Annotated in this window: 40 protein-coding genes and 1 pseudogene (1 of these 41 cut by a window edge); 12 read left to right on the top strand and 29 right to left on the bottom strand. The window is 74.1% G+C overall.

The features are described 5' to 3' along the window. Together AB0910_RS22875 and AB0910_RS22870 are read right to left on the bottom strand one after the other, a co-directional pair. Positions 1-94, bottom strand: a pseudogene (locus AB0910_RS22875) (thiamine pyrophosphate-dependent enzyme); the annotation flags it as partial. Positions 95-149: 55 nt separating this feature from the next. Beyond that, positions 150-650 (bottom strand): metallophosphoesterase, encoded by a 501-nt coding sequence (locus tag AB0910_RS22870; protein ID WP_366746476.1) that lies wholly within the window; start codon positions 648-650, stop codon positions 150-152. A 180-nt stretch (positions 651-830) separates the two neighbouring features. Here AB0910_RS22870 and AB0910_RS22865 point away from each other — a divergent pair, with 180 nt between their 5' ends. Genes AB0910_RS22865 through AB0910_RS22855 form a run of 3 tightly spaced genes read left to right on the top strand, consistent with a single transcriptional unit; the run spans position 831 to position 4766 of the window. Further along, positions 831-1556 (top strand): beta-glucanase, encoded by a 726-nt coding sequence (locus AB0910_RS22865; RefSeq protein ID WP_366746475.1) that lies wholly within the window; start codon positions 831-833, stop codon positions 1554-1556. A gap of 55 nt (positions 1557-1611) precedes the next feature. Beyond that, positions 1612-3273 carry an FAD-dependent oxidoreductase gene (locus tag AB0910_RS22860; RefSeq protein ID WP_366746474.1) on the top strand — a complete coding sequence of 554 codons (1662 nt, stop codon included), beginning with the start codon at positions 1612-1614 and terminating at the stop codon, positions 3271-3273. Positions 3274-3287: 14 nt separating this feature from the next. Next, positions 3288-4766, top strand: coding sequence for an ATP-binding protein (locus AB0910_RS22855; RefSeq protein ID WP_366746480.1), 1479 nt, complete (start codon positions 3288-3290; stop codon positions 4764-4766). A 22-nt stretch (positions 4767-4788) separates the two neighbouring features. Here AB0910_RS22855 and AB0910_RS22850 read toward each other — a convergent pair whose 3' ends face one another. Next, positions 4789-6687: a Na+/H+ antiporter NhaA gene (locus AB0910_RS22850; protein ID WP_366746473.1), complete on the bottom strand. Its 1899-nt coding sequence runs from the start codon at positions 6685-6687 to the stop codon at positions 4789-4791. A gap of 243 nt (positions 6688-6930) precedes the next feature. Here AB0910_RS22850 and AB0910_RS22845 point away from each other — a divergent pair, with 243 nt between their 5' ends. Continuing rightward, complete coding sequence (locus AB0910_RS22845) at positions 6931-8067, top strand: peptidoglycan-binding domain-containing protein (protein ID WP_366746472.1); 1137 nt, start codon at positions 6931-6933, stop codon at positions 8065-8067. 62 nt (positions 8068-8129) lie between these two features. Here AB0910_RS22845 and AB0910_RS22840 read toward each other — a convergent pair whose 3' ends face one another. From AB0910_RS22840 to hemC, 10 genes are all read right to left on the bottom strand, one after another. Then, positions 8130-9677, bottom strand: a complete 1548-nt coding sequence (locus AB0910_RS22840) for an alkaline phosphatase D family protein (RefSeq protein WP_366746471.1) — start codon at positions 9675-9677, stop codon at positions 8130-8132. 667 nt (positions 9678-10344) lie between these two features. Further along, complete coding sequence (locus tag AB0910_RS22835) at positions 10345-11631, bottom strand: MFS transporter (RefSeq protein ID WP_366746470.1); 1287 nt, start codon at positions 11629-11631, stop codon at positions 10345-10347. Positions 11632-11746: 115 nt separating this feature from the next. Then, the gene (locus tag AB0910_RS22830; protein ID WP_366746469.1) at positions 11747-13132 is read right to left on the bottom strand and encodes an APC family permease; all 1386 of its coding nucleotides are present in this window, start codon (positions 13130-13132) and stop codon (positions 11747-11749) included. Then, positions 13132-14016, bottom strand: coding sequence for a carbon-nitrogen hydrolase family protein (locus AB0910_RS22825; protein WP_366746468.1), 885 nt, complete (start codon positions 14014-14016; stop codon positions 13132-13134). The genes AB0910_RS22830 and AB0910_RS22825 overlap by 1 nt, the downstream gene beginning before the upstream one ends. Positions 14017-14105: 89 nt before the next feature. Further along, positions 14106-14981 (bottom strand): helix-turn-helix transcriptional regulator, encoded by an 876-nt coding sequence (locus AB0910_RS22820; RefSeq protein ID WP_366746467.1) that lies wholly within the window; start codon positions 14979-14981, stop codon positions 14106-14108. Positions 14982-15066: 85 nt separating this feature from the next. After that, positions 15067-15723: a peptide deformylase gene (locus AB0910_RS22815; RefSeq protein ID WP_366746466.1), complete on the bottom strand. Its 657-nt coding sequence runs from the start codon at positions 15721-15723 to the stop codon at positions 15067-15069. A 56-nt stretch (positions 15724-15779) separates the two neighbouring features. Further along, on the bottom strand, positions 15780-16748 hold the full coding sequence (locus AB0910_RS22810) for an aldo/keto reductase (protein ID WP_366746465.1): 969 nt from the start codon (positions 16746-16748) through the stop codon (positions 15780-15782). Between the two features lie 96 nt (positions 16749-16844). Continuing rightward, positions 16845-18179: a glycosyltransferase 87 family protein gene (locus tag AB0910_RS22805; RefSeq protein WP_366746464.1), complete on the bottom strand. Its 1335-nt coding sequence runs from the start codon at positions 18177-18179 to the stop codon at positions 16845-16847. Further along, entirely contained in the window at positions 18176-19615 is a 1440-nt protein-coding gene (gene mptB, locus AB0910_RS22800; RefSeq protein ID WP_366746463.1) for a polyprenol phosphomannose-dependent alpha 1,6 mannosyltransferase MptB, read from the bottom strand. The genes AB0910_RS22805 and mptB overlap by 4 nt, the downstream gene beginning before the upstream one ends. A 124-nt stretch (positions 19616-19739) precedes the next feature. Continuing rightward, the gene (gene hemC / locus AB0910_RS22795) at positions 19740-20675 is read right to left on the bottom strand and encodes a hydroxymethylbilane synthase (protein ID WP_366746462.1); all 936 of its coding nucleotides are present in this window, start codon (positions 20673-20675) and stop codon (positions 19740-19742) included. 458 nt (positions 20676-21133) lie between these two features. Here hemC and AB0910_RS22790 point away from each other — a divergent pair, with 458 nt between their 5' ends. From AB0910_RS22790 to AB0910_RS22775, 4 genes are all read left to right on the top strand, one after another. After that, a complete protein-coding gene (locus AB0910_RS22790; protein ID WP_366746461.1) occupies positions 21134-21862 on the top strand; it encodes a class I SAM-dependent methyltransferase in 729 nt (242 codons plus the stop codon). A 386-nt stretch (positions 21863-22248) separates the two neighbouring features. Next, positions 22249-22863 (top strand): hypothetical protein, encoded by a 615-nt coding sequence (locus AB0910_RS22785; RefSeq protein WP_366746460.1) that lies wholly within the window; start codon positions 22249-22251, stop codon positions 22861-22863. Positions 22864-23227: 364 nt separating this feature from the next. Then, the gene (locus tag AB0910_RS22780; RefSeq protein ID WP_366746459.1) at positions 23228-24367 is read left to right on the top strand and encodes an inorganic phosphate transporter; all 1140 of its coding nucleotides are present in this window, start codon (positions 23228-23230) and stop codon (positions 24365-24367) included. Between the two features lie 22 nt (positions 24368-24389). Then, positions 24390-24677 (top strand): hypothetical protein, encoded by a 288-nt coding sequence (locus AB0910_RS22775; RefSeq protein ID WP_366746458.1) that lies wholly within the window; start codon positions 24390-24392, stop codon positions 24675-24677. A gap of 129 nt (positions 24678-24806) precedes the next feature. On the opposite strand, the gene AB0910_RS22770 is transcribed toward AB0910_RS22775, so the two are convergent. The 8 genes from AB0910_RS22770 to rpmG all read right to left on the bottom strand — a co-directional run bounded on the left by AB0910_RS22770 (position 24807) and on the right by rpmG (position 33662). Continuing rightward, positions 24807-26762 carry a S53 family peptidase gene (locus AB0910_RS22770; RefSeq protein WP_366746457.1) on the bottom strand — a complete coding sequence of 652 codons (1956 nt, stop codon included), beginning with the start codon at positions 26760-26762 and terminating at the stop codon, positions 24807-24809. Between the two features lie 323 nt (positions 26763-27085). After that, entirely contained in the window at positions 27086-28531 is a 1446-nt protein-coding gene (locus AB0910_RS22765; protein ID WP_366746456.1) for a GH1 family beta-glucosidase, read from the bottom strand. Positions 28532-28729: 198 nt separating this feature from the next. Then, on the bottom strand, positions 28730-29113 hold the full coding sequence (locus tag AB0910_RS22760) for a VOC family protein (RefSeq protein ID WP_366746455.1): 384 nt from the start codon (positions 29111-29113) through the stop codon (positions 28730-28732). 112 nt (positions 29114-29225) lie between these two features. Then, on the bottom strand, positions 29226-30185 hold the full coding sequence (locus AB0910_RS22755) for an SDR family NAD(P)-dependent oxidoreductase (protein WP_366746454.1): 960 nt from the start codon (positions 30183-30185) through the stop codon (positions 29226-29228). 85 nt (positions 30186-30270) lie between these two features. Continuing rightward, on the bottom strand, positions 30271-31290 hold the full coding sequence (locus tag AB0910_RS22750; RefSeq protein WP_366746453.1) for a DUF2510 domain-containing protein: 1020 nt from the start codon (positions 31288-31290) through the stop codon (positions 30271-30273). A 51-nt stretch (positions 31291-31341) separates the two neighbouring features. Beyond that, positions 31342-32790, bottom strand: a complete 1449-nt coding sequence (locus tag AB0910_RS22745) for an acyl-CoA synthetase (RefSeq protein ID WP_366746479.1) — start codon at positions 32788-32790, stop codon at positions 31342-31344. Between the two features lie 363 nt (positions 32791-33153). Then, on the bottom strand, positions 33154-33426 hold the full coding sequence (locus AB0910_RS22740) for a type B 50S ribosomal protein L31 (protein ID WP_366746452.1): 273 nt from the start codon (positions 33424-33426) through the stop codon (positions 33154-33156). Between the two features lie 71 nt (positions 33427-33497). Next, on the bottom strand, positions 33498-33662 hold the full coding sequence (rpmG, locus tag AB0910_RS22735) for a 50S ribosomal protein L33 (protein ID WP_366746451.1): 165 nt from the start codon (positions 33660-33662) through the stop codon (positions 33498-33500). Between the two features lie 303 nt (positions 33663-33965). Between rpmG and AB0910_RS22730 the strand changes: the two genes are divergently transcribed. Both AB0910_RS22730 and AB0910_RS22725 read left to right on the top strand, forming a co-directional pair. Next, a complete protein-coding gene (locus AB0910_RS22730; protein WP_366746450.1) occupies positions 33966-34610 on the top strand; it encodes a histidine phosphatase family protein in 645 nt (214 codons plus the stop codon). Positions 34611-34813: 203 nt separating this feature from the next. Next, positions 34814-36301, top strand: coding sequence for an MFS transporter (locus AB0910_RS22725; RefSeq protein WP_366746449.1), 1488 nt, complete (start codon positions 34814-34816; stop codon positions 36299-36301). A gap of 82 nt (positions 36302-36383) precedes the next feature. On the opposite strand, the gene AB0910_RS22720 is transcribed toward AB0910_RS22725, so the two are convergent. From AB0910_RS22720 to AB0910_RS22685, 8 genes are all read right to left on the bottom strand, one after another. Then, a complete protein-coding gene (locus tag AB0910_RS22720; protein WP_366746448.1) occupies positions 36384-37493 on the bottom strand; it encodes a hypothetical protein in 1110 nt (369 codons plus the stop codon). A 244-nt stretch (positions 37494-37737) separates the two neighbouring features. After that, the gene (locus AB0910_RS22715; protein ID WP_366746447.1) at positions 37738-37941 is read right to left on the bottom strand and encodes a cold-shock protein; all 204 of its coding nucleotides are present in this window, start codon (positions 37939-37941) and stop codon (positions 37738-37740) included. Between the two features lie 256 nt (positions 37942-38197). Further along, on the bottom strand, positions 38198-39190 hold the full coding sequence (locus AB0910_RS22710) for an aldo/keto reductase (RefSeq protein ID WP_366746446.1): 993 nt from the start codon (positions 39188-39190) through the stop codon (positions 38198-38200). A 65-nt stretch (positions 39191-39255) separates the two neighbouring features. Further along, positions 39256-40200 carry a methylenetetrahydrofolate reductase [NAD(P)H] gene (gene metF / locus AB0910_RS22705; RefSeq protein ID WP_366746445.1) on the bottom strand — a complete coding sequence of 315 codons (945 nt, stop codon included), beginning with the start codon at positions 40198-40200 and terminating at the stop codon, positions 39256-39258. Between the two features lie 143 nt (positions 40201-40343). Next, positions 40344-40901 carry a cupin domain-containing protein gene (locus AB0910_RS22700; RefSeq protein WP_366746444.1) on the bottom strand — a complete coding sequence of 186 codons (558 nt, stop codon included), beginning with the start codon at positions 40899-40901 and terminating at the stop codon, positions 40344-40346. Positions 40902-40938: 37 nt separating this feature from the next. Further along, entirely contained in the window at positions 40939-42171 is a 1233-nt protein-coding gene (locus AB0910_RS22695; RefSeq protein WP_366746443.1) for a cytochrome P450, read from the bottom strand. Between the two features lies 1 nt (position 42172). Further along, entirely contained in the window at positions 42173-43306 is a 1134-nt protein-coding gene (locus tag AB0910_RS22690) for a type III polyketide synthase (protein ID WP_366746442.1), read from the bottom strand. Positions 43307-43655: 349 nt separating this feature from the next. Further along, positions 43656-44528, bottom strand: coding sequence for an enolase C-terminal domain-like protein (locus tag AB0910_RS22685; RefSeq protein ID WP_366746441.1), 873 nt, complete (start codon positions 44526-44528; stop codon positions 43656-43658). A gap of 250 nt (positions 44529-44778) precedes the next feature. Here AB0910_RS22685 and AB0910_RS22680 point away from each other — a divergent pair, with 250 nt between their 5' ends. Beyond that, positions 44779-45216: a response regulator gene (locus AB0910_RS22680; RefSeq protein WP_366746440.1), complete on the top strand. Its 438-nt coding sequence runs from the start codon at positions 44779-44781 to the stop codon at positions 45214-45216. A 35-nt stretch (positions 45217-45251) separates the two neighbouring features. After that, a protein-coding gene (locus AB0910_RS22675) for a dioxygenase (RefSeq protein ID WP_366746439.1) crosses the window boundary here: on the top strand, positions 45252-45826 show its 5' portion. It continues 382 nt past the right edge of the window; only the first 575 of its 957 coding nucleotides appear in the window; it begins with the start codon at positions 45252-45254; the stop codon falls past the right edge of the window.

Raw genomic sequence — 45826 nt, 5'->3', positions numbered from 1 at the left:
CCACCACGCTCGCCTCCGGGTCGGCCGTCGCGACGCCGAGTGCCGCGGGGATCGTCCAGCCGAGCGGGCCCGCCTGGCCGCAGTTGATCCAGTGGGGCGGCGTCCCCGGCCCGCGCACACCGCCGCGCGGCGGTGCTCCATGAGGCGGCTCAGCGGCGCGGCAGCCGGTGCAGCCGGACGCCGGTGAGCCGGCCGTCCGCCACCTCGGCGGTCGCGTAGGTGCAGTGCGGCTCGCGCCTGCGGTCGGTGGGCGAGCCCGGGTTCAGCAGCCGGAGTCCCCCGGGCGCCGTGCTGTCCCAGGGGATGTGGCTGTGGCCGAAGACCAGCACGTCCGTGTCGGGGAAGCGCTCGGCGCAGCGGCGCTCCCTGCCCTGCGCGGGCCCCGTCTCGTGGACGACGGCGAACCGCAGGCCGCCCAGGTCCGCGCGGGCCGTCTCGGGCAGCCGGGTGCGCAGCCCCGGGCCGTCGTTGTTGCCGTACACGGCGACGAGGCGGCGGCTGCGCTCCTCGAAGAGGTCGAGCGTCGCCTCGTCCACCCAGTCCCCCGCGTGCAGCACCGCGTCGGCCTCGCCGAGCGCGTCGAGCAGTTCCCCCGGCAGGGCCCTGGCCCGCCGGGGCAGGTGGGTGTCGGACGTCAGCAGCAGGCGCATGGCCCCCAGGCTAGGTCCCCGTACGCGGCCGGGCAGGCGCGCGGTCGGCGTACGCGTGTGCGGGAGGCGTACGGGCCGGGTGCGGGCGGCGGCGCCGTGCCGGGTTCGTACGCGCGTGCGCGGGGTGTCCCGGCGGGCGTTTCCGGGCGGCGGGGCCTTCGGACTCCCTAAGGTGCCGGGATGTCCGTGAAGCAGTGGTTCGCGTCGTTCTTCCCTTCCCAGCGCCCCCGTCCCCGCGCGTCCGGTCCGCGCAGGCAGGCCCCGGTGTGCTTCGAGGCCGACTTCGGCTCGACGAGGCAGTGGGTGCAGGGCCGCTCCTGGGCCTATCCGAACGGGGGCCCCGTCAACCCGGGCGACAACAAGCTCGACCACCTGGCGGCCGACCCCGCCTACTGCCGCGACGGCGCCTTCCTCGCGCGGCGGCGGCCGGACGGGCTGTGGGACACGGGGCTGCTCACCACGGAGGGCAGCGAGGGCGCCTTCATGGTGCGCACCGGCGACGTGCTGGAGGTGCGGGCGCGGCTGCCCGAGGGGATCGGCGCCTGGCCGGCGGTGTGGACCTGGCGGGACGGCGGCAACGAGGTCGACGTCTTCGAGTACCACCCCGACAACCCGGACGTGCTGGAGCTGTCGAACCACGTCGGCGGCGCCTCGCACGACCACCGGGACCCGGCGCTGCGGCCGGGCGCGTGGGTGACGGTGCGCACCGAGTTCGGCGCCGGGTCGGTGGTGTGGTGGGTCGGCGGCCGCCGGGTCTTCGCGGACGGCCGGGGCGTGGGGCGCGGCTGGCAGGCGTATCTGATCGTGAACCTGTCGGTGTCCGCGGGCCGCTACCACCCCGCGCCCGACCGCTCGCAGAGCGCTCTCCGCTTCGACGTCGGGCGGCTTCGGGTGCACCGTCCCTAGACTGGGGTACGAAGCACCGTTCGAAGACCACGGGGGCAGCCCGGATGATGGTGCCATGACGAATCCGACGATCCTGACCGTCGACGACGACCCCACGGTGTCCCGCGCCGTCGCCCGGGACATCAGGCGCCGCTACGGCGAGCGGTACCGCGTGGTGCGCGCCGGCTCCGGTCCCGAGGCCCTGGACGCGCTCCGCGAGATCAAGCTGCGCGGGGAGCAGCTCGCCGTGATGCTCGCGGACTACCGGATGCCGCAGATGAACGGGATCGAGTTCCTCGAACAGGCGATGGACCTGTTCCCGCTGGCGCGGCGGGTGCTGCTGACGGCGTACGCGGACACGGACGCGGCGATCGACGCGATCAACGTCGTGGACCTCGACCACTACCTGCTCAAGCCCTGGAACCCGCCGGAGGAGCACCTCTACCCGGTGATCGACACGCTGCTCGAGACCTGGCTCGCGACGCCCGACCCGGCCGCGGAGATGACGCGGGTGGTGGGCCACCGCTGGTCGCGGCCCTCGTTCGCGGTGCGGGACTTCCTCGCCCGCAACCTCGTGCCGTACCAGTGGCTGCCGGTGGACGAGCCGGAGGGCGAGCGGCTGCTCGCCGCCGCGGGCGTGCCCGAGGGCACGCCGCTGCCGCTCGTGGTGCTCGCCGACGGCACCTCGCTGGTGGCGCCCGCGGAGAGCGAACTGGCCTCGCGGGTCGGGCTGTCCACGACGCCCGCGTCCGACTTCTACGACCTGGTCGTGATCGGCGGCGGGCCCGCGGGGCTCGGCGCCGCGGTCTACGGCGCGTCCGAGGGGCTGCGCACGGTCCTGGTCGAGCGGGAGGCGACGGGCGGGCAGGCGGGCCAGTCGAGCCGTATCGAGAACTATCTGGGGTTTCCTGACGGCGTCTCCGGCTCCCAGCTCACGGACCGGGCGCGGCGGCAGGCGCTGAAGTTCGGCGCGGAGATCCTCAGCGCGCGGGAGGTCGTGTCGCTGGAGGCGGCGGGCTCGGCCCGGGTGCTGCGGCTCGGCGGGGGCGAGTCGATCGGCGCGCACACGGTGGTGCTCGCCACGGGCGTCTCGTACCGGCGGCTGCCGGCGGCCGGCCTCGACGAGTTCACCGGCGCGGGGGTCTACTACGGCTCGGCCGTCACCGAGGCGCAGAACTGCTCGGGCGAGGACGTGTACGTGGTCGGCGGCGCCAACTCGGCGGGCCAGGCGGCCGTCTACTTCTCGCGGTACGCGCGCCGGGTGCACGTCCTGGTGCGCTCGGGCGACCTGACGCGCTCCATGTCGAGCTATCTGATCGACCAGATCGCCGCGATCGACGGCATCACCGTCCACCCGTACACGGAGGTGGCCGACGCGAAGGGCGACGACCACCTCCAGCAGCTCACGCTGCGGGACGTGCGCTCGGGCACGACGGAGACCGTCGACGCCTCGTGGCTGTTCGTCTTCATCGGGGCCGCGCCGCGCACCCAGTGGCTGGACGGCGTGGTCGCGAGGGACCCGCGCGGTTTCGTGGTGACGGGGCCCGACCTGGTCGCGGGCGGGCAGCGGGTGGCGGGCTGGCCGCTCCCCCGCGACCCCTACCACCTGGAGTCCAGCGTGCCCGGCGTGTTCGCGGCGGGCGACGTGCGGGCCGCTTCGGTCAAGCGGGTCGCCTCGGCGGTCGGCGAGGGCGCGATGGCGGTCTCGCTGGCCCATCGTTATCTGGAGGCACAGTGAGCACGGCGGATCGGATGGCGCCCGGGGAGCTGCGGGAGCTCTTCCTCTTCGAGAAGCTCGACGCCGAGCAGCTGCGCTGGCTGTCCGGGCGCGGGCGCAGGGAGCAGCGGGCGGGCGGCACCGCGGTGTACCGGGAGGGCGAGCCCGCCACCTGCTTCTACGTGCTGCTGAGCGGCGCGGTGGCGCTGAGCCGGGTGCTGCACGGCGACGACGTCGAGGTGTCGAGGACCGAGCAGCGGGGCGTGTACGCGGGGGCGACGCAGGCGTATCTCGGGGACCGGGTCGACCAGGTGTACAAGAACTCGCTGCGCGCGGTCAGCGACGCGGAGTTCTTCGTGCTGCCCGCCGACGAGTTCGCGACGGCGGTGCGTACGTGGTTCCCGATGGCGCTGCACCTTCTCGAAGGACTGTTCTTCGGTTCGAGGGCCGCCAACTCCCTGGTCAACGAGCGGGAGCGGCTGCTCGCGCTCGGCTCGCTCTCGGCGGGCCTGACGCACGAGCTCAACAACCCGGCTGCGGCGGCCGTGCGCGCCACGGAGGCGCTGCGCGACCGGGTGGCGGGCATGCGGCACAAGCTGGCGCTCATCGCCGACGGCCGCCTCGACGGCACCCGGCTGCACCAGCTGGTGGAGCTGCAGGACACGGCGGTCAAGCAGGCGGCGGCCGCGCCCGCGCTGTCCGCGATGCAGACCTCGGACGCCGAGGACGAGCTGTCGGACTGGCTGGAGGAGCGCGGCGTGGCGAAGCCGTGGGACATCGCGCCGACGCTGGTCGCGGGCGGCGTCGGGGTGCCGTGGCTCGCGACGGTGGCGGACACCGTGGGCGAGGCGTATCTGGACTCGGCGGTGCGCTGGCTGGCGTACGCCATCGACACCGAGCTGCTGATGGGCGAGATCGACGACGCGGTCACCCGGGTTTCCGACCTGGTGGGGGCGGCGAAGAAGTACTCGCAGCTGGACCGGGCGCCGCAGCAGACCGTCGACGTGCACGAGCTGCTCGACGCGACGCTGACGATGCTCCGCGCGAAGATCCCTGCGGGCATCGGGATCGTCAAGGAGTACGACAGGACGCTGCCGGAGATCCCCGCGTACGGCGCCGAGCTGAACCAGGTGTGGACCAACCTCATCGCCAACGCGGTCGACGCGATGGGCGCGTCGGGCACCCTGACGGTGCGCACCTGGGCGGAGGACGGGCGCAGGCTGCTGGTGGAGATCGGCGACACGGGCACGGGCATCGCCCCCGAGGTCAGGCCGCGGATCTTCGAGCCGTTCTTCACCACGAAGGGCGTGGGCGAGGGGACGGGCCTCGGCCTCGACATCTCGTACCGCATCGTCGTCAACAAGCACCACGGCGACATCCGGGTGGAGTCGCGGCCGGGCGACACCCGGTTCATCGTGTGCCTGCCGATGGTCCAGGAGCCGGACGGCGGCGCGACGGACGGCCGGCCCGGTGCGGCGCCGGGCGCGCCGGGGCCCTGGGCGGGCTCGGCGTAGGACCGCGCGCCGGTGCCTGCGGTCAGCCGCCGAGGCCGAGGAGCGCGCGCTGGCGCGCCGTGCGGACCGCCTTCGACAGGTGCCCGATGTCGTAGGCGCCGGTGTGGCGGCGCCCGTTGACGAAGAAGGTGGGGGTGCCGGAGACGCCGCTGAGGTCGGCGGACTCGACGTCCTCGGCGACGCGTGCGGCGCCCGCGTGGCGCCGCACGTGGCGGTCGAAGCGCTCCATGTCGAGGCCGAGCCGCTCGGCGTAGGCGCGCAGGTCGGCGAAGCGCAGCGCGCCCTGGTGGTCGAGGAGCAGGTCGTGCATGGCCCAGAACGCGCCCTGCTCGGCTGCCGCCTCTGCGGCCTCGGCGGCGATCTGGGCCCGCGGGTGGACGTCGGTGAGCGGCAGGTGTCGCCACACGTAGCGGACGTCGTCGCCGAAGTCGGCGAGCAGCGCGCGGATGGCGGACTCGGCGCGGCCGCAGTAGGGGCATTCGAAGTCGCCGTACTCGACGACGGTGACGGGCGCGTCGTGCGGCCCGCGCACCTTGTCGCGGCCTGGGTCGACGGGCACGGCGAGGTCGGTCAGGGGCTCCGCGCTGCCGAGCAGGGCCCGGCCGCGCAGCGGCTTGGGCAGACGGCCGAGTACGGCGGTCACGGCCCACGTCAGCAGGGAGGCGCCGAGCAGGGCGGTGAGGATGCCGATCTTCGCCTCCGCGAGGTGCCGGCCGTGGAAGGCGAGCGTGGCGATCAGCAGGGACACGGTGAATCCGACACCGGCGACGGTGCCGCCCGCGCCGACCGCGCCCCAGCCGACGGGCGGGCGGACCCGGCCCCGGGTCGCGGCGGACGCCGCGAGGGTGGAGCCGAGTACGGCGACGGGCTTGCCGAGGACGAGCCCGCAGGCGATGCCCCAGGTGACGGTCGAGGAGAAGGCGCGGGACAGCGCGCCCGCGTCGATCCCGATGCCCGCGTTGGCGAGGGCGAACAGCGGCACCACGGCGTAGCTGGTCCACGGGTGGAAGGCGCGCTGGAGCCGTTCGTTGGGCGAGATCGACGAGGCGAGGCCGCGCCGTGCGGTGCGTTCGAGCTCGGGGGTGGGCTGCTCTCGGAAGCGCCGGAACAGGCCGCTCGCGCGTTCGAGGTCGTCGCGGGCCGCGGGGTAGGCGTACGTCAGCAGCCCCATCACGAGGCCGGTGACCACGGGGTCGATGCCCGATTCGAGGAGGGCGACCCAGACAGCGAGCACGAGGACCGCGTACACGGCGCCCTGCCGCAGTCCGGCCGCGCGGACGGCCAGGACGAGGGCGAGGAGGCCGACGGCGGTCAGCAGCGCGGGCAGCGCGATGTGGCCGCTGTAGGCGAAGGCGATCACGGCGAGCGCGACGAAGTCGTCCACGACGGCGACCGAGAGGACGAAGGTGCGCAGCCCGGGCGGCAGTCTGCGGCGCCCCAGCAGGGCGAGGATGCCGAGCGCGAAGGCGGTGTCCGTGGACATGGCGGCGCCCCAGCCGTGCTCCGTGCCGTGTCCGGCGTTGAGTGCGAGGTAGACCAGCGCGGGCACGGCGAGGCCGCAGGCGCCGGCGACGAGCGGGAGCGCGACGCGGCGCCGGTCGCGCAGCTCGCCCATGTCGAACTCGCGGCGCGCTTCAAGGCCCACGACGAAGAAGAACAGCGCCATCAGACCGCTGTTGACCCAGCCGCGCAGGCCGAGCGAGACGCCGAGGGAGCCGATCCGCACGGAGAGCGCGGTGTCCCAGACCGTCCGGTACGTGCCGGGGCCGGTGTTCGCCCAGACCAGCGCGGCGACCACGGCGGCCAGCAGGACGGCGGCGCTGCCCGTCTCGGTGCGCAGGAAGTCGCGCCACGGGGAGCGGACCTGGTCCCCGCACTCGGTCGTACCCGTGTACGCGTTGCCTGCCGCGGATTCCGTCACGCGGCAATTCTGCCTCCTGCGTCCCTCCCGCACCGCCCGCGACCTGCGCGGCCCGGGGTGCCGCCGGTGCGGCGGGCGATCGGTCATGATCGGGACGGAAACGCAACCACCGTAATTTTTTTGCCCTTTCGGGCAGGTGATGCCCCCTTATGGCCGAAAAGCCGCGGCAGCGCACACGGCAGAATCGCATCGCGTGCCCATTCGGCTCCGTGCGCGCACACCGCATCCACGAAGGGAACGTCGGTGAAGCCAGAACCCTGTCCCCGTTGTTTCGCTCCCGCGGGCGAGGACGGCACCCCGGACTGCGCCTGCGCGGTCACGGTGGCCGCGCTGCGCGCGACGGCGGGCGGGAGCGCCGCCGGGGGCAGCGCCGACGCCGGGGGTGAGGCCCGCGCCGCGGCGTCCGGCCCGGAGGTACCGGACTCCCCCGGCCTCCCGCCCGGTCCTGGGGGCTCGGACTCCCCCGGCCTCCCCTCCGGCCCTGGCGGCTCCGACGTACCGGGCGACGCCTCAGGCCCCGAGGCGCCCGACGCCCCGGTCGCGGAGGGGAGCGGCGAGGGCTCGCCCGGCGCCGTGCCGGCCCCGGACTCCCCTGCGGGCGGCGGGGCACCGGGCGGCACCACCCCGCCGCCCCCGGGCGCCGCGGCCGCGTCGGCCAAGGGCGCCCCTGAGGGCGGTGCCCCGCTCGCGGGCTCCGTCATCGACGCGGGGGCGGCGGGAGGCCCGGGCGCCGCGCAGTCGGCTCCGCGCCGCAGGCGCAAGGGGGTGCTCATCGCGGCCGCAGCGGGCGCCGTCGTCGCGGCGGTCGCCGTCGCCGCGGGCACGGGGGTCTTCGGCGGGGACAGCGCCGACACGGCCAGGGGGGCCGCGGCCGGCACGTCGGGCGCGGCCCTGCCGGGCGGCCGGTCCGCGGCGCACCCCTCAGGGGCGACCACCGCCGCGACGGCCTCGGGCACGGCGGGCGCGCCCTCCCCCGGCCGTTCGGCGGGCGGCGGCCCGAAGGGCGGCCCGGCAGGTGCCGCGCGCCCGGCCGCGCCCTCGGGCAGCACGGCGGCGACGGAAGCCGCCTCCGGCACCTCCCCCACCACGTCGGGCGAGGGTTCCCCCGCCGTTTCGGACACGCCGAGCGGCCCGGCGAGCGTGCCGGCGGGGCCGCCCGTCCTCCAGGAGGGCGACAGCGGACCCGAGGTCGTGGAGCTCCAGAAGCGGCTCGGCCAGCTGCTCCTGGTCTACCTCGGCCCGGCGGACGGCGACTACGACGCGGATGTCAAGGACGCCGTCGCGCGCTACCAGCAGTCCCACGACATCACCGCCGACCCGTCCGGTGTGTACGGGCACGCCACCCGCAAGGACCTGGAGTCCCGCACGCACACGCCCTGAGGGCGGCCCGGCACGGGAGAGGCCCCCGCCGGGCGGCGGGGCCTCCTCCGGGCGGTGCGGGGTCAGACGGTGTGGACCCCGGGCCTGCCCTCGTCGACGCGGAGTCGGGTGATGGCGCTGCTGGTGGACGTGGGCTTGAGCACGGAGCCCACGACGCGCACCTGGGCGTCGATGCCGCGGCGGTCGATGTCGAAGAGGTGGTAGCCGCGGTGGCAGTCGATGAACTTCCAGTGCGGGTTGTCCTTGCGCAGCGGGTCCCACTGGGCGTTGAAGGCGTTGACGTCCTGGTCGCCGTTGGAGCTGATGGACGTGCCGACGAACTCGGCGCCCACGACGGCCGACCGGGGGTCGGAGAAGTCCTTCTTCAGGTCGCTGATCATCGTCAGGTGGCGGTCGCCGCTGAGGACGACGGGGTTGCGGATGTGCTGGAAGCGCGCCATCAGGTCGTTGCGCTCGACCTGGTAGCCGTCCCACGCGTCGTAGAACCAGTTCTTGCCGGGTCCCGCGACGTTGTCCGTCTCGGCCATCATGATCTGCGAGGCGACGACGTTCCAGCGGGCGTAGGAGCGTTCGAGGCCGTTCAGCAGCCAGGACTTCTGGGTGGCGCCCAGCATCGTCAGCTTGGGGTCCTCGGCGGCCGCGTCCGAGGTGACCTGGTTGCTGCGGAACTGGCGGGTGTCGAGGACGTTGAGCCGCATCAGGCTGCCGAAGTCGAAGCGCCGGTACATCTGGATGTGGGGGCCGTTCGGGACGGCGGTGGCGCGGACCGGCATGTGCTCGTAGTACGCCTGGTACGCGGCGGTCAGCCGCTTCACGAAGGCGTCGTGCGACTGCTTGTCGGGGTCCTGCGGGACCTCGCCCGCGAAGTCGTTGTCGACCTCGTGGTCGTCGAAGGTGACGATCCAGGGCGTGGTCTCGTGGATCGCGTTGAGGTCGGGGTCGGTGCGGTACTGCGCGTACCGGTTGCGGTACTGGTCGAGCGTGACGGGCTCGCCGCTGCCCTCGTGGACGCGGACGGACGACGCGGTCGGCGCGGACTCGTAGATGTAGTCGCCGACGAACAGCACGAAGTCGGGGTCCTGGTCGCGCATGTCGGCGTAGGCGTTGAAGTAGCCCTGCTGCCAGTTCTGGCAGGACGCGAGCGCGACGCGGAGCTTGGAGGGCGAGGTGTCCATGGTGCGGGTGCGTCCGACGGCGGACAGGTGGTCGCCCGAGCGGAAGCGGTACCAGTAGTCGCGCCCCGGGCGCAGGCCCCGCACGTCGACGTGGACGCTGTGGCCGAAGGCGGGTTCGGCCTGCGCGGTGCCCTGCCGGACGATCCTGCGGAACTTCTGGTCCTCGGCCACCTGCCAGCTGACCTCGACCGCGCTGTCCGGCATGCCTCCGCCGTGCAGCGGGTCGGTGGCGAGGCGGGTCCAGATGACGACGGCCGTGGTGAGGGGGTCGCCCGACGCGATGCCCAGGGTGAAGGGGTCGGCGGCGGCCGCGCGTCTGGAGGTGCCGCGCGGGGCGGCCGAGGCGGCGGGTGCGAGGGCGATCTGTCCTGCGGCGAGGGTTCCTGACGCGGCAGCGCCTGCGGCGATCAGCCGGCGGCGGGTGATTTCTGGCATGGCGTGGTCCCTTCTGGTGGCGGCAGGGCCGCAGGCAAGATGACAGGCGGACAGGGGTGGGAACCCGACATTCCATCGACAGGGCCATGACATCGACGTGTCGAGCGGTCCCGCTTCGGTCATATCCGGCGGGCGCGCCGGCCCCACGCTGCGCGGCGGGGGCCGCCGGGGCGCGGCCGGCCGGGTGACACGGCGTCAGAAGGCATGCCCTGTGCCTACCATGCCCCGGGCCGATGATCGGGGAACGCGGCGCGGGCGAGCACGAACATCCCCCCGGGGCGGACCCCGGCGCCCCCCCGCTCCGCTGCCGGGACCGCACGTCCCAGCCGCCCTGCCCCGCGGCCCTGAGCCAGGCGTCCCGCCGTCCCGCTCCGCGGGTCACGGTGCCTGTCCTACCGACCGGGACCGCCCATCCTTGCCATCCCGCTCCGCGGCCCGCAATCGCGCGTCCCACCGTCGCACTCCGCAGGCCGCGGCTCCGTGTCCGTCGGGGAGCGACGGGGGCGGTACGCCCGCCTGCCGGGGACGCAGGCGCCGCTCGGCTCACCCGCCGGGCGGACGGCTCGGGCGTCCGCACCTGGCGCCCCCGCGCGGCCGTGCGCGTCGGGGCTGCGCGTCGGCGAGGCGGGACGCCCGCGCGCCTCAAGGGCCGGGCGCCCCGGGGGGCTCAGGTCTCCTCGACGCGGTCCGCGGGGTCCGGGGCCTCCGGGTCCGGACGCGGGGCGGGCGGCTGCGGCAGGGAGACCGCGGCGACCGTGGAGCGGCCCCTGCGGGTGCCCGTGGTGGCGAACTCGGAATAGCGCGGCACCCACCGCATCAGCGCGCCGGCGGCGACGATGCCGACCGCGCCCATGGCGACGATGCCCGCGGCCAGGCTGCCGAGGGACGCGGCAGCGGAGACCACGAGGGGGCCGCCCGCGCTGCCCGAGTCCGCGCACAGCCGCCACACGCCGAGGAACTGGGTGCGGGTCTCGGGCGGCGCGACGTCCGCGCCGAGCGTCATCAGGATGCCGCTGCCGATGCCGTTGCCGAAGCCCATGAGCATCGCGACCACGGTCAGCGACACCAGGCCGTGGGTGAGCGGCAGGAACGCCTGGGTCAGGCCGAGGACCAGCATCGAGGGGATGGCGATCCACAGCCGCCCGAGGCGGTCCATGACCTGGCCGGAGGGGTAGAAGGTGAGCATGTCGATCAGGCCGGCGATGCCGAAGACGACACTGGTGGTCGAGGCGTTCTGGCCGAGGTGCTCCGCCCACAGCGGCAGCACCGTCTGGCGGGTCGCGCGCACCGAGCCGACGAGCAGCACGGCCATGCCGAGGGTGAGGAAGACGCGCCGGTGGTCGCGGACCACGGTCCGCACGGACACCGGGTTCCTCGCGCCCTTCGCGTGCGCGGACGACGGGTCGGCGACGTCCGGCACGAACAGCAGCACACCCGCGGTGACCGCGGTGAACGCGAGCGCGAGCCAGTAGATGTCGTGCACGGGCCGGTCCCGCAGCACGGCCGCGCCGATGAACGGGCCGACGAACGCGCCGACCCGCGACATCCCGCCGAGCGTCGAAAGCGCCCTCGCCCGCAGCCCGATCGGGATGACCTCGGTGAGGTACGACTGCCGGGCGAGGATGAACACCGCGTTCGTGGCGCCGGTGGCCGTGACGGCGAGCGCCAGCTCCCACACCGTACGGGCGAACGCGCAGCCGCACAGGGTGAGCGCCGCCACGCCCGCAGCCACCAGCATCGCCTTGCGGTCGCCGAGCCGCGCGGCGAGCGCGCCCGCGGGCACGTCCCCGAGGATCTGCCCGACGCCGAGCAGCGCGAGCACCAGTCCCGCCGCGCCCACGGAGGCGCCCAGCGCCCGGCCGCTGAGGGCGAGGACGGGTGCGAGCGCCCCCATGCCCGTCTCGAAGGTGAGCGCCGGGAGGAACACGGCGGGTACCAGGCTGAGCAGGGTCACGGGGCGGGAGGACACCGTACGCGGCCTCATTTCCGGGAGCGGGCAAGGATGAGTGGTCCTACCAGATAACCAGAAGCCCCCTGCCCTCCGGCACCGTGTCCCAGCGACTGGACGGTCACGCGTCGGCGGCGGCCCCCGGCTCGTCCCCCTCGCTGAAGTCGAGGGTCGGGGGCGGCCTGCGGAACAGCCGGGTCAGCCAGGCGAGGTACAGGATGCCGAGGACGAGCCAGGCCAGGCCGAGTTCGACGGCCCTGCTGTCCAGGTGGGCGAGCAGCCACACGTCGACACCCGCGCCGATCAGCGGTGCGACGACGTATCCGGCGACGCCGGGGGTGCGGCCCGCCCTGCGCTCCCTGACGAAGGTCGCGAGCACGGACAGGTTGACGAAGGTGAAGGCGGTGAAGGCGCCGAAGTTGATGAACGACGTGGAGGTCGCCACGTCGAGCGTCAGCGCGATCAGGCCCACGGCGCCGGTCAGCAGTACGTTGCACGCCGGGGTGCGGAAGCGGCGGTGGATGCGGCCGAAGACCCGGCTCGGCAGGGCGCCGTCGCGTCCCATCGCGTACAGCAGCCGGGAGGTGCTGGCCTGCGCGGCGATGCCGGAGGCCGACTGCGCGACGACGAGCCCGGCGAGGAAGACCGAGGAGAAGACGTCGCCGCCGATGGCCTTGGCGATCTCGAACGCCGCGGACCCGGTGTCGTCGAAGTGGCTGCCCGGGTGGGCGAGCTGGGTGACGTAGGCCACGAGGACGAAGATGCCGCCGCCGATCAGCGCGATCAGCAGGATCGCACGGGGCATGGTGCGCCGGGGTTCGAGCGTCTCCTCGGTGAGGGTGGTGACCGCGTCGAAGCCCAGGAAGGAGTACGCGGCGAGCGCGGCGCCCGCCGACACCGCGGAGACGGTGCTCGCGCTGTTCCAGAACGGGGTGGCGTCCGCGAGCCCGCCGCCGCCGTGCAGCTCCACCACGTGCCGCGCGGACAGAGCGACGAACGCCGCGATCACGAGGACCTGGAAGACCATCAGCAGGTCGTTGACGCGCTCCGCCGTCTTGATGCCGCGGACGTTGAGCGCGGTGGTGAGCACGATGAAGCCGAGGACCCACACCCACAGCGGTACGCCGGGCCACTCGGCCTTCAGGTAGGAGGCGCCGATCAGCCAGATGACCATCGGCAGGAAGAAGTAGTCGAGCAGGGTGGCCCAGCCGACGAGGAAGCCGACGCGGCCGTCGATCGCGCGGGTCACATAGGTGTAGGCGGAGCCTGCGACGGGGTGGGTCGCCGCCATCCGTCCGTAGCTGTGCGCGGTGAACAGCATGGCGACGAGCGCGAGCGCGTACGCCACGGGCACGGCGCCGTGGGTCGCGTCGGCGACCACGCCGAAGGTGCCGAGCACGATCAGCGGGGTCATGTAGGCGAGGCCGAACAGGACGACGGAGCGCAGCCCGAGCGTCCTGTCGAGTCCCGGCGCCGGTGTGCCGTCCCCGGTGGGTTCCGTGCTCATCACCGCGCCTCCCCCGCCTGGCCGGGATGCCAGCTGCGCGGGTCGATGCGCCCTGCGTACAGGGGGAGTCCGAGGGGCGCGTCGCCCTCCTGGAACACGTCCCACACGCGGGTCACCCCGGCCGTGCCATGGGTTCTCACGCGGGTGACGTCGTCCAGGTCGAGCACGTCGGTGAGCACGGTGGCCGCCTCGGACGGCGCCTCCGCCCGTACCCGCCCCTCGGGGTCGACGACGACGCTGCGCCCGGTGCCCGTGGGGCCCGCGGTGTTCACGCTGACCACATGGACCTGGTTGACGATGGCGTTGGCGCGGGCGAGGACGAGCTCCTGCGCCCGGTCGGCGGTCGTCGTCATCACCGGGTTGACGATCACCTCGGCTCCCATCCACGCCAGGTGGCGGGAGACCTCGGGGTACCAGGCGTCATAGCAGACGGCGAAGCCGATTTTGCCGGTGCCCGGCACGTCGAAGACGACGAAGCGGTCGCCTGGGTCGTACGGCTCGTAGGGCCGCCAGGGGAACACCTTGCGGTAGGAGGCGGCCAGCCTGCCCTCCGGGGAGAAGGCGAGCGCGGTGTTGAACAGTTCGCCGCCGGGGCCGCGTTCGCACACCGTGCCGGGCAGCAGCCACACCTTGAGGTCGCCTGCGAGCTCGGCGAGCGCCCTGGTGCGGGGGCCGTCGAGCGGCTCGGCGGCGTCGTGGAGCCGCTCGTCGGCATCGGGTGCGCCGGGTTCGACGCCGCACAGGTGGAGTTCGGGGTGGACCACCATGCGCGTGCCGGGCAGGCGGCGCAGGAGGCGCTCGGTGTCCGAGGCGAAGCCGGCGAGGGGGGCCTGCGCCGGGTGGGGGGCCGCCTGGACCAGTGCGAGGGGAAGGGGTCGGGACATGCGCTCGAAAATAGATCAGAACGATCATCGGGGCCAGGCGGCGCGGCTGCCCCTCCTGCGCGGGCGGGCCGGGTCCCGCGCGACGCGGGTCAGCCGAGTTCCGCGCGTATGCTCCGCAGTTCCCTGCGGGTCTCGCGGACGGACAGGGCGCGCGCCGAGAGGTTGTCGAGGACTTCGAGGTAGGCGGCGCTGTCGGGCCTGCGGTCGAGGTAGACGGCGCCGGTGAGGTTCTCCGTGTAGACGATGTCAGGGAGTTCGACGACGTCGAAGCGGAACAGGGTGAAAGGGCCGAACGCGCCGAGGTGCGGTCCGATGGCGAACGGCAGCAGCTGCAGCGTCACATTGGGCAGCGCCGTCGCCTCGATGAGGCGGTCGAGCTGCCCGCTCATCACGCCGGGACCGCCGACCGGGCGGCTCAGCACGGCCTGCTCCATCAGGATCCAGAGCATGGGCGCGTCGGCCTTGGCCAGCAGCTGCTGGCGCTTGACGCGCAGCGCGACCCGCCGGTCGAGCGCCTCCGGGTCCTTGGGCGCGCCCGCGCCGAGCACGCCCCTCGCGTACTCCTCCGTCTGCAACAGGCCGGGCACGTAGTGGGGTTCGTACGCCCTGATGAGGCTGGCCTCGTCCTCCAGGCTGACGTAGGCGCCGAACCAGTCGGGCACGGCGTCGCGGTAGCGGTGCCACCAGCCGGGCAGGTTGGCCGCCTTGACCAGTTCGACGAACTGGTCGGCCTCGGCCTTGTCGACACCGTACAGCTGGAGCAGCAGCCGCACGTACGGCAGTTTGAAGCTGACCTCGGAGTTCTCCATCCTGCGGATGGTCAGCGGGGTGACGTCGAGCAGCGCGGCCGCGCTCTCCCTGGTCACGCCGGCACGCTCGCGCAGCGCGAGGAGCCGCTTGCCGATCACCATGCGCAGGACCGTGGGCGCGCTGCCGCCTGAGCCTCCCGGACGGATCTCACTCATCGCGCGATCACCACCTGACACCCTTTCACCCCGTCGAGTCTGCCAGCCGCCCGGCCCGACAGCCAGGTTCCGGCCGTGATCGGGCTCATGCTTCCGCACCGGCGGCGCCGCCCGGCAGGTCGAACCCGAGGGCGCGCGCCGCCGCTTCGGGGGTGGGCTGGTTCCAGTGCCCGAGCACGGCGGCCGTGCTGGACAGCGAGCGGGTCTCGGCGATGTCGAGGTAGAGCCTGCCGTCGAGATGGTCCGTCTCGTGCTGGACGATCCGGGCCGGCCAGCCGGTGAACTCCTCGTCGGTCTCCCGCCCTTGCTCGTCCTGCGCGCGCAGCCGCACCGCGCGGTGGCGTACGGTCACGGCCTGCCAGCCCGGCACGCTCAGGCAGCCCTCGAAGAACGCGGCGCTGCCGGGGCCGAGCGCCTCGTAGCGGGGGTTGACGAGCACGCGGAAGGGCTGCGGCACCCGTCCCCTGGCCGCGGCGACCTCGGCGGGCACCTCGGCCGGGTCCTCGATGACGGCGAGCCGCAGCGGGATCCCGATCTGCGGGGCGGCGAGGCCGACGCCGGGGGCCGCGTGCAGGGTCTCCCGCATCGCCTCGACGAGCCGCGCGAGCCGGTCGGCGCCGAGCTCCCCCTCGTACGGCGGAAGGGGGTTGCGCAGGACCGGCTCGCCCGCGGCGACGACGGGCGCGGGGCGCTCGCCGTCGAGGAGGGCGTCGACGAGCGCGGCCAGGGAAGGAGTTCGCATGGATCAAGCCTGCCAGACGCCGCCCCTGGTCCGGAGCGGCGTCCCCTGCCTGCGGGTCAGAAGCCCGCCACGCCGTGCGGCTGGTAGGCCTCCTCCAGCAGTGCGGTCTCGTCCTCGCCCAGCTCCAGGTCGACGGCGGCGACCGCGTCGGCGAGCTGCTGGGGGCGAGTGACACCGACGATGGGCGAGGTCACCGCGGGCCGCTGCGCCACCCAGGCAAGGGCGATCTGCGCGGGCGGCACGCCGTGCTTGGCGGCGAGGTCGACGACCCGCTCGACGACCGTGCGGTCCTCGGGATGGTAGAGGGTCTTGCCGAACTCGTCGGTGTCCGAGCGCGCCGTCTGCGCGTCCCACGGGCGGGTGAGCCGGCCGCGGGCGAGCGGGCTCCACGGAATGACGCCCACGCCCTGGTCGGCGCAGAAGGGGAGCATCTCGCGCTCCTCCTCGCGGTAGATCAGGTTGTAGTGGTTCTGCATGGACACGAACCGGGTCCAGCCGTGCAGGTCCGCGGTGTAGAGCGCCTTGGCGAACTGCCAGGCGTGCATGGAGGAGGCGCCGATGTAGCGGGCCTTGCCCGCCTTGACGACGTCGTGGAGGGCTTCGAGGGTCTCCTCGACGGGCGTGGCGTCGTCCCAGCGGTGGATCTGGTACAGGTCCACGTAGTCGGTGCCGAGTCGCCGCAGGCTGTTGTCGATCTCGGAGAGGATCGCCTTGCGGGAGAGCCCGGCGCCGTTGGGGCCCGGGCGCATGCGGTTGTAGACCTTGGTGGCGATGACGACGTCGTCTCGGCGGGCGAAGTCCTTCAGCGCGCGGCCGGTGATCTCCTCGCTCGACCCGTCGGAGTAGACGTTGGCGGTGTCGAAGGCGGTGATGCCCGCTTCCAGGGCCTGCTTGATGAGATCCCTGCTCGCGTCCTCGCCGAGGCTCCAGGAGTGCGTGCCGCGCTCGGGGTCCCCGAAGCTCATGCAGCCCAGGGTGATGGCCGAGATCTCCAGACCGGTGTTGCCCAACCTCGTGTAGCGCACGACCACTTCTTTCGATGCGTTGCCAAGGGCCGCAGGAGCGGCCCCCTGTGCCGGTGGGCCGGGGCCCCACGGGGCGCCACCGGCCGACCCACGACCCTAACGAGGGGCGTCGCCCGCGGACAAGGGGGCCCCGGACAGACACCCGTCCGCGGCGCGTGCGCGGGTCCCCGCGGGCAGGCCGGCGAGCAGCCCGAGCGCCACCCACACGAAGGCGTTGGACCCCGCGAAGGCCACAGGGCCCCCGGCTCCGCCGCTCCACAGCCACACCAGGTCGCTGGAGAGCAGGACGTGCAGGACCGCGCAGAGCGCGAGGGACGCCCGGGAGCGCCGTCGCAGGGCGGTGTCGAGGAGGACCGCGAGCGCGGGCAGCGCCCACACGAGGTGGTGCACCCAGGTGACGGGCGACACCAGGCAGGCCGCGAGGCCGGTGAGGGCGAAGCCCGCGGTGTCGTCGCCCGCCGCGGCCGCGGCCCGTGCCCGCACCCACCAGAGCGCGAGGACGGCGGCGGCGCACAGCAGCCAGGCGGTGCGGGTGTCCGCGGTGGGCGCGAGGCGGGCGAGCGTGCCCTGCACCGACTGGTTGGACACGTAGGACAGGCGCCCGACGCGGCCGGTGTCGAAGAGGGCCCGGGTCCAGAACTCCCGGGAGGCGCCGGGGGCGGCGGCCGCCGCGAGCAGGGTCGCGGCGGCCGCGGTGGCCGAGGCGGTGGCGGCCTGGCGGCGGCGCCCGGTGACGAGCAGGTAGCCGATGAAGAGGGCGGGGGTGAGCTTCACGGCGGCGGCGAGGCCGGTGCCGACGCCCGCCCAGCGCCCCCGCCCCGTGGCGAGCAGCCGGTGGTCCGCGTAGACGAGCGCGACGAGCACCAGGTTGACCTGGCCGAAGCTGAAGGTGTCGTTGACGGGTTCGAGCAGCGCGAACAGGCAGCCGATGACGGTGTACGCGAACCAGGCGGGCCCCGCCTGGCGCCGTACGACACCGCCGAGCAGCCAGTGCACCAGCAGACAGGAGGCGGCGGCGGACAGCGCGGTGCCGATCGCGACGGCCGCGGGCCAGGGCACCAGGGCCATGGGCGCCATGGCGAGGGCGGCGAACGGCGGGTAGGTGAAGCCGTAGTGGGTGCCGGGCCTGGTGTAGTCGTAGATGTGGCCGCCGTGGTGGAGCCACGCGTCGACGGTGCCGTAGTAGACGCCGATGTCGAAGAAGTGCCGGAACAGCGGCACCCACACGAGGAAGGCGGCGGTGGCGGCGACCAGCGCCCCCGCGGTGGCGGCGCGGCGGGCGGGCGTGCCGGCGAGGGCGGCCCGCAGGGCAGCGGCGGACGGGGCGGGCCCCGCGGGTGTGCGGGCCCCGGCGCCCGGCCCGCCGGCGTGCGCACCGGTCGGGTGTGCCGGGCTGCCCGTGCGCGCGGGGCCGTGGTGCCCGGCGCTCACAGGGCGGTCCGCGCGCGGGACGCCGCCACCTGCGGCGCGGCGGGCGCGAGCAGGAACATCCACCACAGGGCCAGGACCGCGAGGGTCCCGCCGCACACGGCGAGGGCCAACTGGAGCCCGCCGGGCGGGAATCCGTCGGGCATCAGGGTGAAGGCGAGCGCGCAGGCGCAGGCCGCGGCACCGGTGCGCAGCCGGCCGGCGGGCGCCGCTGCCCCCAGCAGGACGAGGCCCCACAGCGCGTACCAGGGGCGCAGCGCGGGGCCGAGCAGGAAGACCGCGAGGAGGCTCAGCGCGAGGGCGTGCACGGCGCCGAGGCGGGCCCGGCGCAGCCAGGCGGCGAGCACGAGCGCCGCGGTGCCGAGGAGCCCGAGCCTGCGCCACAGCGGGACGGCGAGCCCGGCGAGCTGCTGGTCGCCCGGGAGTCCGCCGAGGGCGGTGGCGGTGACCCGGCCGAGGCCGCTGGTGAGCGACCAGTTGCCGGCCGATACGGGGGTGCCGAGGCTGCCGAGCCAGCCGTATCCGGTGCCCGCGAGCGCGGTGACGACCACCGTGGCCGCGAGGGCGAGCACCGCGGCCGCCGCGAGGGCCCTGAGGGTGCGCGCCCGGCCCTTGAGGGTGGCGGCCCACACCGCGGCGACGGCGGGCAGGCCGAGCGCGGCCGGGGCCTTGACGAGCGCGGCGAGGGTGACGAGCAGCACGCCGGCGACGGGCCGTCCGGCGAGCGCCGCCACCAGGCCCGCGCACAGCAGGCCGAGCATCAGGGCGTCGTTGTGGGCGCCGGAGACGAGGTGGAGCAGGACCAGCGGGTTGAGCGCGCCGAACCACAGCGCAGCCGCCGGGTCGGTGCCGCAGCGCCTCGCGAGGTGCGGCAGCAGCGCCGCGAGCAGGGCGAGGCCGAGCAGCGCCGCGGCCCGCATGCCGAGGACGCCCGCGGCCACGTCGGAGCCGGTGAGCCGCACCAGCCGGGCGGCGAGCGTGAGGAAGACCGGGCCGTACGGCGCCGGTGTGCGGCCCCACACGGGCGCCACCTCGGCGGCGAGCGGCCCGCCGAGGGCGTCGGGGCCGTGGTGGTAGACGTCGGTGCCCGCGTCGACCATCGCGCCCTGGGCGAGGTAGCTGTAGACGTCCCTGCTGAACAGGGGCGGCCCGCACACCAGGGGGGCTGCCCACACGCACAGGGTGAGCACCAGGTCGCGCGGGGCCGGCGGGCGGGGGCCGCGCAGCGCGGTGCCGAGCCACCACCACGCGGCGACGAGCAGCACGAGGCCGAAGTACACGCACAGGACGCCGAGGGCGGCACGGCCCGAGGAGTGCGGGAGGGTGTCGTGCGTCGGCAGGGCGCCCGCGGTGAGGCCGCCCACCGTCAGCGCGAGGGACCCGGCGAACCCGAGGATGCGGCACCGGCCCGGGTCGAGGTCCACGTTCAGGGCGAGCATCCGTGGACGATCTCAGCCGCGGGTGACCGCGGGGGAACGGCCGCGCCACGCCCGGGTGGCGCCGACCTGGCGGGCGCCGCCCGGGGGCCTGCGGGGCCCCCGGGGGTCAGTGGGGCCCCGGGGGTCAGTGGGCGATGCCGTCGATGAGTTCGCGCGCGCCCTGGCGCAGGAGGCTGACGGCGACGGAGGTGCCGAGCGTCGCGGGGTCGAGGGGGCCCGCCCACTCGTGGGCGTTGAGCACCGTCTTGCCGTCCGGGGTGAACACGCAGGCGCGCAGCGACAGGTCGCCGTTGCCGTGCGCCCTGGCGAAGCCCGCGACGGGCGAGTTGCAGTGCCCCTGGAGCACGTGCAGGAACATGCGCTCCGCCGTGGTCTCGCGGTGGGTGTCCGGGTCACCGAGGACGCTGATCGCGTCGATGAGGTCGGTGTCGTCCTCCCGGCACTGGAGGGCGAGCACGCCTGCGCCGATCGGCGGGCACATGGTGTCCGTGGAGAGCACCTCCGTGACGACGTCCTCGCGGCCGATCCTGGCGAGGCCCGCGGCGGCGAGCAGCAGCGCGTCGACCTCGCCCGCCGCGAGCTTGTCGAGGCGGCGGTTGGCGTTGCCGCGCAGCGGGACACACTCCAGGTGCGGGTGGGAGGCGGCGAGCTGGGCGACCCTGCGCACGGACGACGTGCCGATCCTGGTGCCGTCCGGCAGCTGGTCGAGTGTGCGGCCGCCGGGGTGGATCAGCGCGTCGCGCACGTCGTCGCGCTTGAGGAACGCGGCGAAGGTGGTGCCTGCGGGCAGCGGCCTGTCGGCGGGGATGTCCTTCACGCAGTGCACCGCGAGGTCGGCCTCGCCCGCGAGGAGCGCCGCGTCGACCTCCTTGGTGAACGCGCCCTTGCCCTCGACCTTGGCGAGGTCTCCGAGCCACTTGTCGCCGGTCGTCTTCACCGGGACGACCTCGGTGGCGACGCCGGGGTGGGCGGCGCTCAGCTCGGCGCGTACGCGCTCCACCTGGGCCAGGGCCATCGGCGAGTCGCGGGAGACGATGCGGACGATCTCAGGGGCGGACATGTCGACCAACGATAGCCGCTCCCCGCGCCCCACCGGCGCCGGGGCCGCCCGTACGGCCCACCGCGCCGCGGCGGCCGCGCCCAGGCGCACGGTCGGGCCTTCGCGTGCCCGTACGGACGGGGACGGGCCGGGGCACGGCCACGGCTCGGCGGACGCGCGGCGGGGCGCCTGGGGAGCGACACACGGCGTCCTGCGGGGCACCGAGACGCGGTCCGTCGGTGGTCGGGCTGTGGCCGGAGCGCGCCGGGCTCGTGGATACGGGCGGGCGGCTCCTGCCGTCCGCCCGTCCGCGCCCGGTCCGCCGTCCGCCTCAGGGGCGGGTCCGGCCTGGCGACCGGACGGTCCGGACCCACGCGGCGGGACACACAGCACGCGGTCCGGCGGGACGGGGCGTCCACACAGCGCGCGGCCTGGCCGGTCGGGACGGCGGCCGGGCGGCGGGGCCTAGGGTGGGGGCGATGTTCTCCGACCGCGGGCCCTCCCTCGCCGAGCTGGCTGTGCAGGCGCTGTCGTCCGTGGAACGCGGCTACGACCTGCTGGCGCCGAAGTTCGACGCGACGCCGTTCCGTACCCCCGACGCGTTCCTCGACGCCGTGGTGGCAGCGGTGGGTCCGCTCGGGCCGTTCCGCTCGGGCCTCGACCTGTGCTGCGGCACGGGCGCGGGGGTGGGTGCGCTGCGGCGCGTGTGCGGGGAGCGGGTGACCGGCGCGGACTTCAGCGCGGGCATGCTCGCGCTTGCCGCCTCCCGGTTCGCCGACGCGGCGGACCCGCCCGCGGTGGAGTGGGTCAGGGCGGACGCGCGCGCACTCCCCTTCGACGGTGCGTTCGACATCGTGACGAGTTTCGGTGCGTTCGGGCACTTCCTCCCGGCCGAGCGGCCCGCGGTGTTCGCCGGTGTGCGGGCCGCGTTGCGGCCCGGCGGGCTGTTCGCGTTCCCCCTGCCCGCGCCGCCGCGCGCCGCCGCGCCCGCGTACTGGGCGGCGGCCTGCTTCGACGCGGCGATGCGGGTGCGCAACGCGGTGTGGCGGCCGCGGTTCGTCATGTACTACCGGACGTTCCGGCTGGCCGACGTGCTGGCCGAGTTGGCCGGCTGCGGGTTCTCGGTGGAGCTGCGGGCCGCCGAGTCGTTCGGCAGACGGGCCGACGGCGCTCCCCGGTGCGTGACCGTGCTGGCCCGCGCGGCCTGAACCGTACACCGGCGCACCGCGCGGCGGGCGGGAAGCGGAAAACCGCCTGGGAGACGCGGGAAAGCGCGCGTCAACTGCCGTGTGCGATCTACGCTTTGCCCATACACACGGGTCCGGCCCCGGCCCGGTCGCCGGGCCGCACCCGGCAAAGGACCCGAAAAGCGTTCGGCGAAGGGCGCGTTCACGCACGTCAGAGAGGGTGTGTACGGTAGTGGCCGATGCGTTCACCGGGTGCCGGAACCGGTGTCGGGCCCGAGTCGTTGTGCATGCGTGTGCCGCCGAAAGATCACCTGCCGCCCACGTGGCGCCGTGGAGAGCCTAGGCTTTGTTGGCACAGGCCACCGACGGGAACAACAGCCGGTGGCTCCTGACGGAAAGGGATACCAATGACATCCGCACCCGCCTCTCCGAGCAGTGTCGAGGCGACAACCACGCTCCTCCAGGCGGAACTTCCGCGTCTCGAGGCACACCAGCAGTCCCTGGAGAAGGAACTCGCAGCGGTCACCGAGCGCCTGGAGTCGGTGCGTTCGGCGCTGACGGCGCTCACGGCCCTGTCCGGTGTGCCGCACGTGCTCGCGGAGTCCACAAAGGTCGAGGAGGCGGTTTCCGCCGCCGTCGAGGCCGTCGAGGAGCCGACGGCCGAGCCGGCCGCCTCGGTGCCCGCGCCGCGCCGCTCCGGCGCGAAGAAGCCCGCGCCCAAGAAGCGCGGTGCGGCGAAGAAGCCGGCGCGCGGCGCAAAGCCCGCCCCCGCGAAGAAGGCAGAACCCAAGGCGGAGGCCAAGGCCGACGCCAAGGAGCAGGCGAGCGGCCTGACCCGGCAGGTGCTCGACATCCTCGCGGACGCCAAGGGGGGCACGGTCAGGGCGCGTGACGTGGCGAAGGTCCTCGGCCGTGACGGCAGCCCCGGCGACATCAACGCGGTGCGCAGCACACTCGACCGCCTGGTGGCCACCTCCCGCGCCGACCGCGCCGGCCGCGGGCTCTACCGCGAGCGCGCCTGATCGGAGCGGTGCCCCCGCCGGGACCTCCGGTGTGCCGTCCTGCCACCGGACCGCTGACGGCGCGGTGGCGGGACGGTACTCCGGTGCGGTGCCCGGGGGCGGCCGGCCCGCTCGGGGCCGCTCCCCCGCCCTCCCGGCCCCTGTCCCCTTGCCCGGCACGGGGGTTGGCCCCGCCGGGGCCCGGCGGGCGTGACCGGCGGGCGGGTGCGCGTACGGCCCAGGTCCGCGGCCCAGGCCGCCGCGCCCGGGGCCCGGGTGGCCGCGGGCCGGCCGCCCCGTGCGTCGCCGTTCCGTGGAGGGACGCACCTGGTGTCTTCACGCCGACGTTGCCCCGAGTACTTCCCGGGCCGCTTTGATCGGTCGAATGGACCACATCACCTTCCTCGTGGCAGCGGTGATCGTCACGGCCCTGGCCTTCGACTTCACCAACGGCTTCCACGACACCGCCAACGCCATGGCGACATCGATCGCGACCGGGGCGCTGCGCCCCAAGGTCGCGGTCCTCGTCAGCGGAGTACTCAACCTCGTCGGCGCCTTCGTCTCCACGGAGGTCGCGCGCACGATCTCCGGTGGCATCGTGGACGACCGGCTGGTCACGCCCGGCATGATCTTCGCCGGACTGATCGGCGCCATCGTCTGGAATCTCGCGACCTGGCTGCTCGGCCTGCCGTCGAGCTCCTCGCACGCCCTGTTCGGCGGCCTGATCGGCGCGGTGTGGGTGGGCGCGGGCACCCACGGCGTCCACTTCGGCCAGGTCGTCCAGAAGATCATCATTCCCGCTGTCGCCTCCCCGGTCGTCGCCGGGCTGGCCGCGCTGCTCGCGACGTACCTGGCCTACCGGATCACCCGGCGGGGCCGGACGTCCTCGACGGACCGCGGGTTCAGGCTCGGGCAGATCGCCTCCGCCTCCCTCGTCTCCCTCGCCCACGGCACCAACGACGCGCAGAAGACCATGGGCGTGATCACGCTCACCCTGATCTCGGCGGGCGCCCTCGGCCGCGACGCGGGCCCGCCGGTGTGGGTCATCGCCTCAGCGGGGCTCGCCATCGGCCTCGGTACGTACATCGGCGGCTGGCGGATCATCAGGACCATGGGCAAGGGCCTCACCGAGATCAGGTCGCCGCAGGGGTTCGCCGCAGAGGCGGCGTCCACGACGGTGATCCTCACCTCGGCGCACCTCGGTTTCGCCCTGTCGACGACGCAGGTGTGCTCGGGCGGCATCCTCGGCGCGGGGCTCGGGCGCAGGCTGGCCGAGGTTCGCTGGAGCGTGGCCGGCCGGATGGCCGTGGCGTGGTGTGTCACGCTCCCGGCGGCCGCCGCGGTCGGCGCCGTGGCCGCGGGCGTCGTGGTGCACGGCGGGACGGCGGGCACGGTCGTGATCGCCCTTGCGGCCGCCGCGGCGTCCGCCTTCATCGTCTACATGTCCCGGCGCAACCCGGTGACGGCGGGCAATGTCAACGAGGACCACACCGTGCCCGTGCGGGCGCAGGCGGCCGGGGCCTGAACCGGCGGGAAGGGAGAAGCCAATGGACATCGACTGGAGTGCGCTCGGCGAGGTGGCGGGGGTCAGCATCGGCGCGACCGTGGCCGTCGTGGTCGTCTTCGCCCTGGGCGTGCGGGTGTTGTCGGGTCCCGGGCCCGACGGCGAGCCGTTCAGGGCCGGGGACGGCGCGGGGGACGAGGCGGCGGGGCCGCAGGGCGCCGGAGCGGTACGGGCTGCGCCGCTGCCGCTGTTCGTGGCGGGGCTCTGCTTCCTCGCCTGCCTCGCGGCCGTGGCCTACGGCCTGTATCTGATCATTCCCCAGTTCCACTGAGGCCCGCGGGCCCCGGCCCGCACGCGGGCGCGACGGGCGACGGCCCCCGCGGGTCCGGGGCGGAGATGACTCCGCCCCGGACCGTGCGGGGGCCGTCGCCGGTGTGCCGTGCCGCGGTGGTGGTCCGGCTCAGCGCGTCTTGTACGACTGCACGTACGAGTCCGCGGGGCTGCCCACGCCGGTCACGTCGTCGTAGCCGACGGTCGCCGACAGGGAGCTGTCGTGGCCGAGGGTGCGGATCGACGTCTTGACCGGGGAGGTCGGGTCCTGCGTGTCCGTGTAGTCGTTGCGGACGACCGCGATGTCCTGGCCCGCGCCCAGCGGGTGGTCCGTGACGTCGTGGAGCGCCGGGGTGCCGTACCGCTGGTAGATGCCCGGGTTGGCGAAGCCGATCGGCACACCGTGCCGGGCCTGCTGCGCCAGGGCCTGGACGCCCGCGATGACCGGCGAGGCGAGCGAGGTGCCGCCGAGGCGGTACTCGCTGTACTTCAGCTTGCCGTTCTTCTGGGTCTGCGTCATGCCGATGAGGAAGCCGGTGTTGGGGTCGGCGACCGCGGAGATGTCGGGCATGGCCCGCATCGGGGAGGTCGTGCCGTTCGCCTCGGAGAGCGAGGCGGGCACGACGCCCTTCTGGTAGAAGGGCTGCGGCACGGTGGTGCTGGTGCCGCCGCCGGCGCCCGAGGTGAAGGCGCCGGGGAAGCCGGCCCAGTCCTTGCCGTTCGCCGACAGGGACGCCTGGAGCGTGCCCCAGCCGGTCTCCCACTTGTACGTGTCGTTCTTGCCGACGGCGAGCGAGGTGCCGCCGACCGCGGTGACCCAGGCCGAGTTGGCGGGGGTGTCGACCTGCTTGGTGCCGGTCGCCGCCTTGAAGTCGCCGTCGTCGCCCGTGGAGAAGTAGAAGCCGATGCCCTCGACGGCGCCCATCTGGAACACCTGGTCGTAGGCGGCCTGCGACGCCGGGGTCTGGTCGGCCTCGATGTCGCCCCACGAGTTGGAGACGATGTCGGCGAGGTGGCTGTCGACGACCTTGTTCAGCGCGTCGAGCAGGTCGTCGTCCAGGCAGGACTTGCCGCCGACGTAGGTGATGTCCGCGTCGGGGGCGACCGCGTGCACCGACTCGACGTCGAGGGACTCCTCGCCGTACCAGCCCGCCGGGTCGGGGCAGTTGCCGTCGACGGTGAAGTCGTCGGGCAGCACCTGCGAGAGCTGGCCGGGCCGGTACTTCTTGTCGCCGTTGCGCTTGGCGTAGGTGGCCGCGTCCTTCTCGATCGTCGGCGAGGCGTAGGCGTCCGTGATGGCGACCGTGACGCCCTTGCCGGTGAAGTTCTTCGCGCCGTAGGCGGCGCGGAGCTGCTTCCCGGTGTAGCCCTTGATCGTGTAGGGCGCCTTCGAACCGTAGGCGTTCGGCAGCTTCTTGTTGACGTTCGAGCCGTAGTACGTGGAGAACGGCCCGGCGTTGAGGAACGCAGCGTCCGGCGGCGGCAGCGTGTCGTCGTGCTGCGCGGCCTTGGGTGCGTTGTCAAGGCCCGTGACGGTGAGGACCGCGCCGTGCAGCGAGGCGGGCACGGAGGCCGTCGTGTCGGGCGCGTGGTAGGTCCTGCCGCCCTTGGCGTAGTTGTGCAGCGTGGTGGAGAACGCCTTCTTCACGGCGCGCGCGTCACCGGAGACCGAGAGGTAGTGGGCGTTGGTGCCGGTGACCTTGAGGCCTGCACCGGTCAGCCACGCGGTGACCTCGGATATCTGCTGCTTCGTCGCTCCGAAGCGCGCCTTGGCCCGGCCGGCGCTCAGGTACGCGCCGTAGTGCGCGGAGGACGGGTCGGAGACCTCCTTCGCGTACGCGGCGAGGCCCGCCGCGTCCCGCCCCGCGAGGTACACGCGCGCGGTGACCTTGTTGGACGCGGCCGTGCTGCCCTTGTCCGCCTTGGCGGTGGCCCACAGCGGCTTGGTGCCGTGCAGCACGGAACGCCCGGCCGGGCCGGTGTCGGCCCCGGCCGCCTGGACGCCGAGTGCGAGGGCGCCGGTGACCATGGACAGTGTCGCTGCCACGGCCACACCGGTGCGCAGGCGCGGTCGGCTGGATCTCATGGAACCCCCTGCTTTGCGAGTGAACGCGTGTGGCGCTACTGGGACGTTCCGGCCACACGCAGAACACACTCTGGCGATCAAGTGTTCTCAGGGGGAACACGCGTAGACCAAAGGAATCCCAAAGGAAGCGCATGTTCAGGTCAATCCGCAGGTCAGCACCGCGCCCCCGTCGGCGCCTCAGAGGGCTTGCGGCCAAGGCCATTTGGGGACGAAGAAGGCCGCACCGGGACATCGCCCGCGAGGGCGGACGAGGCAGACAAGCCGCGTAATCGGCACACCCCCCGGATTCCGCCGGGCCGCCCGGGGCGGCCCGGCGCACCGGATCAGTCCTGGGGCAGTGTGCCCGTGCGCGCGAGCCTGCCGTACCAGTGCGCGCTCGACTTCGGGATGCGGCGCTGCGTCGCGTAGTCCACGTACACCGCGCCGAAGCGCTTGCTGTAGCCGTAGCCCCACTCGAAGTTGTCGAGCAGCGACCACAGGAAGTACCCGCGCACGTCGACGCCCGACTCGATGGCCCGGTGGACCTCGCTGAGGTGGCCGCGCAGGTACGCCACGCGCTCGGGGTCGTCCACGCGGCCGTCGTCGCCGACGCTGTCGTCGAAGGCCGCGCCGTTCTCCGTGATGACCACCGGCAGGTCCGGGTGCTCACGCCCGATGCGGACGAGCAGGTCGTAGAGGCCGGTGGGGTCGATGCCCCAGCCCATCGCGGTGCGCGGACCCGGCGCCTGGTGGAACACCACACCGCCACCCGCAGGCCAGGGGCTGTGCTCGCTCGCCCCGTGCCCGTCGGAGCCGTGCCCCGCACCCTCGGGGTCGTGTGCGACGAGGGTCGGCGAGTAGTAGTTGACGCCGACGAAGTCCAGCGGCTGGTGGATGAGCGCGGTGTCACCTTCCTGGACGAAGGACCAGTCCGTCAGGTGAGCGGTGTCGTCCCGCACGTCCTGTGGGTAGGCGCCGTCGAGCATCGGTCCGGTGAAGACCCGGTTGGCCGTGCCGTCGATGCGGCGGGCCGCTTCGCGGTCCTCGGGGCTGTCGCTCACCGGCCTGACCTGGTGCACGTTGAGCGTCACCGACACCTCGGCCCCCGCGGGCAGCCGGTCGCGCAGCGTGCGGACGGCGAGGCCGTGCGCGAGGTTGAGGTGGTGGGCGGCGCGCAGCGAGTCTGCGGCGTCGGTCCTGCCGGGGGCGTGCACGCCTGAGCCGTAGCCGAGGAAGGCGCTGCACCAGGGCTCGTTGAGGGTGGTCCAGGTGGGGACGCGGTCGCCGAGCGCGTCCGCGACGATGCCCGCGTACTCCGCGAAGCGGTAGGCGGTCTCGCGCACGGGCCAGCCGCCTGCGTCCTCAAGCTCCTGCGGGAGGTCCCAGTGGTAGAGCGTGGCGACGGGCTTGATGCCGCGTTCGAGCAGGCCGTCGACGAGCCTGCTGTAGAAGTCGATCCCCTTGGCGTTGGCGGGGCCGCTGCCGGTCGGCTGGACGCGCGGCCAGGCGACGGAGAAGCGGTACGCGCCGACCCCGAGGTCCGCGAGGATGCCGAGGTCCTCGCGCCACCGGTGGTAGTGGTCGTCGGCGACGTCGCCGGTGTCGCCGTTCAGCACCCGGCCCGGGGTGTGGGAGTAGACGTCCCAGATGGACGGTGTCCTGCCGTCCTCCCGCGCGGCGCCCTCGATCTGGTAGGAGGCGGTGGCCGTCCCCCAGAGGAAGCCCGGCGGAAAGGTGATCGCCGGTGCGGGGTCGGGGGCCTGGCCTGTGATGGGTGCTGAGGTGGCCACGGAGGTCCTTCCGGAGGTTCGTCGTTCGCTGGCGCCGGCCCTGATCGGCCGCTGAGAGCGCTCTCAGCGCGCCGAGCGGCGCTGGGAGCGCTCTCAGAGTGCCTCCAAGCCTCGCCGCAGGTCCCCGACCGCGTCAAGGGCGGGCGCACGGAGCCGCGGCGCCGGAGACGCCTCCCCGCGCGGCCTGCGGGGACCGGCTCAGGTGCGCGTCGGCAGGCAGAAGACGTGCCCCGCGGGATCGAGGCACACCCGGACGTCGTCCGCCGGCTGGTGCGGGGCGACGCGCGCGCCGCGTTCCACCGCGCGGGCGGCGCCCGCGTCCAGGTCGTCGGTCCCGATGTCGAGATGGGCGGTCGTCCGGGGCCGCCCCGTGGCGCCTGGCCACTCGGGCGGCACGAAGCCGGGGCCGCGCTGGAAGGCCGGACTGCCCTCCCCCTCGGGCGGCCCGAGCTTCACCCAGTCCTCCTCCGCGGTCAGCGTCAGCCGGCCGAGCAGCCCCGCGTAGAAGGCGGCGAGGCGCGCAGGTTCCGGCGTGCTGAGTACGGGTCCCGCCATGCGCAGAGGGGACGGGGGCGGTGCCATGGCCCGGCTCCCTCCCGGGGGGTACGGGCGGGGATCGTATCCCCCGGCGCGGGGCGGCCGCGGGCACGGCGCGCCCCGTCAGCGCGCCGTGCTCTGGGCAGCTGCCGGGTCGTCAGGAGGCCGCTGCGAAGGCGTTGACGCCGGTCAGTTCCGCGGACAGCCGCCACAGCCGGGCGGCCTGCTCGGGGTCGACCGCGTAGCCACGGACCCCGCCGCCCTCCGGGTCGTCGTTGAGCTCGGCGATGTCGCAGTCCTCGCAGTAGACGCCGCCCGCGCCGTCGAGCTGCGGCGAGGTGGCCGCCCAGACCTCGGTCGCCGCGCCCTGCTCGGGCGTCTTGAAGGAGGGGTGGATGAGGTTGCCCGCCTCGTCGATCCAGCCGAAGTCCACCATCTCCTGCTGGGGAAGGTGGCGCTGGAGCGGGGTGAGGATGCCGCCGGGGTGCACGGCGAAGGCGCGGGCCCCGGACGCCTTGGCGAGGCGGTCGAGTTCGACGGCGAACAGCACGTTGGCCGTCTTGGCCTGCCCGTACGCCAGCCACTTGTCGTAGCCCTGCTCGAAGTGCAGGTCGTCCCAGCGGATCGGCGAGCGGCGGTGCGCCCCCGAGGAGAGCGCGACCACCCGCGCGCCGGGTGCCACCGCGGGCCAGAGGCGGTTGACGAGGGCGAAGTGGCCGAGGTGGTTGGTGGCGAACTGCGCTTCCCAGCCGGGTCCGATGCGCGTCTCGGGGCAGGCCATGATGCCCGCGTTGGTGATGATCATGTCGACGGGCCGGCCGGAGGCGAGGAAGCGCTCGGCGAAGGCGCGCACGCTGTCGAGGTCGCCGAGGTCGAGCTCCTCGACCTCGGTGCCCCGCAGGTCCCCGAGCGCCTCCCTGGCCCGGTCGGGGCGGCGCGCGGGGATCACGACCCGCGCGCCCGCCGCGGTGAGCGCCTTGGCCGCCTCGATGCCGATGCCCGAGTAACCGCCGGTCAGAATGGCCAGCTTGCCCGTGAGATCGGTCCCGCGGAGGACCTCGGCCGCGGTGGTGTCGGCGCCGAACCCCGTCCTGATGCTGTGCTGAGGCGTGTTCATGCGGTCAGGCTACGAATTGGAGAGCACTCGAAGTCAACACCGGTTCCCGGCGCGCCGCCGGCCGGGCGCCGGGTCTTCCCCGCGGTCAGACTCCCTTGCCGCTGCCGCTGCCACCGGCGCCGCCGGGGGCGGCTTTGATGCCCTTGACGATGGTGTCGAGCACGCTGAGGGACGGCGCCTTCGCGCTGACGTCGAAGCCCGCGCGCACCATCACCAACTGCCCGTCGGCGGCCGGGGAAGGGAAGGCGAGCGACTCGACATAGCCGTCGTCGCCCTTGCTGGTGACGACCTTCCACAGCACCAGGTAGCCGTCCTTGCCCGCGACCTTCACGGCCTGGGACTTGAGCTGCCGGTGCGAGGTGATGCTGCCGTAGACGCCGCCGTCGCCGTAGGACTGCTTGGCGTTGGCGGCGATGTCCTGCTGCGCCGCGGCCTTCGCCGTGGTGGCGGTGTCCTTCAGAGCAGCAGCCGGGGCGGAGAACACGCCGCCGCGCACGCAGGTCTGGGCGGTGTCGCCCGGGCACTGGTACTCGCCGGTCGTCACCCCCGCGCCCGCCAGGCCCGACTGGCCCTTCCACCCGGTGGGCACCGGCAGGTCGATGCCGCTCGCCGCGTCGGTGGCGAACCCCTTCTCGGTCTGCGGGAGTCCGCCGGAACCGCCGCCGTCCTGCGAGCCGCCGCCCGAGCTGCCGCCGGTACCTCCCCCGTCCTGCGAGCCGCCCGAGCCGCCGCCGTCCTGGCCCGGCAGTCCGCCGAGGCCGCCACCGCTCCGGCCCTCCTGGGAGCCGCCGCCCTGGCCCGGCCGGGTGGAGGCAGAAGGGGCCGGGGCCGCCGAGTTTCCGGAGTCGTCCTTGCCGAGCAGGTAGAAGCCGCCGGCGAGCGCGAGGACGACGACACCCGCCGTGACCGAGACGGCGACCTTGCGCCCGCGGCCGGTGCGCGGCGCCGCCCCCGGCGCCTGACCGGGCGCGTTCCACGCCTCGGGCGCCGCGGGCCGCAGGTGGTCGGTCCAGGCGGAGCCGTCCCACCACCGGTGCCTCGGAGGGCCGTCGCCTGTCTGCTGACCCGGGTCGGGATACCAGCCGGGAGGGGTCGAGTTGGTCACCCGACCACTCTATGCAGCTTGTCGTACCGGCTGGTGAGAGGGGGATGAGAATCAGCGGCCGAGCGCCCGCTTGGTGATCTTCCCCATCGCGTTGCGCGGCAGCGCGTCGAGGAAGCGCACGTCGCGCGGGCGCTTGTGCGGGGCGAGCTGGACCGCCACATGGTCGCAGAGCTCCTCGGCCGCGGGCGGTTGCGCCGGGTCGGCGGGTACGACCCAGGCGACGATCCGCTCGCCGAGGTCCTCGTCCGGCTCGCCGGTGACCGCGGCCTCGGCGACCGCAGGGTGGTCGAGGAGCGCGTTCTCGATCTCGCCCGCACCGATCTTGTAGCCGCCGCTCTTGATCAGGTCGGTGGCGCGGCGGCCGACGATGCGGACGCAGCCGTCGGCGTCGCGGGTCGCCATGTCCCCGGTCCTGAACCAGCTCGCGGAGAACGCGGCCTCGGTGGCGTCCTGGCGGTTGAGGTAGCCGGTGAACACGTGCTGTCCGCGCACCTGGATCTCCCCGATCGTCTCGCCGTCGTCCGCTTCGAGGACGACACCCTCGTCGTCCACGAGCCGCAGTTCGACCCCGGGCAGCGGCACGCCGACGCTCCCCGGCCGCGGCTCGCCGTCCACGCGGACGCTGGTGTTCATGAGCGTCTCGGTCATCCCGTACCGCTCGACGACGTGCCGGCCGGTCGCCTCGGTGATCCTGCGGTGGTCCGGCAGCGGGAGGGGCGCGGACCCCGACACCAGCAGCCGGGCGCCGGAGAGCGCGGAGGCGAGTGCGGCGTCGCCCGGCAGCGCCTGCGCGATCCGGTGGTACATCGTCGGCACGCCGAACAGCACGGTGCCGCCGTCCGACAGTTCGCGCGCCACGGCGGCGGTCTCGAAGCGGCCCAGGTGGCGCATCGAGCCCCCGCGCCGCAGCGGCCCCAGCACGCCGAGCACCAGGCCGTGGACGTGGAAGAGGGGCAGCGCGTGCACGACGACGTCGTCCGCCGTCCACTGCCAGGCGTCGGCCAGGCCGTCCAGGTTCGCGGCCAGCGCCCTGCGGGGCAGGATCGCCCCCTTCGGCGGGCCCGTGGTGCCGGAGGTGTAGATGATCAGCGCGGGGCTCTCTGGGTCGGGTTCGCGGGGCAGCGGCGCGGCGGGACCGCCGCTCTCCGGTACGACGGGGACCTCGGCGCGCTCGACGCCGTCGAGCGCCGCCGGCAGGGTGGCGTCAGGCTCCGCGACGACGAGTTCGGGTTCGCTGTCCCCGATCACATGGGCCAGTTCCCGCTCCCCCGCCTTGGGGTTGAGCGGCACGGCGGGCACGCCGGCCAGCAGGGCGGCGACGACGCCGAGCGCCGTGTCCGCGCTCGGGGTGGCCCAGACGGCGATGCGCCGGGCGCCGTCGATGCGCGCCGCGAGGGCGGTCGCCGTCGCGGCGAGTTCCGCGTACCCGATCGTGCGCTCGCCGAAGCGGAGGGCAGGACGCCCGTCGGGCGCGGCGAGCGCGGGGAAGAGGGGGGACACACGGGGACCGGTCGGCTGCGTCATGACGGGCAGTATGCCCGGCATACGCCCGCCTCACCGGGCGCGGCGGTGCGGCGCGGGGCGCCGTGTCCGTGCGGGCACGGGGAAGCCCCGGCTGGTTCGGGGGTGGCCGGCCGGGGCCGATCGGGGGTGGTTACGGAAGGCGGTCGCCTCGCGGCGAAAGGCACCATGGGGCTTCAGCCGGACGATCTTCCCCATGGGCGGAGGGTGAGGCCCGGGGACACTGTCCCCTCCGTATCCACGTACAGGTGAACGCTCAACCACTCGGGCGTGTTCCGCCGCCCGCGCCGCGGCGGCTGTGAGCCGTGCCACGGGCGGGCGAGGCCCGGGGGCCCGGCGGGCTCAGGCGTTCTCGCCGCGGCCGCTCCCCCGGTACGAGCCGTACTTGCGCTCGAACCGCTCCACGCGGCCCTCCGTGTCCACGACCCGGCCCTTGCCGGTGTAGAAGGGGTGGCTCGCCGAGGAGATCTCCACGTCGATGAGCGGGTAGGTGGCGCCGTCCTCCCACTCGATGCGCTGGTCGGAGTCGAGCGTCGAGTGGGTGAGGAAGGCGTCGCCCGTGGCGGTGTCCCGGAAGACGACCGGACGGGTCTCGGGGTGGATGCCGGACTTCATGGCGTGTTCCTTCCATCGGTGTGCGGACGGGTGCGGTGCCGCGGCCGGATGTGAGCGGGTACCCCCGCGGGTCAGCGCGACTCGCGGTACAGCACGTGCGCTCCGGCCGCGGGGTCGAACTTCCGCAGTTCGAGGCGGTCGGGGTGGTTCCTGCGGTTCTTGCGCGTCACGTAGGTGTGGCCGGTCCCCGCGGTGGACCTGAGGGTGATGACGGGGCGTGTCTCGCTGCGTGCCATGCGTGCTCCAGACGGCCTGTGCGGGTCCTTGCCGGAGCCTGCCGCGGTGTGACCCGCGAGCCGGTCCGGTATGGATGTCATGTTCACCAAGTGGTGTCGCCCGGTGTAACGCGGCCCCTGCGCGGGACATTCCCGCCCTGTGCCGCGCTCCGGGGCGGGGGACACTGGGAGGGCGCGGCGGGCCCCTGCCCGTGAGGCGGGCGGCCCGCGGCGGACCGGAATGCCGCGGCGGCCCGCCGGGTTGTCGCTCCCGGAAACGGCCCGGTCACGGGAAGACGAGAGCGGAAGCGGGTGGCACGACCCATGGGTGAGTTGATCCTGGTACGGCACGGGGAGACCGAGTGGACCCTGTCCGGACAGCACACCGGGAACACCGACATCCCCCTGACGGCGCGCGGCGAGGACCAGGCCCGTGCCGTGGCGCCGCTGCTCGCCGACCGGGCGGTGGGCCTGGTGCTGGTGAGTCCCCTGGGGCGTACGGAGCGCACGGCGCAGCTGGCCGGTCTCACCGACTACCGGGTGACGACGGACCTGCACGAGTGGGACTACGGCGGGTACGAGGGCGTCACGACCGACGAGATCCACCGCGAGCGGCCCGACTGGTACCTGTGGACGGACGGGGTGGTCCCCGGTGACGCGGCCCACCCCGGCGAGAGCCCCGAGCAGGTCGGCGCGCGCGCCGACCGGGTGCTCGCCCAGGTGCGCAAGGCCCAGGCGGAGACGGACGACGACGTGGTCCTGGTGTCGCACGGGCACTTCCTACGGGTGCTGACCGCGCGTCACCTGGGTCTCGCGCCCGCCGACGGGCGCCTGTTCAAGCTGGAGACCGGCACGGTCTCACGGCTCGGCAGCGAGCACGACAGGCCGGTGATCACCGCCTGGAACCTCCAGATCCCCAAGAGCGTACTGCGCGCCGAGCTGCGCGCCCGGGAGGCCTCGGACGCCTGACCCCGGCCCGCGGCCCCGCGCCGCGTCACCCGATCGGCCCCGCACCGCGTCGCGCACACCGCGACGCGCCCCAACAAGGCGCGCGTTCCGGCGGTTTATCCACTTTGATCATCGGGTAACCGCAGCCAACCGTCACCGGCGCGCACCCCGCGCACCGGCTCCGACGCACAACAACAGGCGCCGCCGGGCAGGAGTTGGGGTCCATGAGTCACACCGCGGAACCAGAGATCGGAACGGTCACCACCAGGGTCCCGGCGAGACTGGACCGGCTGCCCTGGTCCCGGTGGCACTGGATGATCGTGATCGGCCTCGGCACGGTGTGGATCCTCGACGGCCTCGAGGTGACCGTCGTCGGCAACATCGCGAGCCGCCTCTCCGAGAGCGGCAGCGGCCTGCCCATCACGGACAGCCAGGTCACCGGGGTCGGCGCGGCGCTCTATGTGGCGGGGGCGTGCGCGGGTGCGCTGGTGTTCGGCTGGGCCACCGACAGGTTCGGCCGCAAGAAGCTGTTCATGGTGACCCTTGCGGTCTACCTCGCGGCGACCGCGGCCACCGCGCTGTCCTTCGCCGCCTGGTGGTTCTTCCTCTTCCGCTTCCTCACCGGATTCGGCATCGGCGGCGAGTACGCGGCGATCAACTCGGCCATCGACGAACTGATCCCCAGCAAGTTCCGCGGCCGCGTCGACCTGATCATCAACGGCAGCTACTGGCTCGGCGCGGTGGGCGGCGCGCTCCTTTCCGTGGTGGCGCTCAACACCGGCATCTTCCCCAAGGACCTCGGCTGGCGCCTCACGTTCGCGCTCGGCGTCGTGCTCGGCCTGGTGATCCTGCTGGTGCGCAGGCACGTGCCGGAGAGCCCCCGGTGGATGTTCATCCACGGCCACGAGCGGCAGGCCGAGGACCTGGTGTCCGGGGTGGAGCGCGAGGTCGAGGAGGAGAAGGGGACGCGCCTGCCCGAGGCGACCGGCTCCATCACGGTGGAGCAGCACCGCACGATCAGCCTCTGGAAGATCGCGAAGACGCTGCTTGCGGGGTATCCGAAGCGCGCGGTGCTCGGCTTCTCCCTCTTCGTCGGGCAGGCGTTCCTCTACAACGCCATCACCTTCGGCTTCGGGTCGATCCTGGTCAACTTCTTCGACGTCTCCAGCGGCTCGACGGGCTACTTCTTCGCCGCGATCGCGGTGGGCAACTTCCTCGGCCCGCTCCTGCTCGGCAAGTTGTTCGACACCGTGGGCCGCCGGAAGATGATCTCCGGTACGTACATCCTCTCCGGGCTCCTGCTCTTCGCCACCGCCTGGGTGTTCAACGAGGGCTGGCTCAACGCCACGACGATGACGGTGTGCTGGGGCGTCGTGCTGTTCTTCGCCTCCGCGGGCGCCAGCTCCGCCTACCTCACGGTGAGCGAGGTCTTCCCGATGGAGACGCGCGCGCTGGCGATCGCGCTGTTCTACTCGATCGGCACCGCGGCCGGCGGTATCTCGGGCCCGCTGGTCTTCTCCTCGCTGACCAGCAGCGGGCACGTCGGCGACGCGGTCGTGGCCTTCTGCGTCGGCGCGTCCCTGATGGTGGCGGCGGGCCTCGTCGCGGTGTTCCTCGCGGTCGCGGCCGAGCGCAAGTCGCTGGAGGACATCGCCACTCCCCTGTCGGCGCGCGGCGCCGGGGGCGGCGGCACGGGCGCGCCCGCCACCTGAGCGCCCCGGCCGTCCGACGCGCATGTCGGCGCCCCCGGCCTGCTGGCCGGGGGCGCCGACATGCGTACGCTGCGGGCGCGCCTCAGGAGCGCACGCCCCTCGCGCCCACGGCGGCCCTGCGCCGCATCAGCGCGGAACCGCTCAGCGCGAGCGCCGCGATCGCGCACACCAGCGCGACGGCGCGGGCCCAGGCGTAGGAGCCGCCGAGGCTGCTCTCCGGCAGGTCGATGCTGCCGAAGCCGACCATCGAGTGGATGACGAGCACGGCGGCGGACGCCACCGCCCCCGCTGCCCACGTCCACACCATGTCCTGCACCATCAGCCAGACCGCGACGAACAGGCACAGCACCGTGACGACCAGGGAGACCGCGTCGGCGTAGCCGCCGGAGCGCAGCTCCGTGAGGTCCTTCGGCAGGTGGACGAGGCCGATGGCGATCAGCGCTGCGCCGGCCGGCCAGCGCAGCACGGAGTGCAGGGCCTGGAGGCCGCCGGTGCCCGCGGGCGCCCGGCGCGCGGACTCCGGCCGCGCGGTGCGCGGCGCGCTGTGCGCGGGCGCCGCGTGGTGGCGCTGGACGGTGGGCGGCACGAAGCGGAAGGTGTCCGTGCGCGGCTCCGCCTGCTCGGACCGCTCGGCCTCCTGCCGGTGCGCCGCCGCGGCCGGGGCCGCTGCCGGAGCGGGGGCGGCCGGCACCTGGACCGGAGCCTGCGCGGCGGCGGGTGTCTCCACCGGCGCCTGCGGCGCGGGCGCGGGCTTCTCCTGCGCCACCGCCCTGACGGGTTCGGGTGCCGAGGGCCGCACGGCCGCCGGCTTCTGCGCCGCCGGTGCGGGGGCCTCCTGGCCCTCCTCGGTGCCGAGGATGTTCACCAGTTCGGCGACGTCCTCGATCGGACGGCCCACGGCGGCGGCGCGCAGGGTGGCGTCGGCCTCTTCGAGCTGCTCGGGCGGCTCGTTGAGCATGAGGACCAGCTGCCGCACCTCGTCGAGCGGGCGGGCGACGGCCGCCGCCTTGAGCGCCTCGTCGGCGGGGCTTGGGACCTCGCCTGTCCTGCGCAGCAGGCTCACCAGCGCGGCGACCTCGTCCAGCGGCCGGATCGTGGCCGCTGTCCAGAGGAGCGTGCGTATGGGCTCCTGGGTCTCCTCCTCGTCGGGACGCGGATCGTCCTGTCGTACGGTCTGCGGATCTCGTGACATGGGCGCGGCTCCCTTTGCCGAACAGCAACAACGGTGGGGCACACACCGTGTTGGTCACCGGACGCCGCTACGGCGCCCTCTTCGCTCCATGAGAGCCCGCCTGGGCATATGCCGCCATCGGAGTGGCGCAGAAGGGGGACGCGGGGCCCCCGGCACGACGGGGCGTGGCCCCGGCGGCCGGTGCCGCCGGGGCCACGCCCCGGTCCGTCGCGCGGGGTCCGCCGGGGGGCCGACCCGGTGCCGGTCAGGAGGGGAGGATGTTCTCCGCCTGCGGGCCCTTGTTGCCCTGGGTCACCTCGAAGGTGACCTTCTGCCCCTCCATCAGCTCGCGGTAGCCGTTCATCGCGATGTTGGAGTAGTGCGCGAAGACGTCAGGACCGCCGCTGTCCTGCGCGATGAAGCCGAAACCCTTTTCCGAGTTGAACCACTTGACGGTGCCACTGGCCATGCGGATTCTCCGTTGTTCCGGGAAGCGAGGGCCGCCGCGGGGCGCGACAGCCCGGAGGTGATCGCCTTGGTCCTGTCCACGCTGAACAGCAGAAACGCCCGTAACGAAGCGTCACGGGCGAGCGGTACTTCGGAACCACGACAGCTGTGGGCGACGCTACATCGCCGGGCGCGGTGCAGCCACGGAAGCCGGTGCGTGTGGCGCACCCCGTGTCGCACACCGCGCCCGGGAGTTCACTCCCGTGGCCCAGCGGGCGCTACCAGCGGCCGTGCACGGAGGCGCGGATCCTGCGGTCGTACAGGTCGCGCACGGCGTCGAGCGCCTCGGGCCCCAGCGGGGGCAGGGCGGCCGCGGCCGCGTTGTCCTCGGCCTGGGCCACCGAGCGGGCGCCGGGGATCACACTGGTGACACCGTCCTGCTGCACGATCCAGCGCAGCGCCGTCTGCGCGGGGGTGGCGCCGGCGGGCGCGAGCCCGGCGAACTCGGCGGCGGCGGCGAGCCCCTCCTCGTAGTCGATCCCGGAGAACGTCTCGCCCTGGTCGAACGCCTCGCCGTGCCGGTTGAACGAGCGGTGGTCGTCGGCGGCGAACACGGTGTCCTTGGTGTACTTGCCGGTCAGCAGGCCGGAGGCGAGGGGGACGCGCGCGATGACGCCGACCCCCGCGGCGCGCGCGGCGGGCAGCACCTCGTCGAGCGGCTTGAGCCTGAACGGATTGAGGATGATCTGCACGCTGGCGACGCCGGGCCGCGCGATCGCGATGAGGGCCTGGGCGCAGGTCTCCACGCTCACCCCGTACGCGGCGATCCGCTGCTGCTCGACGAGGGTGTCGAGGGCGTCGAAGACCTCGTCGGAGGCGAAGACCTCGGTGGGCGGGCAGTGCAGCTGGACCAGGTCGAGGGTGTCGACGCCGAGGTTGGCGCGCGACCGGTCGTTCCAGGCGAGGAAGTGGGGCAGCACGTAGTTCTCCGGCACCTGCTCGGCCCGGCGGCCCATCTTGGTCGCGACGAACACGCCGGCGCCCGGGCGGCCCTTGAGGTAGCGGCCGATCAGCTGCTCGCTGCGGCCGTCGCCGTAGACGTCGGCGGTGTCGAAGAAGGTCACGCCCGACTCGACAGCTGCGTCGAGTACGGCGGCCGCGTCGCCTTCCGCCACGTCGCCCCAGTCGGCGCCCAGCTGCCAGGTCCCGAGTCCGACCACGGACACCTCGCGGCCCGTCCTGCCCAATACACGCTGTTCCATGAGGTGCATGCTACGTGGCCGGGCCGCGCTCCCCGCCGGGGGCTTCGGCGGGTGCCGCCGTGCCGGGCCCGCGGTCAGCGGGGCAGGGTGGCGAGCCGCCCCGCGGCGCCGTCCCCGATGCCGAGGTTCTGATGGATCTCCAGCGTCGCCGTCGAGCGGTTGAGGGTGATGTAGTGCAGTCCCGGCGCGCCCTCGGCGAGCAGCCGCTCGGCCATCGCGGTGGCGTGCTCGACCCCGATGCGGTGTCCTTCTGCCGGGTCGTCGCGTGCGGCGTCGAGGCGGCGGGCGAGGCCTTCGGGGAACCGCGCGTCGCTGAGCTCGGCGAACCTGCGGATCTGCCGCACGTCGGTGGCGGGCATGATCTCCGGGATGATCGGGGTGGCGCAGCCCGCGGCGGCGAGCCGGTCGCGCAGCCTGAGGTAGTCCGCCACGTCGAAGAACATCTGGGTGATGGCGTAGTCGGCGCCCGCCCGGCACTTGGCCGTGAAGTGGCGGATGTCGCTGTCCCAGTCGGCCGAGCGCGGGTGGCGCTCGGGGAAGGCGGCGACGCCGACGCTGAAGTCCCCGAGTTCCTTGATCAGGGTGACCAGCTCGTGGGCCTGGGTGAATCCCTCGGGGTGGGCGACCCACTCCCCCTTGGGGTCGCCCGGCGGGTCGCCGCGCAGCGCGAGCACGTCGCGGATGCCGGCGTCGGCGTACTGGCCGATGATGTGGCGCAGTTCGGCCACGGAGTGGCCGACGGCCGTCAGGTGGGCGACGGGGCGCAGCGTGGTCTCGGCCGCGATGCGCTTGGTGACCTCGACGGTCCGGTCGCGGGAGGAGCCGCCGGCGCCGTAGGTCACCGAGACGAAGGACGGCGCGAGGGGCTCGATGCGGCGGATCGCCTTCCAGAGGGTGCGCTCGCCCGCCTCTGTCTTCGGTGGGAAGAACTCGAAGGAGAACGAGGGCCGGCCGGAGGCGAGCAGGCTGCGCAGGCCTTGCGCCCGTGGCTGCGGACGGTCTGCGGTCGTGGCCGCCATGCGGGGTCCCTCCTCGGGGCTCGGCACGGCGTCGCCGCCGTGATCACCCCAGCCTAGCGGCGGGCGGGACCCGCGGTCTGCCCCGCCGGGTAAGTCCCCGGGCCCCGCGGCCGCGCCGGTGGGGCGCGGCCGCGGCGTGCGGGTCAGGCGTCGTGCCGCAGCGGGGTGAGCTGCTCGATGTCGTAGCGCACCCGCAGCGCGTCGATGGCCGCAGGGTCGGGCGGGCCGTCCTGCGTGAGGATGTCGAGCAGCTCGTCGAAGTAGCGCTCGTGGTCGGACGGCGGGGACGCCTGGAAGAACATCTTCGCGGGCGCGGCGCCGCGGTTGGCGAAGGCGTGGGGGCAGCCGGGCGGCACGACGATGACGGTGCCGGGCCGCGCCCGTACGGCGGTGAGGCCGGACTCCGACTCCCAGTGCCGCCAGTCGCCGGTCAGCACGCGCGGTTCGAAGGCCATGACGTCCAGCTCGCCCTCCAGCACGTAGAACAGCTCCTCGCTGTGCGCGTGCCGGTGGGCTCCGACGTCGAAGCCCGGCGGCACGACCACCTCGAAGCTGGACGAGACGCGGGAGTGCGCGCCGGTGACCTTGTAGGTCACCTCCTGGGCTGCGGTGCGTACGGTCCTGCCACCGCCCGGCGGCACGACGAGGCCCTCCGCGGGGGTGGCGCCGCGGTCCTCCGCGGGCACGGTCAGCTCGGTCACCGGGTGCTTCTCCTCTCGGGTTCCCCGGGGGAAACGGTCATACGGCGTCCCAGGTCACGGGCAGGTTCTCCGGGCCCCTGATGAGGGCGCCGCGCCGCCAGCTGACCTCGCTCGCCGGGACCGCGAGGCGCAGGCCCGGCAGTCTGCGCAGCAGGGTGTCGAGGGTGATGCGCGACTCCAGCCTGGCGAGCATCGGCCCGACGCAGTAGTGCGGGCCGTGGCCGAAGGCCAGGTGCGGCGGCTGCTCCCGGTCGAAGTCGAGGGTGTGCGGGTCGGCGAAGACGTCGGGGTCGCGGTTGGCGGTGAGGTACGACGCGTAGACGGCGTCGCCCGCCCTGATGGTCACACCGCCGACGGTGACGTCCTCCAGGGCGATCCTGGAGAGGCCGACGCCGTTGCGGTGCGGGATGAACCGCAGGAGCTCCTCCACGGCCGCGGGCATCAGCGCGGGCTCGTCGCGCAGCCGCCGCAGGTGGTCGGGGTGGGTGAGCAGGGCGTACAGCATGTTGGCGCTGTTGTTGGTGACCGCGTGGGCGCCGCTGACCTGGATGAGGACGGCGAGGGCGACCGCCTCGGGCAGGGTCAGCTCGTCGTCGGCGACGGCCCGGGACAGCAGGGCGGCGAGGGTGTCCTCGCCGGGGTGCGCACGGCACAGCAGGTCGGTGAAGTACGCACCGATCTCCTCCTTGGCGCGGTCGCTGTGCTCCTTGCCGTGGGCGGCCGACAGGATGGAGGCGGTCCAGCCCTTCATCAGGGGGGCGTCCTCTGCGGGGACACCGACCACCTCACTGACGACCGCCAGCGGGAAGGGGCCGTTGACGTGCGTCATCAGGTCGGCGGGCGGGCCCTCGGCGAGCATGGCGTCGACGAGGCCCTCCATGATCCCGCGGGCCCGCTCCTCGACCCTGGCCACCGCGCGCGAGGTGAACGCCTTGGCGACGGAGCGGCGCAGCCGGGTGTGGTCGGGCGGGTCGGCGAAGCCGACGGCGCCCTCCAGGGGGATGAAGTGGGGGGCGAGCCGGGTGACGGACCTGCCGACGACGGCGCGCCTGCTGAAGCGCAGGTCGTTGGTGACCTGCTTGACGTCCTCGTACCGGGTGACCAGCCAGGCGAAGCCCTCGCCGTTGGGCAGCCTGATGCGGGAGACGGGGTCCTCGCGCAGGAGCTCGTCGAGGAACGGGTCGAAGTCGAGTCCCGGCAGGTCGGGGACGTCCCAGAAGCGGACCTCGCCGGGCTCGGCGGCCTCGGGGGCGGGGGTGTGTGTCGTCATGTCAGGCCACCGGTTCCGGTGCGATGTCGGGGTCGGTTCCGCTGCCGCGCACGGTGGCGGCGACGACGCGGCGCTGCGTGCCGGACGGCGCGCAGCTCCAGCGGCCGAGGCACATCTCGGCGGTGATGCCGGGGCCGAAGCCGGCGACGATGCCGCGGGCGCCGTCGGCCGCCCCGCCCTCGTCGAAGAGGCGGCGGATGGCGTCGAGGACCACGGCGCTCGCGATGTTGCCGTACTCGGTCAGGGTGGCGCGGCTGAAGCGGAACGCCTCTGCGGGGACCCGGAGGAAGCGGCTCAGGTCGTCCAGGATGCGCGGACCGCCCGCGTGGATGATGTAGAAGTCGAGCTCTCCCGCGTCCCATTCGTGCTCGGCCGCCATGGCGCGCAGCGCCGGGGCCAGCGGCTCCATGGTGGTGGGCACCCGCTTGTCCAGCAGGAAGTGGAAGCCGGTGGCGCGGACACTGTAGGAGATCCAGTCGGTGGTGTCCGGCACCAGGTGGGAGCCGTTGCGCTCCAGGGAGATGCCGGTGCCGCCGCTGCCGCGTACGACGGTGGCGGCGACCGCGTCGCCGAACAGGCCGTTGGACAGCAGGGAGCCCACGCCGAGGTCGGTGGGCTGATAGCACAGGGAGCAGAACTCGCAGGCGACGATGAGGACGTTGGCGTCCGGGTACGCCTCGCAGAAGTCGTGGGCGCGGTTGATCGCCGCACCGCCCGCGGCGCAGCCGAGCTGGGCGATGGGCAGCTGCCTGGTGTGGCCGGGGAAGCCCATGGTGTTGATCAGCCAGGCGGTGAGCGACGGCATCATGAAGCCGGTGCAGGACACGTAGACGATCATGTCGATGTCGGCGGCGCGCAGCTCGGCGTGGGCCAGGGCCTCCCGGACGACCTGCGGGACGCGGGCCTTCGCCTCGGCCTCGTAGCGTGCGTTGCGTGCCTCGAAGCCGGGGTGCTCCAGGGTCTCCTCGATGGGGCGCACCAGGTGCCGCTCGGCGACGCCGGTGTTCTCGATCAGCCTGAGCGCGAGGGGCAGTTGGGGATGGTCCGGATGGAGTGTCCGGGCGATGCGGAGGGTGTCCTCCATGGTGATCACATGCTCGGGCACCGAGACGGCTGGTCTGCACAGGGTCGCCACGACACACTCCTCTTCCGATCGGCCGGGGGCGGCGAACTGCGGCCCACGTTCCGGGGCGGTCCGCGGCCCCGCAACCTGAGAATCCGATGAGAGTGGCCGTCGGGCGCGTGTCGTACGGCGTGTCCGACGGGGTGGCGTGTCGGCCGTTCAGCGGGCGCGCGACGGCGCACGGGGCCGGATGCGCCGGGGGGTGGGCCACCCCCGCGCCACCGGGGTGTGCGGGCCGCGCTCCCCGGCCGGTGGCCGCGGCGGCGGACGCACGCCTGCGGCGCGCGGGGGCCGCGCCCCTGCGGCCAGGGCGGCGGGCGGCGCACCGGCGCGGGCGCGCGCCCACGGGGGCCGCCGTCCGTCACCCGGGGGTGTCGGCGGGGTGGCCGGTCCCGCGGGTGCACCCGTTCGCGTGCGGGGCGGGCCGCACGGGTGACGGCGCGTCAGGCGACGCGGTGGCGCAGGACCTGGTCGGGCCGGAGGACGAGGCCGTGGCCCGGTGCTCCGGACGCGCCCGGCAGGGCGGCGCCGCCCGCCGGGTCGAGGACGCCGTCGAAGAGGAGGCTCTCGGCGCCCGTCCGGTCGTGGGGCCACTCGATGTGCCGCATGTTGGGCACGGCGGCGGCCGCGTGCGCCTGGGCGTTCGGGGCGCCGTGCCCGAGATCTCCAGGCCGTGGGCGCCTGCGACGGCGTCCCGCGCCTGTCGCAGGCCGGTGAGGTGCCCGGCGGGGACGGGCTCCTCGAACCAGCTGACCCCGTCGTCGGCGAGCAGCGCCGTGATCCGTACGGCCTGCTTGACGGAGTAGCCGCCGTCCGCGTCCACGTACCGCTCGCACCGCGGCCCGACGATCTCGCGCGCCACGTGCACACGGCCCAGGTCGCGCTGGGGCGCGCGGCCCCGCGCCTCGCCGATGGCGATGTCCACGGCGGAGAGCGCGGCGGCGCCCGGCAGGCCGCCCGTGGCGCCGAGGGCGCGGGCCATCGCGGCGTGGGCGGCGGGCACGCCGTGGGCGCCGAGTCCGGTGACGGCGGGGGCGAGCAGGTCCGCGGCGAGGGCGGCGACGGCGGGGTCGCCGTAGGTCCGGCCGAGGCCGGTGGTGCCGGCGGCCGCGGCCTCGACCAGTACGACGGTGAGGCGGTTGCCGTCCGCCCCCGGCTCGTCGGCGGGCACGGCGCAGACGGTGGTGCCGACGCGGTCGAGGGGCGGGCCCGCGGTGTCCTGTGCGTGCGGCATGGCTCTCCTCGTGGATGGGGTGCTGCCGGCGTGGCGCCGCGCCCTTACCCGTTCCCCCCGGGGCCTCGCCGGCACGCGCGCGTGCGGCGGGCGTGGCCCGTACGGCGGCCGCCCCGGCGCCGCCGCGGGCCACCGGCCCCGGGCGCGCACGGTGTTGGCGCACGGGCGACCACCCCACGTAAGCTTGGCCCTTGGCCACGCACGGCCGCCTCGTGCCTTCCCCCCTTTCCCGCGCAGGAGCAGACCCGCCGTGAACGCCTTCACCGACGACCGTACGTACAGCCTCCTGCTCGTGGAGGACGACCCGGCGGACGCGCTGCTGATCGAGGACGCGCTGGTGGAGCGCGGGATGGCGCGGGAGATCGCGCACGTCACCGACGGCCTCGCCGCGCTCGAACACCTGCGCGACCCCGAGAAGGGGCGCCCCGACCTGATCGTGCTCGACCTCAACATGCCCCGGATGAACGGGCGCGAGTTGCTCGCCGTGCTCAAGGAGGACAGCGATCTCGGCAGCATCCCCGTGGTGGTCCTCACCACCTCGGCAGCGCCCGACGACATCGAGGACGCGTACCGCCAGCACGCGAACGCGTACGTGACCAAGCCGATGAATCTGGACGAGTTCATCCGCTCCGTCCAGGACATCGACGCGTTCTTCCTGGACACGGCAGCGATTCCGCCCCGCGGCTGAGCCCCGGCCCGCGGGCGGAGGAAGGAAGCACCGGCATGGCTGACACCGCCGCAGCGCGAGGACCGTCCGGACGCACCGCTCCCCCGGCAGGGCGGGACGGCCCGCCCGCGCTCCCCGACTTCACCGAGGAGAACTCGGCCGCTCTGGTCAACGCGTCCTGGGCGGGGGCCGGGGACACGCGGCTGCGGGAGGTGCTCACCGGCCTCGTCACGCACCTGCACGCGTTCGTCCGGGAGACGGAACCCACGCACGAGGAGTGGGAGAAGGCGCTGCGCTTCCTCACCGAGGTGGGCCAGAAGTGCGACGACACCCGGCAGGAGTTCATCCTGCTCTCGGACGTGCTGGGCGTCTCGATGCTGGTCGACGCGATCAACAACCGCAAGCCGCGCGGCGCGACGGACTCCACCGTGCTCGGCCCCTTCCACCTGGTCGACTCGCCGCCCCGCTCGCTCGGCGACGACATCTCCCTCGACCACGTCGGCACCCCCTGCGTCGTGGCGGGCACCGTCAGGAGCCTGGACGGCACGCCGCTGCCCGGCGCGCTCGTCGACGTGTGGCAGGCCAACGGGGACGGCTTCTACGACGTGCAGCAGCCCGGTGTGCAGCCGGA

The sequence above is a fragment of the Streptomyces sp. NPDC047002 genome, from assembly GCF_040704505.1.
GTDB lineage: Bacteria > Actinomycetota > Actinomycetes > Streptomycetales > Streptomycetaceae > Streptomyces.
The sequence above is the reverse complement of the archived record's forward strand: the minus strand, read 5'-3'. Positions and strand labels throughout refer to the sequence as shown.

Coding starts and splice junctions, on each gene's coding strand:
- AB0910_RS22825 (WP_366746468.1), bottom strand. CDS start 14,016: ATGTCCCGACCCCTTCCCCTCGCACTGGTCCAGGCGGCCCCCCACCCG.
- AB0910_RS22710 (WP_366746446.1), bottom strand. CDS start 39,190: ATGCACCTCATGGAACAGCGTGTATTGGGCAGGACGGGCCGCGAGGTG.
- AB0910_RS22770 (WP_366746457.1), bottom strand. CDS start 26,762: ATGAGATCCAGCCGACCGCGCCTGCGCACCGGTGTGGCCGTGGCAGCG.
- AB0910_RS22860 (WP_366746474.1), top strand. CDS start 1,612: ATGACGAATCCGACGATCCTGACCGTCGACGACGACCCCACGGTGTCC.
- AB0910_RS22730 (WP_366746450.1), top strand. CDS start 33,966: ATGGGTGAGTTGATCCTGGTACGGCACGGGGAGACCGAGTGGACCCTG.
- AB0910_RS22715 (WP_366746447.1), bottom strand. CDS start 37,941: ATGGCCAGTGGCACCGTCAAGTGGTTCAACTCGGAAAAGGGTTTCGGC.
- AB0910_RS22740 (WP_366746452.1), bottom strand. CDS start 33,426: ATGAAGTCCGGCATCCACCCCGAGACCCGTCCGGTCGTCTTCCGGGAC.
- AB0910_RS22830 (WP_366746469.1), bottom strand. CDS start 13,132: ATGAGCACGGAACCCACCGGGGACGGCACACCGGCGCCGGGACTCGAC.
- AB0910_RS22775 (WP_366746458.1), top strand. CDS start 24,390: ATGGACATCGACTGGAGTGCGCTCGGCGAGGTGGCGGGGGTCAGCATC.
- AB0910_RS22780 (WP_366746459.1), top strand. CDS start 23,228: ATGGACCACATCACCTTCCTCGTGGCAGCGGTGATCGTCACGGCCCTG.
- AB0910_RS22870 (WP_366746476.1), bottom strand. CDS start 650: ATGCGCCTGCTGCTGACGTCCGACACCCACCTGCCCCGGCGGGCCAGG.
- AB0910_RS22785 (WP_366746460.1), top strand. CDS start 22,249: ATGACATCCGCACCCGCCTCTCCGAGCAGTGTCGAGGCGACAACCACG.
- AB0910_RS22855 (WP_366746480.1), top strand. CDS start 3,288: ATGGCGCCCGGGGAGCTGCGGGAGCTCTTCCTCTTCGAGAAGCTCGAC.
- mptB (WP_366746463.1), bottom strand. CDS start 19,615: ATGCTCGCCCTGAACGTGGACCTCGACCCGGGCCGGTGCCGCATCCTC.
- AB0910_RS22840 (WP_366746471.1), bottom strand. CDS start 9,677: ATGCCAGAAATCACCCGCCGCCGGCTGATCGCCGCAGGCGCTGCCGCG.
- AB0910_RS22725 (WP_366746449.1), top strand. CDS start 34,814: ATGAGTCACACCGCGGAACCAGAGATCGGAACGGTCACCACCAGGGTC.
- rpmG (WP_366746451.1), bottom strand. CDS start 33,662: ATGGCACGCAGCGAGACACGCCCCGTCATCACCCTCAGGTCCACCGCG.
- AB0910_RS22695 (WP_366746443.1), bottom strand. CDS start 42,171: ATGACGACACACACCCCCGCCCCCGAGGCCGCCGAGCCCGGCGAGGTC.
- AB0910_RS22820 (WP_366746467.1), bottom strand. CDS start 14,981: ATGAGTGAGATCCGTCCGGGAGGCTCAGGCGGCAGCGCGCCCACGGTC.
- AB0910_RS22720 (WP_366746448.1), bottom strand. CDS start 37,493: ATGTCACGAGATCCGCAGACCGTACGACAGGACGATCCGCGTCCCGAC.
- AB0910_RS22865 (WP_366746475.1), top strand. CDS start 831: ATGTCCGTGAAGCAGTGGTTCGCGTCGTTCTTCCCTTCCCAGCGCCCC.
- AB0910_RS22755 (WP_366746454.1), bottom strand. CDS start 30,185: ATGAACACGCCTCAGCACAGCATCAGGACGGGGTTCGGCGCCGACACC.
- AB0910_RS22760 (WP_366746455.1), bottom strand. CDS start 29,113: ATGGCACCGCCCCCGTCCCCTCTGCGCATGGCGGGACCCGTACTCAGC.
- AB0910_RS22685 (WP_366746441.1), bottom strand. CDS start 44,528: ATGCCGCACGCACAGGACACCGCGGGCCCGCCCCTCGACCGCGTCGGC.
- metF (WP_366746445.1), bottom strand. CDS start 40,200: ATGGCGGCCACGACCGCAGACCGTCCGCAGCCACGGGCGCAAGGCCTG.
- AB0910_RS22790 (WP_366746461.1), top strand. CDS start 21,134: ATGTTCTCCGACCGCGGGCCCTCCCTCGCCGAGCTGGCTGTGCAGGCG.
- AB0910_RS22815 (WP_366746466.1), bottom strand. CDS start 15,723: ATGCGAACTCCTTCCCTGGCCGCGCTCGTCGACGCCCTCCTCGACGGC.
- hemC (WP_366746462.1), bottom strand. CDS start 20,675: ATGTCCGCCCCTGAGATCGTCCGCATCGTCTCCCGCGACTCGCCGATG.